This is a genomic window from Streptomyces sp. NPDC001093, from assembly GCF_040298985.1.
Lineage (GTDB): Bacteria > Actinomycetota > Actinomycetes > Streptomycetales > Streptomycetaceae > Streptomyces.
Map to the genome: position 1 here is coordinate 1 of NZ_JBEPBF010000063.1, position 54,766 is coordinate 54,766.

Below are 54,766 nucleotides of genomic sequence, written 5' to 3' on the forward strand. Positions count from 1 at the left end.
TCACCAGATCAACCACCGCGGGCCGGCAGATTCCGCCCCGCCGCCACACCATCAGGCGACAGCAGATCCACTCAAAGACTCACGAACCGCCCACTGAGAGGCGCTGATACGATTGTGAATATGGGGCCTCTTGAACCGAAAATCCTCGACCTAATAGTTGCACTGATTTGTTTCGTGCCGGTATGGGCCATTATGGCGAAGGTCCTGCTTCCCCGCCTTGAGAAGACTCTGGCAGCGCGTGACGACGCGATCGAGGGTCGTCTTGAGCAGTCGGAGGAGGCTCGCGCGGAGGCCGCGCGTATCTACGCTGAATACCAGGCTGAGCTGAGCGCCGCCCGGCACGAGGCTGCACAGACCCGTCAGGCGGCGACCGAGGAAGGTGCCGCGCTCATCGCCGCGCTGCGCGCCGAGGGACAGCAGGTGCGTGAAAAGTTGATCGCCGAGGCGAAGGTGCAGCTGGACGCCGACCGCATCCTGGCCGAGGCAGAGCTCCGCGAGGATGTTTTCGGGCTGGCTACTGAGCTGGCCAGCCGCATGGTGGGCGAGCCGCTGGCTGATCTGCCGCGCGCCCGGGAGGTGGCCGACGAGTTCTTCGCCGAGGTCGACGCGAAGACGGCTTCAAAGGCTTGACCCTCTGGCCGCGGGAGCGTTCTTCTTGCTCCCAACCAACTTCTGAGGGCGGGGCGCAGCTCCTTCAATGCTGTCCCAGTCCGCGAAGAAGTCGCCCTCCGGTCCGTTCACCCCGACCACCGTCGGGGCGTCCAACTCGTCCTTCGGTACTGCCGCTGTTGCCATCGTCCCTCCTCACAGGCTCACCCGGCTCACGTCTGCGTCCTTTCGGACCCGGGCAGCGGCCCGGTATCCGGCGAGTTGGCCAGGACCGCAGCGGAGAGGCCGCTACATGTGCTGTCCCGGTTTCCCCTGGCCTTTCGGCCCACCGGCATTCGCTTCTTGAGCCGTCCTGTCCCGCCGGAGACGTCAGCCTTCCTCGCGGTCGGCCCACCGCCGTCAACCGGCGGCCTCCGTCGGGGTTTCCACGTTCCGCGCGCGCGAGATGCGGCCGGGTTGGGCGCCCTCTATGCCCCGGGGCGGTGGTGTCCTCCCGAGCGGCGTGAATCATCCGCCCGGCGCCTGCCGCATCGCAGCGGCCCGCCCTGCACCCCGCTCCTGCGTCCCACCTGCGGGGCTTTCTCTCACGAGGCGTCATCGAGGATTCACGAGTGTTCGCCCGTCCGGCCTTCCCCTTGCCTGTTGCCCCCGGGTGGAACAGGGGGCCCTTGGGCCTCTCCCGGAGCTTCGTACCCCGCCGTTCCCAGCGACGCACGTCCGGGTGGGAACGGGTCATCGGACACGGACCCGGGACTACCCTGTCATCGGCGACACCGCCGACCCCCTCTCCAAGAGCATCCACTCCACGCACGCGACTTCGTGTCGCACCTTCACCTGGAGAGTGCTTCTTTCCTCGCAGCTGACAGAACCCACGACAAGTCCCATCGTTGCAGGTCAGCAGCACTCTCCGCTTATTTGATAAAGGCCCGGACAACCTCACTCGCGAAAGCGCGAGGCTAGAGGCGGATGACAGAATTCGTTCGGATCGGGTGACGGGTAGGGCCGTCAGGACGGTGGCCTCAGCCCCTCGGCTGTGAGCCAGTGCTCCAGCGAGGCAGCCGACGGAAGCGCGGTGCCAGGGACGGTTTCCTCGGCCCCTGCCCGCGTGGTGAAGGTGAACTCCAGGGCCCTCATCACGGCGTGGATCGTGCGGAACATGTCCATGTGGTCCCGGGCCGAACCGCACAGCAGGTCCAGCTCCTGTGTGGCCACACCCGCACTGAGCGGCGCGGGAGCGTGCACCAACGGCCGGTAGGAGCTGACGCCCGGTTCCTTCCGGGCCGCGGCGACGCCCTCGATGCGGCGGACCGCCCGCGCGTCGGGGGGCGCCAGGCTGCTGAACTGGTAGTGCACGCCCGGCGGTACGGGGGGCAGCGCGGCGATGTCGGCGCCGGCGCCGGCGGCTGCCGCGACGGACATGAGGTCGACGCCCAGACAGCGACGGACCAGTTCGTTGATGAAGCCGCCTGCCCGGCCGTTCACCTCGATGATCCGAGGGCCCTGCGGGGTCAGCTTGATCTCCGTGTGGGTCAGGCCGTGCGTCACGCCGAGGGCGGCCAGGGCCGCATCGACGAGGGCTTCCACCTCGGCGAGTTCCGCCGCCGGCAACGGCGCCGGCCAGAACTGGCCGGTCTCCCGGAACGGCGTCACCAGCGCGAACTTGCCCGACACCGCGAAGTGCCGCGGCACCTTGTCCACCACCAGCGACTCGACACTGACGTAGTCGCCGAACGGGTCCGACTCCCGACCGACGAGGAGTTCCTCCAGCTGATAGGTGACGTCGTCCGCGCCTTCCGGCAGCAGTCGGCAGACCAGTGCCCGGCCCTGCTCCACCTCGTCGATCCGGTAGGTGTTCCTGCTGCCCTCCCCCACCGTGGGCTTCACCACGGCGGGCAGACCGACCTCGGCCAACGCGCCGGCGTACTGATCGGCGCGGGAGATCCGCCGGGACCGCGCGCTGCCGACCCCCGCGGCCAGCAGCGCCCGACGCTGGGCGTCCTTGTCGGTGAGCCGTACGGCGGTGTCCACGCTGTGGAAGCGCAGGCCGAGTTCGGCGGCGAGTTCGCTGCCCGGGCGCAGCATCCGCTCGCTGAAGGTGACCATGCCGTCAACCGGGCCCAGGGCCCGCAGGGCGGCGGCCGTAGGGGCGGGGCCATCCCAGACGGTGACCGGGCAGAATTCCGAGAGCACGGGGAGCATCTCGCGGGCGTGCTGCGAGTCGCCGAGCACGAAGACGGGGTCGGCGGCCTCCCCCACCCCGCGCACGATCTCCATGGGGGCGGCGGAGCCCAGGTCGTACAGCACGGCCACACGCACGCCGCTCACCTGCCGTCCGTGGTCGGGGCAGCGAGGTCGAGCAGATCGGCGTGCAGGGCCGGGCCGAGTATTTTCACAGCCTCCTCGTACACCGCCTCAACCTCGGCGGTCCCCAGCGACGAGAACTGGTGGGCCGTCTCGAAGGCGTTGTGCCGCACGAGCCGTTCCCGGTAGTTGGGCATCGGGTCGTCACCGCCGAGCATCCGGATCCACTGCCGGGTGCCGGGATACGGGCTGTTGATGTTGAGGGACACGCAGTTGTCGGGCACCAGGCCCTCCCGGTGCAGGTCGGCGACCAGTTGCAGCGTGTTCGTCCGGTCGGCGGGCGACTCGTCCAGCCCGAACTGCAGCGACGTGCCGATCCTGACCCCGGCGTCCCGGCACCAGTCGGCCACCTGCTGCAGCCGTGTGGCCCAGCTGGTTCCCCCCGAGGTCGTGCTCAGCTGCAGCACCTTGTGCACCTGTGTCGGTTCGGGCATCGCCGACTCGACGCCGAAGTAGACGTAGCTGCAGCCGACCTGGGCCATGCGGCGCAGCGTCGGCTCGTCCAGGTCGTTGATGGTGGTCTGGCAGCCCCATTCCACCGGCTGCGCGAACACCGTCTCTATCCGGCCCAGGAACTCGTCGAGCCAGACGGGGTTCTGGGTGAAGGTGCTGTCGTCGAAGAAGAACGCCTCGTAGCCCTGCTGCCGGCGCAGCAGCATCTCGTGCACCACGTGCTCGGCCGTGCGCTGCCGGAACTTGGACACCGCGTAGAGGAAGGCGTCGGCCGACTCGTGGCAGAACGCGCACGCGTACTTGCAACCCAGACAGGCCATGATCTGGGCCGTCGGCCGGTTGTCGAATATCTCGAAGAGGTTGGGACGGGACAGGCCCCGCACGTCCAGGAACGGCAGTTCGTTGCCGTCGATGGAGGTGCCGCTGAGCGGCAGCCGCTCCACCCGGCCCGCCTCCTCGTCGTAGAACGCCACGCTGCCGCTGCCCGGCAGGCCCGCGAAGTCGTCCCGGCGGGCCCGCAGCAGGTCCTTGACGTCGTCGATCGCACCGTCCGGCGCCTCGGCGACCGCCCGGAAGAACTCGACCAGGGCGTAGGGCGCGTCGCCCGCGAAGACGAAGTCGACACAGGCGCGGTCGCGCGGGTCCGAGAGGGTCTCCAGGTCCGTCAGACGTGTGCTCGGGGTGCTTCCCAGCTCGAAGTCGCGGTACGCGGCACGGCGTCTGAGCGGCATGGCCCGGACGCGGTCGGCGGCCGAGAGGTACGCGGCGGAGTTCACCCCGTCCTCGTGCTGGCCGCCGAACACCACCATGGCGGTGGGCAGTTCGCGCTTCACCAGGCGCGCGATGCGCAGCGCGTAGTGGTGCCCTTCCGACAGGTTGCTCACCCCGACCACGACGGGCCGGTACCGGGCGAGGTGGTCCGTCAGCTCCTGCTCGAACGCGTCGTTGTACGTCGCAGGGTTGAGCACCGCCACGGTCCGCGGTACGCGCGGGCCGGGGAACTCGTCGATGCGCACCAGACGGTCCAGCAGGCAGGTGGCGTACAGCAGGGGCGTGGGCATGCCGGGGAACGAGCCCGTCACGCCGTCCTCGATGTGCGGGGCGCTGACGAACAGGACGGGGAAGTACTTCAGGTCGGCAGCCGTGGGGGTGGCGTCGCCCGTCTCCGCGCGCAGCCGCGCGGCCTTGTGCTCGAGCGCCGTCTCACGGGCGAGGGCCGTCTCGGACACCTGTTCCGGCAGCCCGCCGTCGCCGGGGTAAAGGCGCCAGCCCTGCTCGTACGTGTACAGATCCCGTTCGATGCGCAGTGCCCGCTCCCTGCGCAGCCGCTCGGCATGGACGGCAGTACCTGGGTTCATGTGTCGGCCTCTCCAAGGTGTTCGGGTACGTCACGCACGCAGGAGTGCTGCGCGTACGAGGTCGGCCACCGCCCGGTCGGCGAGCAGCGCCGCTCCCGGGACGTCGTACCTGTGGCCGCGCGGTGGTGGCGGCAGTACGGCCCGCGACGTGCTGGACAGCACCGTGAGGTCCGGTTCCGCCGGTGCTGCCGCGGCGCCTCGGGCGGCGGCGACCAGGTAGTCCAGGTACGACGCGAAGCGGTACTCCAGCTGCTGCCGGAAGGTGTCGGGGACGCCCAGAGCGGCGCATGCCGCGGCGCAGGCGGTCCGGTAGGCCGTGTCGAGGGACGCGGCGAGCGCGCCGAGGCCGCCAGCCGACTCCTCGGGGGCGTCGGCAGCGCAGGCCGCCGCGTACGCCTGGCTCCGGGCCGCTTCGTCCAGTTGGGGGGCGAGGGAGTCGACCGCCGCGGTGTAGGCACGGCGCAGGTCGGCCGCGTCCGGCACCTCGGGGTCGAGGGCAATGAAGAGGGGGCCCTGGCCGTCGTCGGACAGCCGGCCGGCCAGCAGGGCCGCGAGGCCCGCTCCGGCACAGTGGCCGAGCACGGCGTGCACCTTCCCGGCGGCCGCCCCGAGTGCGTCCAGCCACGGGGCGAGGTAGGCCTGCGGGGTCTGCTCCCAGGCAGGTGTGGTGCGGGACACGGCGCCCGGACGGATCTCCAGGGCCCGCAGGCCGTTCCGCGCCAGTTCGGGGGCCAGGTCGGCGAAGGACGCCTCGCCGCGGGCGGGCTCGAAGTCCACGGCCAGCACGAGGCCCCCGACGCCCTGTGTGAGTGGGCGCCAGACCCGCCCGGTGGGCTCAGACATGGGCCTCGGCCCAGAACGCGCCGTAGCTTTCCCGGGGGTGGACCAGGTCACCGGAGAAGTACGGGACCTTGTCCATCGCCTGCCCGAGGCTGGTGACCCCGTCGAGGAACACCTCGTACACCTCGTCGGGCGAGCTGTGCGCGGTGCGGAACACCGGCGGCAGGTCCTCGTGGTAGCGGGCGTAGTCGTGGTGCAGGATCTCCATGCCGAACCGCTCGGGGAAGTCGTACATGGCGCTGCCCGGGTAGGGCACCAGGCCGAACAGGTAGGACGCCTGGAGCAGATCCCGGTCGATGAGGGAGCAGACGAAGTCGATGCTGCGCCGCATGTCGTCCGGCGTCTGGTCGGGGAAGCCGTTGACGGTGAAGGCACAGGCGGCCAGGCCCGCGTCGCGGACCCGTAGCAGGGTCTCCTCGACCTCCCTCAGTTTCATGTGGTGTTTGTGCTCGTCGAGGCTGGACTGCACGCCGGTCTCGAGACCGATCTCCACCCAGCGGCAGCCGCTCTCCTTCAGCGCCTTGAGCACGGTGTCGTCCAGCAGGCAGTTGAGCCTGGTCTGGCAGTCGTACCCGATGTCGCCCTCCTCGCCGAGCGCCGCGAGGAGTTCGAGGGTGTGGTCCCGGTGCAGCGTGAAGGTCTCGTCGCCGAAGTAGATGTTGTGGTGCGTGCCGTAGTGGTCGCGGTAGGCGCGGATCTCCGACAGGACGCGCTCGACGGGGAAGTAGGACGGCTTCTGGCCGATGGTCTGGATCGTGCAGAACGTGCACCGGTAGGGACAGCCGAGCGCGTACACCTGCCTCAGGTAACGGATGTCACCGCCGGTCGACCGGGGGAACAGGTCGACCTTGGGGAAGGGCAGTTCGTGCGGCGGCATGTCGGGGTAGGTCAGGCCGGTGCGCACCACCGTGCCGCCCCGCCGGTACACGAGGTGTCCCACTCCCGCCAGGTCGCCTGCGCGGTCGAGGGTGTCGAGGAGGGCGGGCAGCGCGTACTCGCCACGGCCCTCGACGACGTAGTCGACGCTGGGGTGTGCGGCGACGGTCTCGGCGAGCGGGGTGGCCACGACACCGCCGAAGACCGTACGGGCCCGCGGGTGGATCTCCTTCACGGTGTCGGCGATCTGCAGGGCGAAGTGCAGGTTCACGGTCATCGGCGAGAAGAGGTAGCAGTCCGCCGGGTGGGCCCGGACGGCCGACCGCACCACTTCCATGTCGAGGACGCTGGTCTCCCCCACCGCCCCCGGCTCGGTGTAGAGGTCCATCACCTGCAGGTCGGTGTGACCGGCCTCGACGAGGACACCGGCGAGCCAGTTCATCCAGTGGGGCAGTTCCCACATGGGGCGCTTCATGTGCGGAAGACCAGGGTGCGTGGAGTGGTACTGGATGTCGAAGTTCTGCCAGAACAGCTGTCGTTGTGGGACAGGGACGGTGGACATGGGCGTGTGAACGAAGGCTATGCGCACTGGGTGTGCCTTTCTGGGCTGTACGAGAACGGCGTGGGTGGCACTCGTACGGGCGGGCGCACTAGGACCGGTGGGCCGCGGCTTCCCCTGCCGTGTGCCGGGAATCGGGCTTGCGCGCGATGAGCAGGAACATCTGGCCGACGGCGGCCGCGTCCCGGGCGCGGGCCACGGCGTCCCATTCGGCGAGGGTCCGCAGCCAGGCGGGGGTGTCGGTGTCCAGCCCGGCGCCAGCGGCGACCCAGTCCGGGAACATCGCGAAGGGCAGGGTGGTCACGTCCCGGAAACCCTGTCGGCCGGCCAGGGCGACGAGGTCGTCGGGGAGCACCAGCAGGTTCCTCAGTTCGTCGCGTTCGGCCGCCGAGTACATCTCCAGGAAGGTCAGATGGGGGCAGCGCGGGTCCCATGCGCCGACGGCGGCGACACCGCCCGGCGTCAGGACGCGCCAGGCCTCGGCGAAGAAGGGGGCGCGCAGCGCGGGCGGCAGGTGGTCGATCGTGCCCATGGCGCAGGTCACCAGGTCGAAGACGCCGTCGCGGAAGGGCAGCCGGGTGCCGTCCGCGCACACGAACCGCTTAGCAGCCTCGCCCGGCATCCCACGGACTCCGGCCGTGCTCAGGTCGATGCCGACCGACTCGACCCCGCAGGCCGCCAGGGCCTTCGGGTAGCGCAGGGTGCCGCTGCCGACGTCGAGGGAGCGGCGTACCGCGCCGATGTCGACAGCGCTGAAGATGCCGACCATCTCCAGCAGCTTCTTGGCGCTGTCCGCGGCCGAGGTGGCGTCGAAGTTGCGGTACCAGCAAGCGTCGAAACTGACCGTGTGCTCGACGGAGGACGGCAGCACCCCGTACCGGTCCAGGGCGTCCACCGTCGCGGCGGGCGATCCGGTCCCCGGCTCCCCGGTCCCCTGCCGCGGCAGTGCGACCAGGCGCTCCCGTACGTCGGCGAAAGCCGCGTCCCAGGACAGCAGCAGTTCGTAGCCGAGCCGCGCCTCCTGTGCGCGCCCCGCTTGCGCCAGCCGGCGGGAGGACTCGTACAGCACGTGCTTGGCGGCCTCGCCGGGCTCCGCGACCGCGGACCTGCGGTAGGCGAGGTCCGCCGCGCGCCGGGCGCCGAGGGCGTGCAGACAGTCGGCGGCGGCCTTCAGGGCGCGGGCGCGCAGGCGTTCGTCCCGCGCGGCGCTCTGGTGGAGCGGCAGTGCGACCTCCGGCGCTCCGCCTCGCTGCGCCGCCTCGGCCAGCAGGAATACGGTGGCCGCGTCGAGCCCGGCCGCCGCGGGGTCGCGGGCCAGGGCGGCGAGCCCGCGGTTCAGGACGGCCTCGTCCACCTTGCCGGCGCGGTGCAGCGCCACCAGGCGGTCGGCGCGGAACCGCAGGCCGGGATCGCCGTAGGCCGGCACCGCGGGACGGTCCCCGAGGTCGTTCTTCAGCCAGGTGTCCTCGGCCTCGTGGAGCGCGGCCACCGTTTCGGCGGTCAGACCGCTCCGCAGTCCGTAGAGGTCTCCCTCTTCGGTGGCGGCGACGAGGAGGCCGCCGGGCTGGGGCACGAGGTGCGTCACCGTCGACCGCAGGTCCACGGACTCGACGACGGTGCCGTCGAAGAGCAGGGCCACCCGGCGGCCGTCGTGGACCGCCTCGGCGGGCGGGCAGGGGACGGGTCCGGCGGGCCGGAGGGTACGGGGGTCGCGCACGGGGCAGCCGTCGGCGTCCAGAACCGCCTCCGTGCCGTCGGCGAGGAGCGCGCGGAGCAGATGTCCCTGCGCCGGCTGGTGGTCGGCGTCCGGGGCGGTGGCCGTGCGCAGTTCGCGTACGGCGGCCGGGAGGCGGCGGGACCAGGCGATGATCAACGCTGTTCCCCTCCCGGCTCCTGGGTGTGCCCGGTGCCAGGGGTGTCTCCGGCCAGCCATGCCGCGAGCGCCGCGGGGGTCGGGTGGTCGTACAGCGTCTCCAGGTCGATGTCCGTGCCCCGGGTCCGTTCGGGGTCCGCAGCGAGCCGGGCCAGCAGCAGGGTCGCGGACAGCGAGGTGCCGCCGATGTCGAAGAAGCTGTCGTCGGGTCCGACCTCGGTGGCCCCGGCGACCTCGCCCCACAGCCGGGCCAGCGGTGCCCACCGTTCGCCGGCGGCGCCCGGTTGCGTACCGCCCCCGCTGCCCGTCACCTCGCGCCGGGACAGGTCGAGGCGGTCCACCTTGCCGCTCGGGGTCAGCGGGAAGCGGTCGAGCACCACGACGGCGGACGGCACCATGTGCGCGGGCAGTACGCCCGCCAGGCGCGTCTTGATGTCCTTCGGCGTCGTGTCCGCCAGCGCATAGGCCACGAGGCAACGGCCGCCGCCCGGCTGCTCGTGGACGACCACGACGCCGTCGCGCAGCCCGTCCAGGGCCTTCAACGCCCCCTCCACCTCGCCGAGTTCGACGCGGTAGCCGCTAATCTTCACCTGATGGTCGGCACGGCCCAGCCAGCGCACCGTCCCGTCGTCCTCCAGGCACCCCAGGTCCCCCGACCGGTAGGTGCGGGAACCCGGCGCACCGGCGGCGTCCGGCACGAACTTCTCGGCGGTGAGCCGGGCACGGTGCAGATAGCCCCGGGCCAGCACCGTGCCGCCGATGCAGATCTCGCCCGTCACACCCGGCGGCACCGGTCGTCCCTGTGCGTCCCGGATGTCGATCGAAGCGCCGTCGATGGGCACGCCCACGACCGGTGTCTCGGGCCACTTGTCCGGGTCACGGCCTAGGCGGAGCGAGGTGACGATGTGCGTCTCGGACGGCCCGTACTGGTTGAAGAGCGTGGTGTCCGGCATCTCCCGGAAGAAGGCGCGCAGCGCCGGCGTCACCACCAGCTGTTCGCCCGCCGTGATCACCTCGCGCAGCCGGGACGGGCGCACGCCGCCGCGCACGGCCTCCTGGGCGAGTGCCTGCAGGGCGACGAACGGCATGAAGACCCGCTCGACCCGCTCCTGTTCGATGAGGGCGAGCAGCGCGCGAGGGTCCCTGCGTAGCCTGTCCTCGACCATGACGAGACAGCCGCCCGACGCCCAGGTGCTGAACATCTCCTGGAACGAGGCGTCGAAGCTGGCCGCCGAGAACTGCAGGGTGCGGGCTCCCACCGAGCAGGCGGAGTCACGGCACTGCCAGGAGATCAGGCCCGACATGGGCGCGTGCGGCATCCCCACTCCCTTGGGGAGTCCGGTGGAGCCGGACGTGTACATCACGTACGCCAGGTCGTCGGGCCCGGGCACGGGCAGTGCCTGCGGGCCGGCCGCCCCGGAGTCGGGGAGCGAGGCGTCCACCACCCGTGTGCCGGGCGGCAGTTGGATGCCGTCGAGGCGGCCCGGCTGGGCCACCACCAGGTCGGCCCCGCTGTCCGCGAGCATGAACGACAGCCGCTCCGGCGGGTACGCGGCATCGAGGGGCAGGTAGGCGGCCCCGGTGCGGAGGATGGCCAGGACGGCGAGGGGCAGGTCGGCGGAGCGGTCCACGCACATCCCGACGATCCGGCCTGGGCCCGCCCCGTGGGCGACGAGACGCCGGGCCGTCGCCGCGGAGTCCCGGGCGAGTTTCCGGTAGGAGATCTCCCGCCCGCGGTCCAGCACCGCGGGGAGCCCGGGGGTGCAGTCCGCCTGCCGGTCGAACAGGGCGATCACCGAGGGGGCGGGGCGGGGCGGCTGCTGCACCCCAACCGGCCTGTCCGGCTCAACGCTGTCCATGGCTGTCTTCTCCTTCGTGCGGTGCCGCGGTGCGGTGCCGTGCCTCGTCGATCGCCGCGGCGAGCGCGGTCACGAACGGCCGGCGCAACAGGGTGAAGTGGTCCCCCGGCAGGGTGCGGATCTCGGCCGCGGGCAGCAGGGCGCGCCAGCGCTCCGCGCCGCGGGCGCGCAGTCCGGCCGGCTGCTCCGCCGCGAAGAGGACCAGGGCCGGCCCGTCGTAGGGGGACGGGACATGGCGCGCCGCCGCCTGCGCGTGCCGGCGGAAGGTCTTGGTCCAGTGCTCCAGTCCGGCGCGGGCGCCAGCCGGGAGGGAAGCCGGCAAGCCGCCGCCCGTCAGGTTCCACAGCTCCTCGGGGGAGAGCACGTCCTCGTCCGGTGCGCCACCCCACGGATAGCTGTCGATCAGGACGAGCCGTTGGACGCGGTCCCCCTCCGCGGCGAGCCGTCGTGCCGTCTCCAGCGCGACGAGACCGCCCATCGACCAGCCCGCCAGGAGGTGGGGCCCGTGCGGCCGGGCCCGCCGCACCGCGCGGACGGCACGCTCGGCACCGTCCTCGATGCTCCACTCGCCGGTTCCCGCCTCGGTGTCCTGAAGCCCGTATACCGCCCCTCCCGGCCGCAGCTCGCGCGCCAGGGCGTGGAAGCCCGCCACCTCGCCGCCGGCCGGGTGCACGCAGATCAGCGGTGTCCCGCTGCCGCCGCTGCGCAGGGTGACCAGAGCCGGGTCGGGCGAGCCGCCGGCCGCGTCGTCCTCGCCCCTGAGCAGCAGGGAGAGACGTGCCACGCTGTCCGGGGCCCGGCCGGTGCCGGTCTCCTCGAACAGGTCGGACAGGGCGAGCGGTGTGCCGTCGGCCAGGTCGCCCAGCCGCGCGACGAGCTGCACGGCGAGCATGGAGTTGCCGCCGAGGTCGAAGAAGCCGGCCTCCGGGTCGTGCACGCGGGTGCCGAGCAGTTCCTCGAAGTGGCGCGCGACCTCGGCCTCGTGCTCGTCCATGGGGCGTGCCGGGGTTTCCTCGTCGCCGAAGGGCAGGGGCAGCCGGGCCAGAGCCGCCGTGTCCACCTTGCCGTTGACCGTCAGCGGCAGCCGGTCGGTCCAGACGAGGGCGTCCGGGATCATGTGCCGCGGCAGGGTCCGGGCGAGGAACTCCTGCATCTCGCGCAGTGCGGGAGGCACCCGCCCGGCGTTCGGCCGGGGCTCGGCGTAGCCCACCAGACGGGGCAGCTCCTCCTCGGCGCCTTCGGAAGCCCGCTCGCGCCGCACCCGCACGACGCAGTCGGCGACGGCGGGGTGGGCGGCGAGAGCGGCCCTGACCTCCTCCAGTTCCACACGGTGCCCGCGGATCTTGACCTGTCCGTCGGTGCGCCCGAGGAAGACCAGGGTGCCGTCCGGCCGGCGGCACGCCCGGTCACCGGTGCGGTAGAGGCGTTCGCCGGGTACCGCGGGGGCGGGATGGGGCACGAAGGAGGCCGCGGTGGCCCGGGGGTCGTCCAGGTAGCCGCGGGCCAGGCCCGGGCCGCCGATGCACAGTTCGCCGACGACTCCGGCGGGCACCTCCCGCCAGTCGGCGTCCAGGATGTGCAGGGTCACGCCGTGGGGCGGCCTCCCGATCGGTACGGCTCCGGTGACCGGCTCCGGCCCGTCGCCCTCGGTGCCGACCTCGAAAACGGCACAGCCGACGGTCGCCTCGGTCGGACCGTACTCGTTGAAGATGCGCACGCGCGGGGCGTGGGCGCGCCAGCGGGCGAGCAGTTCGTAGCGCAGCTCCTCGCCGCCGACGACCACGGTGCGGGCGGCATGGGCCAGCCGCTCGGCCGGCACGAGGCCGTTGAGCAGCCGCAGGTGCGAGGGGGTGAGCTTCAGCAGCGTCAGGTCCTCGCCCGCGGCCAGTCGCCCGGCGAGTACGTCGATGCGGCGGGAGCTTTCCTCGATGCGGACCTCGCCGCCGACGGCGAGGGGCACCAGCAGGCTGGTGACGGTGAGGTCGAACCCCAGCGAGGTGTGGACGCGGCTGCCCTCGCCGCCGTGCACGTAGGCGCCGGCCGCCCACCGCACGTAGGCGACGACGGAGCGGTGGGAGACCACCACACCCTTGGGCACTCCGGTCGAGCCGGAGGTGAACAGGATGTAGGCCGCGCGGTCAGCGAGGGCGGGGGCGGGGGCGCTGCCGTCCTGCGGCGGCTGGTCCGTCGCGTCCGCCGCCAGCTCCTGCACCCGGACCACGCGGTCGTCGAGCCCGTCGGGCGCCGTCGCATCCGGGTCCGTCAGCAGCAGCCGTGCCCCCGCCCTTTCGACCAGGGAGCGGAGCCGGTCCGCAGGCAGTGCAGGGTCGAGCGGCACATAGGTGCCACCTGCCTTGAGGACGGCGAGCAGCGCCGTGACGAGGCGTTCGCTGTGGACGCCGAGCAGCGCGACCCGGGTCTCGGCGCCTACCCCGATCCGGCGCAGGGCCGCGGCCCAGGTGCGGGCGGTCGCATCGAGTTCACGGTACGTCAGGGTGGTGGCGCCGCAGCGGACGGCGGAGGCGTCCGGGGTGCGGGCGGCCTGCCGCTCGATCAGGGCGTGCACGCTGGGCGCGGGATCGACGGTGGTTCCGGCGGTGGGCAGGGGTGGGGCGGGTGCGGGAGGCGGTCCGAGACGGAGCCGGCCGAGTGCGGCGCCGGGGGTGGCGAGCACCGACGTCACCAGTTCGGCGAACCGGTGCAGCAGGTCCGTCGCGGGGCCGGCGGCCAGCCGTTCGGGGCTGTGGTGCAGCGTGACGCTCACTCCGGCGGCGGACCAGGCGCAGCCGAGTTTGAGTCCCGCCGCGTCCGCGTCGACGTCCAGGCTGTCCGTGGACACCAGCAGCTCGCCCGCGTGCTCCGGTTCGGGCAGCCGCACGCATTCGAAGGCCGCCTCCCCGGGTCCCGGGCAGCCGTCGGGGGCATCGGCGGTCAAGTGGTCGGCAATGTCAAGAAGTTCCTGCCGGGCGTCGCGGACCCGGCCGAGGGCGTGGGTGAAGGGCAGGTCACCGGTGAGTTCGGGGGCGGCGGTGGCCCACTTGGCGTACGGGCCCATCACGTCGTCGAGTTCGCCGCCCCGTGCGGCCAGGAGCACCGAGACCGCCGGGCCGTCCTGCCCGCCGGTCCGCAGGAGCAGCGTGTACCAGCAGGTCAGGAGCACCGTGTCGACGTCGCTGCCCGTGCGTGCGGCCAGGTCCTGCAGCGCGGTCACGGTGTCGGCGCCCAGATGCCGTCGGACCGTGCCGCGGGGCGCCGGGGCGGCTCCCGCGGGCTCGGTCGCGAGGCGGGGGCGGGGCAGCTGCCCGCGCCGGGTCTGGTCGGCGGCGGCCGAGAGCTGTTCGGGGGTTCCGTCGAGGGAGCGCTGCCACTCGGCGAACTCGCAGTACTGCAGGGGGTCGTCGGGACCCGCCTCGCCGCGCAGGGCGGCGAGGAGTTCGGTCCGCAGGACGAGCAGGGAGGCCGCGTCCGCGAAGAGCGCGGGGACGGTGACGGTGAGCCGGTGCGTGCCGGGGCCGTCGGTCCGCCAGGCGATGTGCACCAGCGCCGTCTCGGTCCGGCTCCCCGCGTCGGCCGGCGGCTCCTCCCCGACGTGGACGTGCCCGTCCGGGTTGGGGTCGACGACCTGGACCGGTACCGCTGCGCCAGCCAGCGTCCGCAGCCGGGTCCGCAGGATCTCGTGGTCCTGCACGACTCCGGTGACGGCCCGCTCCACCGCGTCCGGCAACAGTTCGCCGCGCACGGTGAGGACCATGCGCGCAAGGGGTGTGCGGCCGGTGCGCAGTGCCAGGATGCGACGCTGCTGCTGCGAGAGCCGGTAGCCCTCAACGGCGTCCGCGGACGGCGCCGGCGCCTGTTGCGTGGTCTGTGCGGTCATCGGTGCTCCACCGTCCCGCCCATCGCGACCAGCAGCTTGCGCTCGCCCCGATAGGGGTTGCGGGCGTGGGCGGCAAGGATGTTGTCGACCATGAGCACGTCTCCGCGCTGCCAGCGGAAGCTGATCTCGCAGTCCTGGTAGACGCGCAGGATCTCCTCCATGTGCTCGGCGGGGATCTCCGTGCGGTCGCCGTAGGTGCACGTGCGGGGCAGGCGGTCGCCCACGACGGTACGCAGCGACTCTCTGGTGGCGCGGTCCAGGCAGGACAGGTGCCAGTGCTGGGCCTGGTTGGTCCAGCACCAGGCGCCGGTCACGGGGTGCCGGATCGCGGCGGGGCGTACGCATTCGGTGCGCAGCACGCCGTCGCGCCACGACCAGGAGAACCCGTCCCTGCGGCAGCGCTCCTCCACCTCCAGGCGGTCGGAGGTGCCGAAGACGTCCTGCCAGGCGACGCCCAGTTCGGGCAGGTAGGTACGGACGTAGCGGACCCCCTTCTCCAGGAAGGGGCGGCGGATCTCCTCCGGCAGCCGCTCGAACACCCGCCGGCTGTCGGCGACGGGCGTTTCGCCGCCCTCCTCGGCGGGCAGCGCGCAGCAGAAGAAGATCCGGCCGGGGCCCGTGGCGTTGAAGGTGTTCTCGTTGTGCCAGAGCAGCTTCTCGTGGGGTGCGAAGAAGACCGGCGTGTAGACCCCGGTGCCCAGGGCGGCACGCGGGTGTTCACCGTTGTCGGCGATCAGCTCGTCGACGAACACGGTGGCGAACTGCTCGAAGGACACGGGATCGGTCACCCCGAAGTCCCGGAAGAGGACGGCGCCGTGGGCCAGCAGGTCGCTCTCCACGTCGGCGTGCCGCTCCCGCGTCCAGGCCGTCAGGTCCACGTCCGTGTAGAGCCGGGTGTAGGTCGTGATGCCGTCGCGTCCCTCGTCCGGTGCGTCGCGCCGGACCAGCTCGGAGGCGCGCAGGGCGGCGGGCCGTGTCCTGCGGCGCAGCCCTGCCCGGTGGCCGGCGGCGCTGGGCGTCTGCGGTGCGGGACGGGCGGCCGTCGGGATGGGTTCGGGCGTCCGTTCTTCCATGGCGGTCTCCGGGTCTTCCATGGCGGTCTCCGGGTCGGCGGCGTCGAGGGGGACGGCGGTGTCGATCCGTGTCGCCATGTCCCGTACGAGATCGGTGAACCGGGCGCACAGCTCGGCCATCGAAATCTGGTCGAAGAGGTCGGTGTCGTACTCCCAGACGCCCTTGATCACGTCCCCGTCCTCCTCCAGCAGGACGGTCAGGTCGAAGCGGACGGTGCGCAGGCTCATCGGGAACGGGGTGAGGGAGAGCCCGGGCACCCGTTCCTCGCCCCTGGGCGTGTTGTTGAGCACGAGCTTGGTGCGGCACAGGGGGCTCTGCTCGCGTGAACGCCGGGGGTTGAGGGCTTGCACGACTCGTTGGAAGGGCAGTTCCTGGTGGGCGTACGCGTCCAGCGTCACGGCGCGGACCTGGTCGATCAGCTCGCGCCAGGTGGGCGCGCCGGTGAGGTCGCAGCGCAGCACGAGCTGGTTGACGAAGAAGCCGATCAGGTTCTCGCTCGCGAGGTCCGAGCGGCCGGCGACGTCGGTGCCGACCACGACGTCCCGTTCCCCGGACCGCTGGGCGAGCGCGGCGAAGAGGGGCGCGAGGACCAGCATGAAGGTGGTCGCCCCGGTGTCCGCGCCCAAGGTGCGCAGCGCGTGCACGGTGTCGGCGGCCAGCTCGAAGGGCAGCCGCTCGCCGCGGAACGTGGGCCGGGCCGGGCGTTGCCGGTCCAGTGGCAGGCCCCGCAGGGCGGTCACCCCCTCGAGCCGCTCGCGCCAGTACCGCTCGCTGGCGTCGAACTTGCCCTCGGCCAGCCGGCGCTGCTGGTCGGCGGCGAATGCCGTGTACGGGCGCTCCAGCGGCGGCAGGTCGGCGCGGCGGCCCTCGCACCGCGCCCGGTAGTGCGCGGTGATCTCGTCGAGGATCACCTTCATGGACCAGGCGTCGTACGTGATGTGGTGGAGTGTCAGGAGCAGTACGTGGCAGTCCGGTGCGGCCCGCAGCACGGACATGCGGATCTGGGGGTCGCGGCCGAGGTCGAACGGCTTGGCGTATGCGGCGCGGGCGTGGCGCTGCGCCTCCTCCGTCCAGGGCTCCACCTCCCCTGGTGCGGCGCAGCGGCCGAGGTCGATCACTTCGCAGGGCACGGGGGCCGGTTCGCGGACGATCTGGCGCAGCCTGCCGTCGACCATCTGGAAGACGGTTCTGAGCACCGCGTGCCGCCGCACCATGTCGTCCACGGCGCCGCGCAGGGCCACCAGGTCGAGGTCTCCGTCGAGGCGGACGTACATGGGCACGTTGTAGTGGTGGGCGGACGGGTCAAGTTGCTGCACGAACCAGAGCCGCTCCTGTGCCGGCGAGGCGAGCGGCGGCCCGTCATCGGCGGCCGCCGGTTCACCGTCGTTGTCGTCCGGCGCCGCCACGGCCGTCAGGCCGTCGATGACCGCGGCGAGTTCGCGCAGCGTGCGGTGCTCGAACGGGGCCCGTACCGGCAGCTCCACGCCGAACTCCGCCCGCAGCCGGTACACCAGCTGGAAGGTCAGCAGCGAGTGGCCGCCGAGCGCGAAGAACTCGTCGTCGGGGCCGATGTCGGTGACGGCCAGGAGTTCCCGCCACACGGCGGCGACGGTCTCCTCGGTCGGGGTCGTCGCCCGGCGGGACGCCGCGTCCGGTCCCTGCGCCGGTCCGGCAGCCCTGCTCAGCGCGAACCGGTACCCGGCCAGGGCGCGCCGGTCGGCCTTGCCGTTGGCGGTCAGCGGGATCTCCGGGACGGGCACCAGGGCGGCCGGCACCATGGCGGCCGGCAGCAGCGCGCTCAGGCCCGCGCGGATCTCGGGCAGCAGGTCCGCCGCGGTCCGGCGCCACAGCGGGTCGTTTCCGTGGCGCCGGGTGGCGGACAGCGTGCCGCGCTCCGGTGTCCGGGCGGGCGCGGGAGGTACGCCGGGGGCGGTCAGCTCCGCGTCGAAGGAGCCGTCGCCCGCGCTGCGCCGCCAGTCCAGGCGTACCCGATAGCCCAGTTCCTCGCCGAGGCGGACCACGTCCTCCGGCAGTACGGCCGGGGCCGGCTGCTCCACTCCCGCCAGGACGTCGCCGACGGCACTCGCGGGGTGGGCCTGCTCGAGTGCGGCTCGCCGTGCGGCGAACGGGGCGACGCGGCCGTGCGGGACGGACCGCAGCGACAGCGCCGGCGGGCGTTCCTCGGCCACCAGGCGCCGCAGCCACTCGAGGGACGCTTCCCGCGCCGGCCACTCGACCAGGCGCGGTTCCGGTCCGCCGGCCGCCGGCCGTTCCGGGCGGGGTACGCCGACCGGTGCGACCGTGAGGACCACGTCGAAGCGGAACCGGGTCAGTTCGTTGTCGGCCGGGCCGAACCGCGGCATCACCTCGACCTCCGAGATCCGGGGGTGGGTGGCGAGGAGTTCGGTGAAGAACCCGGGTGCCAGGCAGAGTTCCTCTTCCAGCAGCGTCCGGCGCCGCACCGCCGCGAGCACGTCCGAGACGCGGGTGCCCGGGGGGGTGGAGGCCAGCTCCACGCAGGTGTGAAACAGCTCCAGGAGCGGCAGGCTGCGCACGTCCCCGACGAAGACGCTGCCGCCGTTCGGCATCGCGTCGACCGCCGACCGCAGGACGCGCTCCGTGTAGGAGACGCTCGGGAAGTACTGCACGACCGAGTTCAGGACGACGGTGTCCACCGCGTCGCCGTCCCGCACGGCCCGGTGGGCCGGGGCGTGCCGCAGTTCGACGGACGTGCCCTCGGGCATGTGGTCCAGGCGGACGCGCACGTGGTCGAGCACGGCCGGCGAGATGTCGGTGCCGATATACGAGCGGCAGCCGGGCGCGACGTTGCGCAGGATCATGCCGGTACCGCAGCCGATCTCCAGCACGCGCCGGGGACGCAGGGCCCTGATCCGGGTGACGGTCTGCTCCCGCCAGGAGGCCATGTCCGGCGCCGGGATGCGGGCGCCGGTGACGCTGTCCGTCCAGCCGACGAGTTCGGCCTCCCCGGTCGGGAGTTCACGGAGCGGGGCGTACAGGTCCTGGTAGACGCCGTCCCATTCGGCGAGCCGGTCCTCCTCGCGCCGGCGCGCGTCCTCTTCCTGTGCCGCCTGCGCCACCTGCACATAGCCGACGAGTTCCGCCTCGCCGGCGTCGGTCTCCTCGACGGTCACGTCGGCGGCCACCACCTCGGGCCGGTCGAGGAGGGCCGCCCGGACCTCACCGGGTTCCACCCGGTTGCCGCGGATCTTGACCTGGTCGTCCAGGCGCCCCAGGTACTCGAGGCTCCCGTCGGAGAGCCTGCGCACCAGGTCGCCCGTGCGGTACATCCGCGCGCCCGGCCGGGACGCGAAGGGGTCGGGCACGAACCGGGCTGCCGTCAGCCCGGGCCGGTGCCAGTATCCGTGTGCGAGGCCCGCCCCGCCGACGTACAGCTCCCCGCGGACGCCGTCGGGGACCGGCCGCAGGTGGCCGTCCAGGACGTAGGCCCGGGTGTGGTCGACCGGCATGCCGATCGGTACGGCGTCGCCCGGCCCGGCACCCGCCGACTCGTACGCGACGCAGGCCACGGCCGCCTCGGTGGGGCCGTACTCGTTGACGATCCGCACCCGGCCGCCCGCCTCGCGCAGCGCCGTGAGGTCGTCCTCGTACAGCGCCTCCCCGCCGACGACGAGCACGTCGACGAGGGCGGCGAGCCGCCCGGCGAGTCCCGCCCTGACCAGCAGCCGCAGATGCGACGGGGTGAGCTTGAGGAACGGCGCGCCCTCGGTGGTCTCCACCCACCGCACCAGCGACTCGCCGGGGGTGTCGGACTCCTCCAGGAGGTCGAGCCGGCCGCCGGCGGTCAGCGGGCCAAGGAGGCTGGTGACGCTCAGGTCGAAGGCCGCCGAGGTGTGGACGGGCACGCCGCGCGGGTCGGCGAGGTCGACGACCGAGCCGATCCACCGCAGGTAGTCGGCGACGGGACCGTGGGGGACCGTGACACCCTTGGGGCGGCCCGTGGAACCCGAGGTGTAGATCACGTACACGGTGTCGTCCGGGCCGCAGGGCAGGCCGGGCCGTATGTCGGGCGCGGCGGCCAGGTCCGTCTCCAGCAGCCCGAGGTCGATGACCGCCGGGCCGGGCGCCGCACCGCGCGTGATGACCGCCGACGCCGCGCTGTCCTCGAGGACGAGCGAGGTGCGCGCGGCGGGGGCCGACGGGTCGAGGGGGAGGTAGGCGGCCCCGCACTTGAGCACGGCGAGCAGGGCGACCAGCAGGTCGGGGCCGCGGGGCAGCAGGATGCCGACGAGGTCGCCGCGGCCGACTCCGGCGGCCTGCAGCCGATGCGCGAGCCGGTTGGCCGCGCGGTCCAGTCCGGCGTACGACAGGTCGGTGCCGCGCCAGGTGAGCGCGGGTGCGTCCGGGGTGCGGTCGGTCTGCCGCTCGATGAGTACGTGGACCGGTTCGCGGCCCTGTGCCGGCCGGTCCGCGGCGTCGCCGGCCTGCCGCAGCCGGGTGTGCGCCGCCTCGGTCAGCAGCGGCAGTTCGGCACACGTGCGGTGGGGGTCGCGGACGGCGGCGTCCAGCAGCGTCTCGAAGCACTCCACGAGCTGCTCGACGGTGCGGGTGTCGAAGAGGTCGGCGGCGAACTCGACGTACCCCTGGAAGCGGCCGTCCTCCTCCCACATGTTCAGGTCGAGGTCGAAGCGGGTCGCCCCGGTGTCGAAGGGCACCGCCGTCACCGTCAACCCGGCCACCCGGGCGACGATCTCCGGCGTGTTGTGCAGCGTGAAGTTGACCTGGTACAGCGGGTTGCGAGACAAGTCGCGCTCGGGGAACAGGCGTTGTGCGACGACGTCGAGCGGCATGTCCTGGCAGTCGTATCCGGCGGTGCAGATCCCGCCGGTCTCCTGCAGCAGGTCCGCGAAGCCGGCCTCGGGCCGCAGGGGGATCCGGAACAGCACCGTGTTGGCGAAGAACCCGATCAGGCCGTGGGTCTGCTCGTCGCGCCGGTTGGCGATGGGGGCGCCGACGACGACGTCGTCCTGGCCGCTGTAGCGGCCGAGCAGCAGGGCGAAGCCCGCGAGGAGCGTCATGTACGGCGTGCGGCCCCGCTCTGCGCTCAGCCGCAGCAGGGCGTCGGTGAGCCGCTGCGAGAAGGCGAACCGTACGGTGCCGCCCCGGTGGCTCTGTACGGCAGGCCGGGGCCGGTCGGTCGGGAGCGTGAGCTGCTCCGGCGCGCCGACCAGCTGTTTCTTCCAGTACTCGAGCTGGCGCCGCGCCTCGGCCGACTCCAGCCAGTCGCGCTGCCAGCGGCTGAAGGCTCCGAAGTCCACCGGGAGCGGCTCGGGTTCGTCCGGCCGTCCGGCGAGCCGGTGCTCGTACAGCGCGCACAGTTCCCTGCTGAAGACGCTCAGCGACCAGCCGTCGACAGCCACGTGGTGGAAGGTGACCAGCAGGACGTGCTCGTCCTCGGCCATGCGCAGCAGGCGGGCACGGATCGGCACCCCCTGTTCGAGGTCGAAGGGCGCCGTGCGCTCCTCCTCCATCAGCCGCCGGTACGCCTCCTGTCGCGCACCGGCGTCCTGGTCGGTGAGGTCCACCAGGGGCAGGCCGACGGGGACGGACTCGTGGACCCGCTGCACCGGCACCCCTTCGACCAGCGGGAAGCTGGTCCGCAGGATCGGATGCCGCCGCACCACCGCGCGCAGCGCGTCGGTGAACGCGGCCCGGTCCAGCCGGCCCGTGAGGCGGCACACCAGCGGTGTGTGGTAGTGCGAGCCGTCGGCGGCCAGGCGCTGCAGGAAGAGGATCCTGCGCTGGGTGAAGGAGGTGGGCGCGTCGGTGCCCGCGGGCTCCACGTAGGCGGCGAGCGGCGGCTGGACGCCCGCCTCGAGCAGCCGGGAGCGCAGTCGCGCGCGCTCCTCGGCGGACAGCCGCGTGATGCGCTCGACCAGTTCCGATGTCATGGCGTGACCTTCCTGTCCCCCGTCCCGCGTTCCTCTTCGAGGCCGGCGAGCACGTCCTCCAGCAGCGCCTCTCCCTCGTCGGCCGTGGCACGCAGTGCGCCGATCTGGGCGGCGAGATGCGCCGGCGTGGGGTCCTCGATGAACCGTTCCAGGGAGACCTGCACTCCGCAGCTCGCGTCGACCTTGCTGAGCAGCACCATGACCTGCAGCGAACTCCCGCCGGCGACGAAGAAGTTGGTGTCCGGTTCCGCGGTGGCGCCGGGGAGGACCTCGTGCCAGACCTGCAGCGCCTCCTTCAGGAGGTCCGTGTCCGGGAGCCCGGCCGCGGGTGACGGTGTGCTTGCGCGCATGTCCGGCTCCGTGAGCGTCGTACGTTCCCCGTCGCCGGCCCAGCGCTGCAGGGGGAACGTGCCGAGCGGCCGGTCCGGTTCGGCGAGCAGCCGGTCCGTGAGGTCGAGCCACTGGTCGGCCGTGCGTGCGATGGTGCGGGCGTCGTGGAGTTCACTGCGGTATTCCATGCTCACGGAGAGCCGACCGCCCTCGTCCACGACCGACACGAGCAGGTCGAGGGCCGAGGGCCGGCCCGGGGCCGGAAGGAAGCTGATGTCGAGCCCGGGCACCTCGAGGGGTTCCTGCCGCGGGATCATCTGGAACAGGACGGGGAAGAGGGGATGCCGGCCGGTGTCCCGCTCGTCGTTCACCAGGGCCACCACCTGATCGAAGGGCACGTCCTGGTGCTGGTACGCGTCCGCCCATGCGGTGGCCGTGGTGCGCGCGAGACCGGCGAAGCCCGCCGCCTCGTCCACGCCGGTGCGGACGGCCACCATGTTGGCGAACAGGCCGACCATGTCCTGCGTCTGGGGCTGGGTCCGGCCGGCCACCGTGCTGCCGACCACCAGGTCTGCCGTGCCGAGGGTCCGCGAGAGCGTCGCGCAGAAGGTGGCCAGGAGCGCGGTGAACAGGTCGCCGCCCGCGGCCCGTCCGGCCGCGCGCAGCGCGTCGGCCGTCGTCCCGTCGATCTCCCGGTGCACGCTGTCCACCCGGATGGGCGCGTGCCGCGACCGGGGGTGGTCGGTCGGCAGGTCCAGGGGGCGCATGCCCCGCAGCCGGTCGCGCCAGAAGTCCAGGTGGGGCTCCAGTGCGCCGCTGTCGGCGAGCTGCTCCTGCCACGCCGCATAGTCTGCATACTGGAGTTCGATTGCAGGAGGGCGCCAGGGCCGACCGGCGCTGACGGCGCGCAGTGCTTCGCCCACCTCGCGGACGAGCAGCCCCAGGGACCACGCGTCCACCACGATGTGATGCACCGCCAGGTGCAGGGCGCGCGAGGTCTCGCCGGTGCGCGCCAGCGAGACGCGGACCAGCGGGCCCCGGCCCAGATCGAAGGGAGTGTCCGCCTCGGCCCGGACCACCCTGTCGAGGGCCTCGTCGCTCGCCTCGTCGCGCACGTCCACCGTCCGCACACGGGCGCCATGCGGCGAGATCACCTGGTACAGGCGCCCGTCGATCATCCGGAACCCGGATCTGAGCACCTCGTGCCGGGCCAGGACCGCCTCGACGGCGGCGACGAGACCGGCGTCGTCGAGGTCCCCCTCGATCGCTACCCCGCCGGAGAGATTCAGAGCCGCCCGGTCTGCGGACGACTCGTGGACGAACCACAGCCGCTGTTGCGCGTACGAGGCCGGCACGGCGGCAACGGCCTCCTTCTGCTCAGTCAAGGGGACTCCCGTGCGAGGGTTCGGCCATGGCGACGGCCACCTGGCGCGGCCCGGTGAAGGGTTCGCGGCCGTGCGCGGCCAGCATGTTGTCGACCACCAGCAGGTCGTCGGTCCGGTAGTCGAACCTGGTCAGCGCGGCGCGGTAGCAGCTCCGCAGGTGGTCGAGGACGTCGTCGCCGATCGGCCCGCCGTCCCCGAAGTAGGTGTTGCTGGGCAGTTCTTCCTCTCCGACCATCTCCAGCAGCCCTTTGCGCACGACCTCCGGGAGCGTGCTCACGTGGAAGACGGTGATGTGGTTGAACCACACCCGCTCACCCGACAGGGGGTGCCGGTGCACGGCGTCGCGTACGGCCACGGTGCGCAGCACGTCCCTGCCGCGCCACTCGGTGCGCAGGCCACGGGCGGCGCAGTAGGCGTCGACCTCGCCGCGGTCGGCGGTGTCGAAGACGTACTGCCAGGGCAGGCCCACTTCCTCCCGGTAGGTCCGGGTGACCGTCCACCGGCGCCGGGTGAACTCCTCGACGACCTGCGGATCGATGGCCCGCAGGACCTCACGAGTGTCCGCGAGCGGGGTGGCACCCTGCGTGGCGGCGGGCCGCACGCAGTGGAAGAACAGCGTCATGGGCCAGCTCGCCTGGTAGGAGTTCTCGTTGTGCAGGAAGATCTCCTCGGACGGCGGGTAGTCGGTGGAGGTGTAGATCCGCCCCTGGATGGCACGGCGCGGCGAGGCCCGCTCCGTGTACGACAACGGCGGACCCGACAACGTGGTCACCGCCGCCTCGTGTCCCTGCGCCCCGCCCACGTCGAAGCCGCGCAGCAGCACGGCACCGTGCGTGTGCAGGCGCTCTCGGATCTCCGCCCGGTGCCGAGTCAGGGTCTCGAGGAGACCGCTCCCGGTGCGGTTCATGGTGTACGGCAGGTCCACGCTCACTCCTCCGTTCGCCAGACCCGCAGGGCGCCGTCGCGCCACATCCGGTGGCAGACGCCCCGCTGCACCTTGCCGCTCGTCGTGCGGGGCAGCCCGCCGGGGAGCACCAACTCCACCTGCCCCACCGCGACCTGGTGCTCGGCGAACACCTTCGCCTGCACGGCGGCGGTCACCTCGGCCCGCAGCACGGACGGGTCGCCGGCCCGCCCGCGACCGCCCGCGGCACCCTCCCCGCCCTGGGTCGAGGACCACGCGGCCAGCACCTCGCGCCGCAGTTCGGCCACCACGACCACGACCGGTCCGGCCTCTTGCGTCTCGGCCAGGAACGCGGCCGTCGCGCCGTCGCCGACGGCCGGATGGCTCGCGGTGACCGTCCGCTCGATGTCCTCGGCGTGGTGGTTGCGGCCGTTCACCACCATGACGCTGTCGCGCCTGCCGATGACGAACAGCTGCCCTTCATGGATGAATCCGAGGTCGCCGGTGCGCAGGAAGGTCTCGCCCGACGCGTCGCCGGCCAGGGCCGCCCGGAACTTGTCCGCGCTCCCCTCGCTCTCGCGCCAGTAGCCGCCGGAGACGCTCCCGCCGCGGATCCATATCTCGCCGATGCCGTCAGCGGCGCACTCGGCACCGGTGGCCGGGTCGACGACGACCAGGCGGGTGTTCTGCGACCAGCGGCCACAGCCCACGTAGACGCGTGCGTCGGACGGGTCGGGGTCGGTCACCACGCGCCGCTCCTCGTCGGCGGCCCGGGCGGAGACCGTGAGGGTCAACGGGTCCCAGGGCTCACGGAAGCCGCTGACGTACACCGTCGACTCGGCCAGGCCGTAGGAGGGGCTCAGGGCGGAGGGCGCCAGGCCGCACGGCTCGAAGGCGTCGCGGAAGCGGGCAAGCGTGCTCGGGCGGACGGGCTCCGCGCCGTTGAGGACCACCCGCCAGTGGGTGAGGTCCAGTTCGGCCTTCTCCGCCTCGGTGACGCGGTCGACGCACCGGTCGTACCCGAAGTTCGGGGCCGACGCGGAGTGTGCACGGTACCGGGTGATGGCCCGCAGCCACACGGCAGGCCTGCGCAGGAAGGCGGCGGGGGACATCTGCACGGAGCTGCCCCCGACCGACAGGGGCCCCAGGATCTGGGCGAGCCCCATGTCGTGGAAGTGCGGCAGCCAGCTCACGGCGACGAAGTCGGCCGGCGCAGGAAGTTCGTCGACCCGCTGCGCTCGGACGATGTCGGTCAGGTTGCTGATGACGTTGCGGTGGGTGAGCCGCACGCCGCGCGGCGTGGACGTCGATCCCGAGGTGTACTGCAGCAGGGCGACGGCATCCGGAGAGGGGCTGTGCTCCCGCCACTGGCCGACCGGGGCGCCGATCCGCTCCGCGGTGTCCAGCACGCGCAGGTTCCCGCCGGGGCCGGGCTCCTCGGATCCCACGGTGAGCAGCACCGCGGGCGCACAGTCCTCGATCACGGCAGCGGTTCTGGCCGACGCCCGGCTGCCGGAGGCGGCACCGGTGGGAACCGGGACCGGAATGAGTCCGGCGTACAGACAGCCGAACAGGGCCGGCACGAAGTGGCGCGAGTCCGGGTACGCCAGCAGCGCCCGCTCCCCCGGCGCGGCGATCCCGCCGAGCCGGACCGCCAGGTCGCACGCCTCGTCGTGCAGCTGCCGGTAGGTGAGCCTGGCCTCCTCCGTGCCGTCGGGCCCGAGATGGACCAGGGCCGTGTGGTCCGGGATGGTCCCGGCATGCCGGACCAGCAGTCCGACCAGGTCCTGCGCGGGCAGGGAAACGGCAGTGGCGTGCAGGTCCGTGGCCTGTGGTGGGACGCCCATGTCAGGCATCACTCGCCAGGGCGCGCCGCAGACTCAGCGGGCGCAGGTCGGTCCAGACGCGCTCGATGTGGTCGAGGCAGTCGTCCTTGCTGCCCTGTACACCCACCTCGGTCCAGCCCTCGGGGAGGTCACGGCCGGCCGGCCAGATGGAGTACTGCTCTTCAAGGTTGACCACTACGCGGTATGTCTCGGGCTCGCTGCTGAGCATGGCGAGGCTCCTCCTGCTGGTGTCTGAGGTGGTCCGGTGCGCCGGTGGCGCGTTCCTGGGCGGGCGGTCGCTGGTCAGTCGGGAAGCCGGACCGCGCGTCGTTCGATCTGCTGGATGGGCGGCAGCGGCCGGTGCTCGGCAGGTTCCGTTCCGGCGGCGCCGACCGCCGCGTCGATCGCGGCTGCGAGCCGCGCCACAGTGGGGTTGTCGTAGAACTGCTTCACGGTGATCTCGGCGCCCCAGATGGCCTTGATCTCGCCGATCACCCGCATCGTGAGCAGGGAGTCGCCGCCCACGTCGAAGAAGTCGGCGCTCACCGCGACGTCGTCGAGTTGTAGGGCCTCGGCCCAGATCTCGCACAGGCGGCGCTGGGTGTCCGTGCGCTGCCGGTCCTCCTGGCGGGAGCCGTGGGCGCCGTGCACCGGCCGCGCCACGACCCGGCCGGCCGCGGGGGTGAGCGAGGCGCGGTCGACCTTGCCGTTGCTCGTGGTTTGCAACTGCGCGACCACGACGATGCGGTCGGGCAGCATGTAGTGCGGCAGGACGGCGCGCAGCCCCTCGTACCAGCCGCTGGTGTCGGCCGTGTCCGGGCCGCCTTCCACGGGGACGGCATAGGCGTCGATCTTGCGCGCCTCGGTCGGGCCAGAGGCGACGGCCACCGCGTCGGCCACGCCCGCAAGGGACCGCAACGCCGCCTCGATCTCGCCGAGTTCGATGCGATAGCCGCGCACCTTCACCTGCTCGTCCGCCCGGCCGACGTACTCCAGCTGTGGACCCGACGGAGTGGCACGTTCGCGCACGAGGTCCCCGGTGCGGTAGATCCGCCGGCCCGGCTGCCCGGCGAAGGGGTGCGGCAGGAAGGCTGCGGCCGTCTTGGCGGGGTCGGCCAGGTAGCCGCGGCTGAGCGCGTCTCCGCCGAGATGGAGGATGCCGGTCTCGCCGGGAGGTACCGGCCGCAGGTCCTCGTCCAGGACCCAGGCCTCGACTCCCGGCAGCGCGCGGCCGATCAGGGCGTTGCCGTGCTTCTCGTCGCCGTCCACGTACACCGCGACGGTGGCGTCGATGGTGCACTCCGTCACGCCGTAGCAGTTGACGACGTCGCCCTGCGGGCCGAGCAGGCCCCGCACGGACTTCATCTCCTCGGTGTGCACGAGGTCGGAGCCGACGATGAGCAGGTCGAGCCCGCGCAGCGGGGTCTCGGCGTGCCCGTCGGCGTGGGTGGCCAGGCGGCGCAGTACCGGCGGCACGAAGTCGGCGATCCGCACCTGGTGTTCGTCGATCAGGGCGAGCAGCCGCTCCGGATCCAGCATCACCTCGCGCGGGCAGATGACGAGGGTCCCGCCCGAGCCCAGCGCCCGGATGGTCTCGCCGAGGAAGCCGTCGAAGCTGAAGTTCGCCATCTGTAGCTGGGCCAGACCCGGTGCGATGCCGAAGGTCTCCTGCCAGGCGCGGTAGGTGCTCGCGAGGCCGCCGTGGGTGCCCATGACACCCTTCGGGCGGCCCGTGGAGCCCGAGGTGTAGATGACGTATGCGAGCGACGCCGGGTGGACGACGGCCGCGGTGGCCGGGGCCGGCTGTCCCCGGGCCGCCAACTCGTCGGTCGTCAGGACCGGCAGGCCCGTGCCGGCGAATCGTTCCCGCAGGGAGGCGCCGGTGACGAGGGCGACGGGCGAGGCATCGTCGAGGATCTGCCGGTGTCTCGTCGCGGGGTCGTCGGCGTTCAACGGGACGTAGGCGCCGCCCGCCTTCCACACGGCGAGGACGGTCGCGACGAGGTCGATGGAGCGGTCGAGGCAGATGGCCACCCGGGACTCGGCGCCGACGCCGGCCGCACGCAGTCCGTGCGCGAGCCGCTCCGCCCGCTCGTCGAGATCGCGGTAGCCGATCCGGTCGGTGCCGCAGATCACGGCGGCCTGATCCGGCCGTTGCCGTACGTGCCGTGCGAGGAGTTCCGGCAGGAGGTAGGGGCGGATGGGGCGGTCGGGTGCATCGGCGAGCCGGACCAGCAGCTCACGGAACCGGTCCGCCAGGCCGCGCACGGTGTCCTCGTCGAGGGTTTCCGCGCAGTACGCGAACGTGCACCGCAGCGCGTCGCCGTCCGGGCGCAGGGAGACGTCGAGATCGGCGGCGACGCTGGTGCGGGGCGCGGAAACCATGCGCACGTCCAGGCCGGCGAAGTGGGCGGCCCGGCGTTCGGGCACCAGGTTGAAGAGGGGCAGCTCGGTTCCGCGGCCCTTTCCGGTGCCGGGTTTGAGGGCTCGCAGCAGATCCGAGAGGGGGTAGCGGGCGTGCTCGTACGCCTCGAGCAGTGACCGGGACGCGGTGTCCGAAAGGTCCCGGAAGGTGTCGCCGGCGCGCAGCACCGTAGTGACCGGGACGACGCTCACGCAGTTGCCGACCGTACGGGACCCGTCCTCCGCGGACAGCAGCCGGACGGGCACAGCGACGGTGATCTCCTCCTGTCCGGTGATCTCGTGCAGGAGAGCCGCATAGGCGCTGAAGTACACGGTGAAGGGGGTGTGGCCCTGGTCCCGTCCCCGGGCTACGGCCCGGTCGACCAGGGCGGCCTCCACGGTGACGACGACCTCGTCACCGGTGCGCCGGTCGCCGGCCTCCTCGGGGCGGTCCAGGGGCAGTTCTGGAGCGGGGATGCCCGTGGGGTAGCGGCCCAGCCAGTAGGCCTCGTCAGCCTGCCGTCGCGAACCGGCCCGATAGGCGCTCTGGGTGCGGACGAACTGCCGGTAGGGGGCGGGTTCGGGCAGCGCTCCCGCGTCCGTCCCGGAGCAGGTCGCGCTGTACAGCGCGCCGATGTCGTCGATCAGGATCTGGAAGGAACCGCCGTCCGCGACGAGGTCGTGGCCCGTGAGGGAGAGCAGGTGCCGGTCCTCGTCGACCCGCGCGAGGGCGATGCGGTACAAGGGTCCCTGCGCCAGGTCGAAGACGTGCCGCGACCCGGCTCGCATGAACGTGTCGATCAGTTCGGCCCGGCGCTCGGCGGGTTCCTCACGCATGTCGGAACGCAGGATCCCGACCTCGTGCCGGCGGATGCTCTGGTGGCTGCCGTCGGGGGCGAAGACGCTGTGCAGGCTCTCGTGCCGGTCCACGACGGTCCGCAGGGCGTCGATGAGTTCGGGGACCCGCAGTTCGCCGCGGAGGTCGAGCACGACGGTCTCGTTGAAGGAGCGGGAGACGTCGTGGCCGAGCTGGCTGAGGAACCAGGTCTGCCGCTGGCCCTCGGTCAGCGGATACCGCTCGCCATCGGCCGCCGGGCTGTGCTCCCGCTGCCGGGAGGCGTTTGCCGTGGCACGCTGCTCCTGTGCCGCGGCCACGGCCCGGGCCAGGGAACGCGGGGTTCCCTCCGCGGCCAACGCCTCACGCAGAGAGAGCGTGACGCCGAAGCGCGCCTCGATGCGGTGCAGCACGTCGAACATGGCGAGGGAGTCGAGGCCGAGGGCTACCAGCGTGGTGTCGGGGTCCAGAGGGCCGGACGCGTTGAGCAGTGCCTCCAGCTCCGTGGTCAGCGTGGCGAGGACTTCGTCGGTGCGCCGAAGTGTCCTGTCGGCCGGGGTACTCACGTCGCCTCACGTTCCTTCGATCGGGGATGTGGGCCGCAGGGGGCGCCCGGCGCCCGCCCGGCCCACCGCGGTGAAGATGCCGGACAGCGCGATCAGCGCGCACGCGATGCCGGAGACCAGGCAGACCGAGGCGACCGAGTAGGCGTTGACCGCCGCGGTGAGGAGGGCGGCCCCGAGCGGGCCGACGGCCTGGTGGATGGTCCAAAACGCCGAAGTGACGCGCCCGAGCAGGGCGTCGGGGGTCAGCTCCTGGCGCAGCGACATCGAGCAGATGCCGGCGAGACCGGTGAAGAAGAGGAAGCCGACGGCGAGCGCGGCCACGCCGTAGACGTTCTTGGTGAATCCGATGGCCGCGATGGTCAGCCCGCACAGCGTGAACGCGCCGATCCACGTGACACCGAACCCGAGCGTCCTGCGGACGACGGCGACCAGCCCGCCGGCGAGCATGGACCCGATCGTGGCAGCCGCGAGGACATAGCCGACGACGCTGTCCCCCTCCCCCAGGTCGTGCTTCAGATAGAAGATGAAGATGTCGGTGAGGCCCAGGGTGATGAACGTCTGCAGGGAGAGCAGCCCGGTCAGGGCGCGCAGCAACGGGGTCTGCCACAGGAACCGCGCGCCCGCGGTGAATTCCCTCCTGGACACCGTCCCGGCAGGGGCGGGGGTGTGTTCACCCTCCGGTGGCCGGAATCTGATGAGGCTCAGCCCCAGGGCGGATGCGGCGAAACTGGCGGCGTCGATCGCGACGGCGGTCACCGGCCCGAGGGCCGCGCAGAGAAGGCCGGCCCCGGTCATACCGGCGATCGTCATCACGGCGTACGTCGCTTCGAGGCGGCCGTTCGCTGCCGTTATCTGTTCCTTGTCCACCAGGTTCGGGACGGCCGTGACGTACGTGATCTGGAATCCCATGCCGAATACGGCTCCGAGCGGGACCACGAGATAGAGCAGCCACACCTGCGGGGAGATCATCCACAGCAGCGGAATGAGCCCGTAGAGCAGGGATCTCGCAATGTCGCAGACAATCATCAGTTTTCGCCGATCGACTCGGTCGACAATGACGCCTGCGAAAACTCCGGTGCCGATGGAACCCACGGAGGTGAGGCCCGTGAGTAGCCCCATCTGCACCACTGAGCCAGTATTGTGCAGGATCAGCAAAGGAAGTGCGACAAGCGAAAACGAATCACCGGCGACCGAAACACCTTGACTGATCCAGAAGAATAAGAATGGTCGATTTTTGCGCAACGTACCAGCGATGGTCACTCGCCTCCGGCTGCTTCTTCGAGCCCGCCTACCAGGCAGCCCAAATACCCCGTTAATACCTTCGGTCGAACGATCACCCATGCTTACACGCAAGTTCCAAGCCTGTCAAACACTTATCGGAACCCGATCATGGCGCCTCACAGCACCTTTACAATGATCAAAAACCGGACAATGAATCTCAAGATCTACAAAACACACCCGCAGCATCCCGCAAGTCCCTGCAGGTAAAGGAGTAACCAAATCCCGTAAGCATATCCAGCGACTGCAAATAAGTGGCTAGACTGTCATTGCTGCAGAGCACTCCTGGCTCGTGTGTCCACTCCCATAAAGGTCGGGATACGGCGCGTGGAGCACTGCGGTGTACGGCATGCTCGCCCCCGAAATCTCAGTCAGAGAATGGAGCGTGAATCATGATCGACACCACAGAAAACGAAATGTCGAACTCCGCTTTCGAGGAACTGCTCGACGACGAATACGACCGCCCCCAGACCTGTCTGGTACCGCCGGCGGCCTGACGTCTTCATGCGCCTGCGCGTCTCTCCGCTGTGCGTGTTCACCTGGCGAAGAGGACAGTTGATCTGTGACGATCCGTTGCGGCACCGCCAGCTGGCCCTGAGGCCTGAGGCCCAGCGAGTACTGTTGCACTTCGCCGACTGGAAAGATGTGGCCGAGTCCGCGGAGCCGGGGGTCACTCCGGACCCATGGCTCGTGCGCCAGTTGCACGAGGCCTGCATTCTGATCGCCGAGGGGACGGCCGAGCACCGGTTCGCTGAGTCTCTCGGGCCCTGGTCCGAGTGGGGCACCGCGGCGACGTACTTCCACCTGGCCTCGCGCACGACCCGCACCGACGACTTCCGCTCCGCGGCCGAGGACACCGCCTGGCTGCTGGAGAACCGGGCGGACCGCCCCCAGCCGGCCGAGATCAAGGAGTATCCGAACGCCGAACGACTGGTGCTGCCGCCGGCTGACAATGCGCGGTTCGCCGCCCAGGGTCTGGACTCCGTGCTGCGCAGACGCCGCACCACCCGGAGGTTTGATCCCGAACAGCCCATGCTCACGGACCAGTTGGCCACCCTGCTGTACTGGCTGGCCGGAGTACAGCATGTCGTGGAGTCTCCGGAGTTCCGCCCCTCCCTGCTCAGGGCCAGCCCCTCGGGCGGCGCACGCCAGTCCCTCGAGGTGTATCCGGTGGTCCGGAACGTGACGGGCATTCCCGCGGGTGTCTACCACTACCACCCGACCGCTCACGCCCTTGAGGCACTCGACACCGGTCCGCTCGACGCCGGTCGGCTCGTCGACATGTGCGGCGGGCAGAGCTTTGTCCAGGATGCCTCCGTGGTGCTGCTCTACACATCGGCCCTGGACCGCGTCGCCTGGAAATACCTGATGGGCCGCACCTATCGCACCCTCTACATGGAACTCGGCCACTTCAGCCAGACCGCGTACCTGACCGGCACGGCGCTGGGCCTCGGCGTCGCATTCACCGCCGCCATACGGGACACAGCGGTCGAAGAGCTGCTCGGCCTGGACTGGCGGCATGAAATCCCGTGCGGCGTCACCGCGGTCGGCGTGCCCGCGCCCGCCGAGGCCGCCCGCCAGGAGGCAATGCTGCACGGAGCGCCGCCCGCCTTCTCCTTCGCCGGCGATGCATGGGACGGGCGGAGCGTATGAGCGCCAGACACACGGCGGACGAACGATCCCCTGGCGGCATCCATGCTCATCTCGACCTCACCCGCCTGCAGAACAACATTGGCCGCTTCCACCAGCGCGTGGCCGAACGGGGTGTGCGCGTCCGCTGCCATGTGAAAGGCCACCGGACCGTTCAGATCGCGCAGCGCCAGCTGGCGGCGGGCGCAACGGGCATCGCGGTGACGCAACTGGCCCAGGCACGCCGGTACATCGCCGCGGGCATCACGGATGTCGTGGTCGCGCACCCCTGGACCGATCCCTGGCGCTGGCGGCTCATCGCCGAACTCGCCGACCGGGCCCGCCTGTCAGCCCACGTCACCACCGAGGAAGCGGTCCGCGGCCTGGGCGCCGCCGCCACCGCGGCGGGGACCACGGTCGGGGTCAGGCTCCAACTCGGCACCGGTGAGGACGTCACCGCCGTGCCGGACGGCCAACTCCTCGTCGTGGCCGCGGCGGTGGCGGCCGAGCCCGCCCTGCGGTTCGACGGCGTCACCGCCTACCAAGGACTCCTGACCGCCGAGCAGGCCCGCCGCCGCGTCTCCATCGGGCGTGCCACCGCCCGCTACGCCATAAGGATCGCGGGCGAGATCCGGCGCGCGGGGCTGCCCTGCCCCGGGGCGGTCGGCGGCACCCCGACCGCCGAGGGATCCCTGGAGGTGCCGGGTGTGACGGAGGTCTGCGCAGGTGCCTGTGCCCTGCAGGACGCCGGCCTCGCCGCGCTCGGCATCTGTACCCCCGAGGACATCGCCCTGCACGTGGCTTTCGACGACCCCGCCACGGCCGACGCCGCCCTGAGCGGATACCCCTACCCCTGGCAGAGCTGGGCCGACTCCCACCCGGTGAGCCCCGAAACAGCCCCGGGCACCCGTGTCGTACCACCGCACGTGTGTGCGCTTCTGCCCCATCTGGAAAGGATCACCGCCTACGACGCTCTCGGCGGTCGGCCCCTCGGCACATGGGAGACGCTCAACGCGCAGGGCACACCGCCCGGTCGGCGCCGGCCTGCGGCAGGTTCGTGACCGCATGCCGATGCGCCTCTCAGACGTCCCATGGCGCTCCCTGCCCGCGCGCCTGCACGTCCTGCGTGACCGCTCCTTCCGGCTCTTCTTCCTCGCCCAGCTGACGTCGGCGCTGGGCGATTTCGTGGCAGCTCCTGCGCTCGCCTTCGCGGCGCTCGACCTGCGGGGCTCACCCGGCGACATCGGGGTCGTGCTCAGCGCGCGGACCGTTCCGCTGGTCCTCTTCACGCTGCTGGGCGGCGGCATCGCGGACCGCTTTGCGCGCCACCGGCTGATGCTCGGCGCGGGCCTGGTCCGCTTCGTCACCCAGGGGGCTACTGCGCTGCTGGTGATCGGCGGCGGCGCGTCCGTCTGGTCCATCGCGGCCCTGCAGTTCCTCGGCGGGTCGGCGAGTGCGGTGTTCACCCCCGCCGTCTCCGGTCTGCTGCAGTCCCTGGTCGAGCCGGCACACCGCCAGACGGCAAACTCCCTGCGCGCCACCTCCCAGTCGGCTGTGATGATCGCCGGGCCGCTGCTGTCCACCCTGCTCGTCCTGCCCTTCGGGGCGGGGTGGGCGCTCGCCGCGGACGCCGCGACCTTCGCGGCGAGCGCGGTCTGTCTCGGACAGCTGCGGCTCCCGCCGCAGAGCGCAGCGGCCGAGCCGTGGCGCATGGTCGATGCACTGCGCGTCGGCTGGCACGAGGTGCGCGCACGTTCCTCGGTCTGGTCGCTCATCCTCATGGCCTCTGCCGCCAACATGCTGTACTCCGTGTTCACGGTGCTCGGCAGGGATTCGGCAGACCGGCACCTTCAGCCAGCCGGAACAGTGGCGCTTCACCTGGGAGCACACCTACTCCCGAGAGGAGTGGCTCGACCAACTCCCCACCTTCGGCGGCCTCACCCAACTCCCCACAGACAAAATGGCCGAGGTCCTGGACAACGCCGGAACCGCGATCGACAAGCTCGGCGGCCACGCCACCATGCCCTACACATCCGTCGTGATCACCTCAACCCGCTCCCATAGGCCCTGACCAACGCAAACGTCGGGCATCGCCGAGCGCGAGCAGACCGACGAGCTCGGCGACGCCCCCCGGGCAGCGGGGCAGGCTCTCCGGCTCCTTGCACCGGACCTCAGTCCAACGGTCCGTCCCGGCAGGCCAAGCAGGTGCCCCTGATGTGCGGCTCGCACCTGCTCCCCCGGCTGCGGCTCGGCGCCGCGCACCTGCTCCAGTTCCCTCTCCTGGTCGACGGAGGCCTCAACTTCGGGGCCGCCGAACGTCTTGCGGACACCCCAACCCCCGCCGGCCCCACTCCCCGGGACCTCGGAACGACCGTCGCCTTCGTCCCACCGACCCAGCTCATGAGCACCCTTCCTGCGCAGAAGCCGGGGCAGCGCGACAAGCAAGATATCGATCGAAAACCGCCCGGCTATCAGGAGTGAAGGTCCACTGCTGCAGAGCCCGCCGCAGCTCGGACTCAGTCAGCCACCCGCGCCAGGCCACCTCTTCCGGATCAGGGGCGACGATCTCCGGAAGCACAGCGTCACAGACCGCAAGCCAGTAAGAGCTGAGCCCGCCCCGGTTGAGGAACTTGAACCGAAGGCACACTGTCGCCCGCACTCCCAGCTCCTCGCTGAGCTCGCGGGCAGCTGCCTGCTCATAGGACTCGCCGACTCCCGCAGCACCCCCGACCCCGAGTTCGTAGTGCCCAGGGAAACGGGACAGGTGCTCGGCCCGCCGGTGGACGAGAAAACGGCCTTGCCTATCGCGGCACACCACCACGCCAACCCGGTGCAGCCAGCCCTCCCGAACGGCGTCCCGCCGACTGACTACCCCCAGCACACGGTCCCGAGCGTCAACACGTTCCACGAGTTCATCCACGCCGCACACGATCGCAGGCACCACTGACACCCGCCCGGAATGACCGGACCGTCACACAGCCAGCGACCCCTCAGACCGACTTCACCCCACCGAACGAAGGATCACGCCCCTGTCTCAATTCTCAATAACTTGCCTCTTGATCCCGTTGTCCACGAGGTAGCGGATCGCATCGAGCATGCAATGCCACGAAGTTAAGGCTCAGTTGAAGGTGTCAAGCGCGACCGCGACGTGAGACGGGCCTCTGCTATCCAGGGGATCGACCAAGATCTTCCTGAGAGAGCAGAGGCCCTGTGACACAGTCTGTCACGTACAGAATCGATGACGTGTTCGCGCCCGGACACGTCGGTGAATTGACGCAGGTCATCCCGACCGAGCTGGTGGATGCGGTGCTGGAGGAGACCGGGACGCGCGAGCGCCGGCTGCGCAGTCTCCCCTCGCGCGTCGGGGTGTACTTCGTGCTCGCGCTCGGGTTGTTCGAGCATCTGGGTGCCGGGCTGGTGTGGGGAAAACTCGTGGCCGGACTGGCCGCCGCAGTGCCGCAGACGTCGGAGAAGGCCCTTCGCGATCTGCGTCGGAGGATCGGAGTGGTCCCGTTCCAGCGGCTGTTCGAGGTGCTGGCGGGCCCGTTGGCCCAGCCGTCCACCCCCGGAGTGCGCTACCGACGCTGGCGGACGGTCGCCTTCGACGGCTGTGGGAGCTTGAACGTCCCCGACCACGAGCGCAATCGGTCCTGGCTCGGCCGTACGCCGCGCCGCCATGGCCCTTCCGGCTACCCCCGGCTGATGCTGATGACGTTGTGCGAAACCAGCACCCGGGGCCTGATCACCGCCGCCTTCGGCCCCGCCTCGAAGGGCGAAACCGACTACGCCCACGACCTGGTCAGCCACTTGACTTCGGACATGCTCCTGCTGGCTGACCGCGCCTTCGACAGCAACAAACTGCTCGCAGACGTCGTGGCTCAGGGGGCGCAGTTGCTGATCCGTGCCACCAGCACCCGGCGCCCACCGGTGCTTGCGCTGCTGCCCGACGGCTCCTACCTCACCCGGATCGGCGGCGTCCGACTGAGAGTGATCGAGGCCGAGGTCCGCTCCCGTACCGCCGGCGGCGACGACTTCGGCGGAACCTATCGTCTGCTCACCACGCTGAGCGACCACCGCACCGACCCGGCAGACCGCCTGGTCGGTCTCTATCACGAGCGCTGGGAGATCGAGACCGCCTATCTGGCACTGCGTCACACCCTGCTCAAAGGGCGCGTTCTACGGTCGAAGGACCCGGTGGGCCTCACCCAGGAGATGTGGGCACTCCTGACCATCTACCAGGCTCTGCGCTCGATGATGGTGACCGCAGTGGAGACAGTGCCTGGCTGCGATCCCATCCGAGCCGGCTTCACCATGGCCCTGGAGGCCGCGCGCGACACGGTCGTTGGCGTCGCTGGGATGGCTGCGGCCGCAACTCCGAGCGGACGCCCCGACCTGGTAGGACACATTGGCACCCGCGTCCTGAAGGCGTTGCTGCCCAAGCGCCGAATGCGGCTGTCCGCTCGCATCGTCAAGTGCGGTACATCCCGCTACAACATCTGGAACCGCGACGGGCGGCCTCGCGACAGTACGCCGATCACCGCCATCGTGATCACCGTGCATCCACCGGCTCTCCCTACCACGCATGCCCCAGTCCGGGCCGCTTCCGGCCGCTGGGGACAGGTCTGCCGGATCTTGGCGGAGAACTCCAACCAGGCCATGCACGCCCGCGACATCGCAGGGCATCTCGGCCTCATCGCCACCGGGCGTGTGCTGAGCGGCTTCAACGCGCAGCTCTGCTACTGGGCGCGCAACGGCCGACTCATCCGTACGGCACCGAGTACGTACAAGGTCCCTCTTCCCGGGGCCTTGACACCGTCAACTGAGCCTTAACTTCGTGGCATTGATCGAGTATCGCTCGGTGGCAGTGCGCCTCCGGCCGGCCGCCCCGGCCCCGCAGCCAGCCCGGCACCGGCAGCAGCGGCCTGACCACCGCCCACTCGGCGTCCGAGATGTCGGTCGGGTAGCGGCGTTGGCGCGCCCCGTGGTCGCCGGCGTTCGGCAACCTGTGCGCCAGGCAGTCACACGCGAGAGTGACCGGAGTGGAATCGGCTCCCACCATGCCGACCTCGGCAACAGGGCCTCCTGGACAGCTCGTTGGCGTAGACACCTTTCGAGCTACCAAGAGGCCCTGTTCTTATGCGCGGCAGTTGCCACGATCACCCCATCGGGACCCCCCGTCGTGTCCCTCAAGATGGGCACGACGACAGTCAGTCAGGCCACGGCACGAGCCGACACCGGGTCTGCAATCCTCCGGCTACCTGCCGTCCGCTGCCCTGGAGCCGGCCTCCGACTGAACCCGGCCCGCCGCGGCCACAGGTTCGCGCCTGGCATCGCCCTGTGCCGTGACCGGCTCCGCGTGCTCCCATGCCTCAGGCAGCAGCAGCACGGCCAGGTTCGCCGCTGCCACGAGCACCGCGCCTGCCAGCAGTGGCGCCGAGGTGCCGAGGAGGGTGGCAACCGGAACGGCCACGGCCAGGCCCAACGGGCGGGCGGCAAACGAGATCAGCGCGTCGAAGGAGCCTACCCGCCCGAGCACCTCCTGCGGGATGCGGTGCTGGATGGCGGTCTCCCACAGCGGGCTGAGCACTCCTAGCCCGAACATCGCCAGGAAGTACGCAGACGCCGCCCAGGGCAGCGCCAGTCCCAGCCCGAAGGCCGTCAGCGGCAGCGCGAAGACGGCCGCACCCACGGCCACGCCGACCAGCGGGCGGCGCATCGGCAGCCGTCCTGCGGCAAAAGCACCGACCAGCATGCCGACGGTCCCCAGCTGGGCCACCAGGACCCACGCGCCGTCACCGCCCATGCTCCGGACAGCGATCAGCGGTCCCAGGGTGAGCAGGAAGCCAGCCGCCAGATGCCATACTCCATGGCCCAGCACATTGGTGAGGAACCAGCGGTGGCGCCGGGTCTCGGTCCAGCCTTCACGCAACTGCGCCCGGAACCCCGCGTGGCCGCCGTCGGCCGGCCTGGTGGCCCGGCGGGTGTGCAGGCCGCCCAGGGTGGTCGCAGAGCCGATGAAGAGCGCGCCGGTCAGTAGCGAGGACCAGCCGGCGCCGAGCATCAGCATCATGCCGCCCGCCGTAGCAGGGCCGGCGGTCTGGGCCAGGCCGGTGGCAACGTCCAGCCGCGAGTTCATCCGCAGCCGCTGCTCGGCGTCGACGGTGGCCACGACCAGGGTGCGGACCGCTGGGGTGCCGAAGGCGACCGCGGCGCCGGTGACCGCGGCGAGCGCGGCGAGGTCGGGCACCCGGACCAGGCCGCAGAGCAGCTCCGCGCCGATCGCGGTCTGCGCCGCGCCCCTGAGTAGATCGGCGGTGAGCACGACCCGCTGTGGCGGGAAGCGGTCCGCCAGCACGCCGGCGAAAGGCAGCAGCACCAGCATGGGCAGCAGTTCGCAGGCCAGCACCAGGCCCAGATCCCCCGCCGAACCCGTCGAGCCGGCGGCGTGCCCTCGAAGCAGCGCGAGCGTGAGCGTGGTGGGTATCAGCGCGGTGGCCAGCGCCGCACAGGTACGGCCGACCAGCAGTCGGCGCATGGGTTGCGTCATGCACGCATAGTATTTCGCCAGCTAATCATTTGGCAACGAAATATAAGTTGGCGTAGCATACTGGGGACATGGACACCGAGAGTCAGGGCCGGGAGCGGCCCGCAGAGGGGGACGACTCCGTCGACGTGCACCTTGCACGCTGGCGTGGCAAGGCCCCGTTCGACGCGCGGGTGGAGGGGATCATCACCCGCATACAGCTCCTGGCCAAGCACGTCGGCCAGGCCAAAGACCGCGCTCTGGCCGAGGTGGGCCTGCAGGAGTTCGAGTTCGCCACGCTGCATCGGCTCGGCGCGCGTGAGGCCCCGGGGCGGGCCACCCCCTCCGAGCTGGCGGCTGAACTCATGCTTTCCCCTGCCGGCATGACGGGCCGCCTGGACACCTTGGAACAGTCAGGGCTGGTGCGACGTGTGCGCAGCAGTCAGGACCGACGCCGGGTGGACGTGGAGCTCACCGAGGCGGGGCGCACCCGCTGGCTGGCCGCGATGGAGCTGCGCGGGCAGGCGGAGGACTCGATGGTCGCCCCGCTCGACCCGACAGAGCAGGACGCGCTCAGCGCCCTGCTCAAGCGGATGCTGATCCAGGCGGAGGCGGACAGCCGCCACCGGTGAAACCCGAGTCGACGGCGTTGCTTCTCCCCGTCACGTCTCGGTATCTCGCTGGCCGCCACCGCAGCTACCCAAGGACACTCACGTTCGATCGACACCCCGCAAGATCGGATTGAAAACAGCGACTTACTCGGCGACTGGTTCAGTGCGCAGACCGCTGTGCGCACCAGCTGCGCAATAGACAGCCAGTCGGCGCAATGCTGGGGTGACCTGTGGTATCTCTTCGATGTGCAGCCGTGGCGCTGACAGGATCACTGGTACGCAGTGACGACCGGGGCGCAAATTGTCACTGCTGCGCGTGGTGGCGGGTCAGTGCCTGCCAGCGCCGCTCGAAGTCATCGGCCTGTTCTGCAATGTAGTCGCTGGTGAGCGGCTTGCTGTGCTGCGCGGTGACACCGCGGGCCGCGCACTCCTGCGCAATGGCATCGAGCGACGGGATTTCATCGCGTACCCGGTGTTCCGCCCAGACGTTGTAGACACGGAACGGCAAGAGGTAACGGCGCAAGGTGGACGGGCTGACCGGCTTCCCGCCGCGGCCGGTCATGCCCTTCTTACTCGCAAGGTAGGCGGACAGCTGCTCGGCTCTCGGCTCCTCGCCGTGCTCGGACTGGTACTCCGTCCAGGCGAGGTAGTAGCGGTCGACGGTGGTGAGCGCGGCGGGCTTCCCCATCGCGCCGTCCTCGCCAGCCAAGTCATCAATGGCGGCGCTCACCCTGGGGCTGCGCTTCTCCTTGGCAGGATGCGCGCCCGCGCCGGCCGGAGCCTCCTCAAGCTCATCCGCGTGCGAGAAGGGGTCGTCTGAAGGCGCCTGTGCGGCGGGCTCGGTGACTTCGACGTCGGTGGGCGGCTCAGTCTCGTCGAACTCGCGCTGCCGGAAGGTGGAGATGAAGTACTCCAGGTCTGCGCCCGTGATGGGCTGGCCGTCGCCGCCAGTGATCCGGTCGCGTTCGTAGACGTACGCGGCGAGAGCGGCGGCATCGGGGTGAACCCCGTGCTCCTGCGCGTACGCGAGCCAGGCGTTGTAGAAGTAGTCACCCCACCCGTCGTCCGCGTCGTGCGGGACTTGGGGCTCGGTCCCGTCCTCGGCTGAGGGCGCGTGACGCTGCTTGAGGAGCCGCAGCAGGGGTTGGAGTTGCTCATCCGACAGCGGCCCGCCCGCCGCCGTGGCGATGCCGTACCGGTCCTGGAGCCACCCAGCGAACTGCGCGCTGGTGGGCTCGAAACCGAAAGCGGTCATCCAGTCCTCATAAGCGCTCGCGAGGTGGTGGACGTTCCCTTCGCGTCCAAGGTCGGGCGCCTGCTCCCGGTGCGCGGCTCGCACCTGCTTCCCCCGCAGCGGCTCGGAGCCGCCCACCGCCTGCGCCAGTTCCTTCTCCTGGTCGACGGCGGCCTCAACTTCGGGGCTCTGCCGCTGCGCAGGAACCGGGGTCCGCTCGACGCTGAACCGGATCGGCAGCTCGTCAATGCCTGCAGCGGCCAGCCCGGCCGGGGCCGTGTCCGCCAGCGGGACGCCGTAGCGGGCCAGTCGAAGCGGCATCAGCGACTCCACCGGGGCCTTCCGACGCCAAGCCCGGCCGAAGCGCGAGCGGAGACCGGCCTGGTAAACCAGCCGTTCCTGTTCGAGCTTGATGACCTGGTCGTAGGAGCGCAGCTCCCACAGCTTCATACGACGCCACAGCAGGAACGTGGGAATCGGCGACAGAAGCCAGCGCGTCAGGCGGACACCCTCCATGTGCTTGTCCGCCGTGATGTCGGCGATACGGCCGATCGCGTGCCGGGCCGCCTCCACCGCCACGACAAACAGGATCGGGATCGCCGCGTGCATGCCGACACCCAGCGGATCCGGCCACGCTGAGGCACCGTTGAACGCGATGGTGGCGGCCGTCAGGAGCCAAGCCCCCTGCCGGAGCAACGAGAACGGAATGCGGATCCAGGTCAGCAGGAGGTCCAGGGCCAGGAGGACGCAGATGCCGGCGTCGACGCCGATCGGGAAGACGTAGGAGAAGTTTCCGAAGCCCTTCTTGACCGCCAACTCGCGGACAGCTGCGTAGGAGCCGACGAAGCCGATACCAGCGATGATCAAGGCACCGGTCACAACCACACCGATCAGAACACGGTGCATCCGAGCCAGCCGCGGCGGTGCCGTCACATAATCGCCCTTCCGAAACAGCAGTCAACAGCCATCACCCTGTCACGAACCAGACGAACCCAGAAACAGCAGCAGACGAACCTGGCCGGATCACAACGGTTGAGCTTCCCGAACGCACCTGGGTGCAGCCCGGTGAACGGGCTATCCAGACGGTTCGGATGCGGTAATGACACCAGGCACCGCACGATCGCCCCAGACGCGACACGCTGACCTGCACACGGCGAAATCGCCCTCTCAAGGGATGACGCTGTCCGCGCCGAGCACTGGCTCCGCCCACGCGGCGAGGACGAAAATCGGGCACCGCGCAAGCCTTCCCCCGGAGTCGTCGAAGAGGGTCTGGCGCACCCTGCGGCCCCGGCGTACCAGGTACCGAAGGCCCTCCACCTCTACCAAGCCGCGCTCTCCGGCTTCGAGGTCGAGGGTGGCTCCTTCGACTCGGCTGACACCCCAACTCCTGTTACATGCCGTGCCGGTCCAAGCGCTCACCGAAGGCGGTAACGGCGCAGTTCGGCAGGTAGAGGAGCGGGGCGCGCACAGCGGCGCACACGTCGAGCAGATCACCGCGAACCGGGATGGAGCATTGTAACGGTGCGGAGTTCGATGGGGGGGCCGTCATCGGCTGGCGCCCTCGGGCCACAGCACTCGCACCGGCACGCCTACCCGCTCTGCGTACGCCACCACATCCGCGGTGCCCCCGTACCCTCGCGCGGGCTTCCCGTCCCATACGGCGATCAGCTCATCCACCAAGCCGACGAGGATCTCGGAGCCAGCCTGATGGGCTTCGGGAGTCGACTGGGCCATGCCGGTGTAGTGGACGTCGGCCGCTCGGGAGATGAGCCGGTCGTAGACAGGGTGGTGCCAGTCGGGCAGGCTCTCGCGGTACTTGGCGGCCGGGACAACGACCTTAAGACTGCCGCCACGCTTCAGCACGGTTTCGGCGAACCAGGAGTCGGGGCCGTCGGCGATGCACGAGACGCCGACTAGTTCGGCCGGGTCGTACGCCTTGACCTGGTCGGCCAGGAGAGCCCGTACCTTTTCCTCGACATCCGTGCTCAGTCCGCGGTGCCCGGTGATCCCAACCCTCATGCCGTGGTCACTCTCCTACAGGTAGACGCCGTGCAGGCGCTCGTCAAAGTCCCGCACCACTTTGGGCGGTGAGGTGGTGGTGAGGCTACGGCGCACGGCGCGAGCGCGTTCCACAATCCGGCCGGACCTGTAGTGAAGGCCGATGTCGAGTGCTCTGGATGCCAGGGCGAAAGCCGCCTCTGCTCGTCCAGCGGCGAGATGTCCAGCGGCGATGTCGAGGACTAGCAGTGCGCGTTGTTTCGCATGGCCGGTGGTCAGGGCCTCCACGTCCTCAGCAAGCACCCAGTCCGGCAACCCGAGGCGTGCGCCGCAGGTGGCGCGGCATGCAGCCACCTTGTCTGGGGTGAAGGAGAAAACCCACGGCCACGGTAGCGGCTCCTGGTCGGCCGTCAGTGCCTCCGCTGCTGTGCGTGATGCGGTCAGGGATTGGTCGGCTCTGCGCCGGTCGCCGGCTGTCGCGTGCCCGAGGGCTTCGACGCTTGACAGCCATGCGTCGGCGACGACCGGGTGTTGGTCGCCGAGTACCCGGCGAGCGCGGCGGGCGAGGTTCAAGGCCTCCACGCCGTTCCCGGCGTATGCCTCGAACTGGGCGAGCGTGCCGGTCTGGTAGGCGGTCAGGAGCGCGTTTTGGGACGTTCGGGCTGCTTTTATGGCACCGCCGTACCAGGAGCGGGCCGACCCGTGATCGGCCTTGTCCCACGCGAGCCAGCCCGCGAAGGATGCGGCTTCACTGCCCGCTGCGGCCAACCGCGCCCGGTCTGCGTCGCTGTTCGCGGTGCGAGTGATGGTCTGGATGAGCCGGATATGGCCTTCCACCGCGTCGGCAAGATCTCGGGAGGGGGTGGTGCCGTCGAGTCTGCGGTAGGCACTTGTGGTCAGCCGCAGGGCGGCGGCCTGTCCGCCGGTGGTGTCGTGCGTGTCTGACACGGCGGCCAGGATGGGGGCTGCCATCGCGGCGACCGCGCCGCCGAGGACGGTGCGTCGGTGCATGGGATCGTCGTCTCTCGCCTTAGCCTGCGCCGCGCGCCCGTCTGCCAGACCCACCAATGCCGGCGGAATCTGAAGATGTGCAACCGCCGCAGTTAGGACGTCCGTGCTGTACGAGGCTGAGCCGCGTTTTTCCAGACGGGAGACTGCGGACTGAGACAGGCCAAGGGCCTGCCCGAGTGCCGCTTGCGTCATCTGTCGCCCCTTGCGAGTCAGTTCGATGACGCGTCCATAGTCCCCGGCCCGCGAGGCGTCCCGAATCGGGCCTGTCTGGAAGTCCACGACGTACCCCCACGCTACGAGTCCATGCGGCATTCGGCATCTACTCGTGCCCGCCGCGCGCATATCTGTATGCGCATGCCGCATCAGTGATGGTCCCACAGCACACGGTGATCGTTGACTGAGTGTCAAGTCAACCGCCCCCGCACCGGGGCGCGTTGTGCCCTCGGTGGTCGTCTCCACTCCGGCGTCGGGGACGACCACGCCAAATCCGACCGCGAGCGCGAGGCGACGACATGACGACGCGCAGCACGACCCCGCAACCATCCTCCGACGGGCTCGACGCCCCGGCGCTGCCATTCGAGGTGCTGAGCGACCGGCAGCGCCAGGGCGCCTCTGGCCGCTGGTGCTCCGGCACACCCGATCGACGGTTCCCGGTACGGATACTGCGCGCGCTCGGCGTCCGCCTGTACGCCTGCAAGTACTGCGCGGGCATGCACGGCGTGACGGAGGTCGAACGGTGAGCGCGAACCTGGGGCGTAACGCTGCCCAGCAGCGCACCTGTCAACGCGCTCTTCATGGCTCCGCCCAGGGACTGCTCTCCGCGCCCTTACTGCACTGCGACAGTGCCCACGCGCCTGATCCGGTCGGCCCCAAGCTCGCCCAAAAGGACGTGATGACGACGACAGCCATACGGGCGCCCTATCCCGGCCTCCGCCGTGACGGGGACCTGATGGACGAATGCATTCGGGTTGCTCCGCGCCGCGGTGACGCGCCGCCCCGCCAAGAGGACGCGTGGCGCATCGGCACCATGCGTCGGATCGCTGCCGCGAAAATCCGGTTCGGCGGATGCGAGGCGTTGATGGACGACGCGATGCTGATCGTCTCCGAGCTGCTGACGAACGCCCTCCTCCACAGCGGCACCCAGGAGATCCGGCTCCGCCTCATGCTCCAGGGCGGCTTTCTCCGCATCACGGTCGACGACGGAATGCCGGCCACCATCGAGCTTCACGACGCAGATGACGACGCCGAAGCGGGCCGGGGTCTCGCCCTCGTCGCAGCGCTGGTGAAGGAGAACGGGGGGACCTGGGGCAGCAACGACCAGGGAACCGGCGTGTGGTGCGACCTCCGCAGAGAGGGCGAGAGCCGGTGACCACGACCATGCTTTCCAGCCGCACCAGCGGGGCCGTGCCCAGGTGGACCCACTCGGTGGAACCCGCGCAGCTCCCGAGCGAGGCAGCCTTACGGGCAGCGCTGACGGCGGTCCGTGCCTGGAATCCCTACGACGGTGACGCCTTGCTTGACGACGCCGGCGATGTTCTCGACACCGTCGCTCCGTCCGAGGAGCGGGTGGAAGAACTGGGGTGGCGACTGCGCGGCGACCTGACGCAGCTCGTAGGGATCGCCACCACCTTCGAGGTCGAGAAGCAGGACCCGCGGGCCGTACAACACATCGCCAGCGCCCGCCAGTCGATCCATGCCGAGATGCCGGGCGACTACGGAAGGGCCGTGAGCCACCTGCGGCGAATGGGGTGGGCGGTCCAGGAGTTACTCGAGCTGCTGGCCGAGATCGGGTGCGTGAAGGCGCCGGACTCCCTGAGCGAGGTGCCGTGACCGCTCCCGAATCCCTCTCCCCCGCCGGGGCGGTGCTGCTGCGCAGGACCACCGAGCTTCCCGGCATCCAGCGCGCAGTTCTGACGGCCCGCTTCTGGACCCGAACAACGGTCACCGCGATGAACTGGGGCGGCGACATGATGCGCGCCGTGGAAGTCGTCAGCCGACTCGTGGATAACGGCGTACGCCACGGCCTGCCCACCCACGTGCCCCTGGAGGACCGCAGGCTTTCCCTGGCTGTGTCCCTCACGGATGCTGGCGCCATCGTCTTCGACGTCTGCGACACTGTGCCGGCCTTCCCTGACTGGGAGGCTGCCATCCGTGGGGAAAAGGGCCGCGGCCTGTGGCACGTCGCCCGCCTGGGAGCCCGAGTCACGTGGTTCCTGCCGCACGAAGGCGGCGGCAAGACCGTACGCGCTGTACTCGCCCCGGACCGGTGGCCGGTGAACCGCACGCCTACCGCATGAGTTCTGCCCGGCGGCCCGGACGCCCTCCCAGCCCTGGCCCTCGGGCAGACCAAAGACTCCCGGCGCGGGGATGGACAACACCGAACCGTCCCCCACGGCTCGAACACCGCCCCGCGCCGGGGACCGACGCGCGGGTTGGCCACACGCACGAAGGACAGGCGGCCAGCGTCGGGCGGGCCCGCGGAGCCTTGCCCGGGCTCCACCTCTGCAGCGGGCCCGCCTACCCACCCCTGCAACTGCGACACCAAGGAGACGCATGTTCGTCCACTCCGACCGCCTGCCCACGAGCACGGCGGTCCCGCAGGGCACCATCACCCCGGCCCCCTGGGGCCTCAGTCGCATGGCGCCCTACCCGACGATGGCCCCCGGCTACGCCCGGGTCGAGCTGAACCCCTCCACCCAGACCGCCGTGTTCTTCGACCACTCCGGCCAGGTGATGGAGATGCCCGGCCACGGCACCAGCACGGGCACCAGCCCCTCCACGGGCACCAGCCCCGACGGCAACGGCAGCACCCAGGACAGCGACCAGGGGAGCGACAACGACCAGTGAGTGACCCGCGTCCGGTGCTGGTCGTCACCAGTCTGTACGACCCCACCGCCGACGTGGTGATCAGCGAGCTGCACGACCGGCGTGTCCCGGTCGTGCGGTTCGACGCGGGGGACTTCCCCGCATCACTGTCGGTGGAGGCAGAGATCACCCAGGCCGGCATCCGGGGGCGCATCGACACCCCGTCCCGTACTGCCGAACTCGACCATGTCCGCGCGCTGTACTACCGGCGCCCGACCGGCTTCGCCTTCCCACACCTCGACGAACAGGACGCACGGTTCGCCATCACCCAGGCCCGTTACGGCCTCGGGGGCGTGCTCGCATCCCTTCCCGACTGCCTGTACGTGAACCACCCGCACTTCATCGGCGACGCCGAATTCAAGCCCTCCGGCCTGACCGCCGCGGTGGAGGCCGGCCTCCAGGTGCCGCGCACGCTCATCACGTCGAACCCCGACGCCGCCCAAGCCTTCATCAAGCGGCACGGCCCCGCGATCTACAAGCCCCTGTGGAACCCCATTTATCGGATCGACGACGTCTCCTGCGTCGTCAAGATCGCCGAGGTGACCGCCGAGGACATCGACGTCCGGGTGGCCGGCACTGCCCACATGTTCCAGCAGCGCGTACCGAAGACAGCCGACATCCGAGTGACCGTCATCGGCCCGCGCACCTTCAGTGTCCGGATCGACTCCGACCTCCTGGACTGGCGGACCGACTACAGCCGCCTGAGCTACACGCCCGTGCGCACGCCCGCAGAGATCGAGCTGTCGCTCCACGAGTACATGGACCACTTCGGGCTCCATTTCGGCGCTTTCGACTTCGCGCTGGACGCCGAGGGGCAATGGTGGTTCCTCGAATGCAACCCGTCCGGCCAATGGCACTGGCTGGAGCACGAGACCGGTCTGCCGATGTGTGCAGCCCTGGCCGACCTACTGGAAAGGAAGCCGTGAGCGACCACGACCAGCTCCTTGGGCAGCTCATCGACCACATGACCGCCAGCGGCTCCCTGCGCACACAGCCGTGGAAGGAGGCCGCCGCGAGCGTGCCCAGGCACGAATTCCTCCGCAACGGCTTCTTCCGCATGGTGCCCGGCTCGTCGCCCACCGCCTGGGCCCCGGTCCTGGAGGACGGGGACGGCTGGCTCGAGGCCTGCTACGCCGATGAGTCCCTGGTGACGCAGATCGCAGGCACGATCAAGCCGACGGACATCCGCGGCGAGATCATGCGAGAACCGACCAGCTCGAGCACGCTCCCCTCGCTCGTGCTGCGCATGCTCGAGGACCTCGAGGTGGAGCCGGGCATGGAGGTGCTGGAGATCGGCACTGGCACGGGCTACTCGACCGAGGTGCTCTGCGCGCGCGTCGGCGCCGGCCGCGTCACCTCGATCGAGTACGACGAGGAGGTGGCTCTGCGGGCCCGGGAGGCTCTCGGCCGGCTGGGCACGTACCCCAACCTTCTGATCGGTGACGGCCTCCTGGGTGGCAACGAGGGCGCACTGTACGACCGGATCATCGCCACCTGCGCCGTACGCACGGTGCCCGCGGTCTGGCTCGAGCAGACGCGGCCGAGCGGGCAGATCCTGACGACCATCGGTGGCTGGCTGAACGCATCCGAGCTGGTGCGCCTGACGGTCCACGAAGACGGCACGGCCTCAGGCCCGGTACTGGGCGGACAGGTCAGCTTCATGCTCGCCCGGCCCCACCAGGCGCCGCCGCTCAGCCTGCTTCCTGACCTCAGCCGGGGCAAGGAACGCGAGGCCATCATCGGCGCCGACGTCCTGAACGACTGGACGACCCGCTTCGTGGCACAGTTCGCCGTGCCGAACGCGCAGCGCCTGAAACTGCGGCACGGCCAGCACGACGAGGACCTGCTCATCGACGTCGACAGCGGATCGTTCGCCGCGCTACACGAAGAAGACGGCCACTGGATCGTTCGGCAGGAGGGCCCTGACCTGCTCTGGGATACCGTCGAGGAGCACCTCGACCGCTGGCATACCGCCGGGACGCCAGCAGTGGAACAGGCCACCGTCCATGTCACTCCGGAAGGCCAGAGCATCCACTGGTAGACCTCACGACCGGCCCCGCTCATCCGTCTCCACCGCGGCGGATGGGCGGGGCCTTCCGCTGCGCGCGGCGCCCTCACGCCCAACTGCTGCGCGAGCGGACCGCCCGCCATCACCGCCTGGACGACATCCTTCGTGGCGGCGACACCTACAGGCCCTACGTCGGCCAGTACCAATACACGAAGGCGTTCACCCGCGACCACAGCCACACCGATCCAACGGAGCGCGCCCTGCTGTCAGTGCTGGCCGAACAAGCTCAACACGCAGGATGGACAGCCTTCGCCACACGGCGCCCAGTAGATCCCCGCCAGCCTGGACGAGGCCACCACGCTCCCACCAAGCCGGAAATACAGCGCTCGCCGGAAACGCCCTCGCCCACCAGACACCCAATCCGCAAGCCGGGATACAGACCGCAGCAGTGCCCATGAACTCAACGGATCAGCAACACACCGGCCACCGATACAGGCGGTCTCGGACCGGCCTCACCCGGGGTGCTGGTCGTCCTGCACATCGTGCAAGCAAGGGGCGTAGGAGATCCCGACGATCAAACCATCCGCCGTGAGAAGTCTGGCCACCGTCTGGCCCCACGGCTCGGTGCGGGCCTGATGCACCAGCTCGAAGCCCGCGCGCTGCAGCTCGCCACCGGCAGCTGTGACGGCTTCCGCACTCGCCACCTCGAACTCGATCGATGCCTGCGGGACCACGCGGTCGGCGGGCCACTGGGTCGTGCCGAAGCATGCTTCGGCCGCCTGCGAGAGCGGCCACAGGCCGAAGTGCTTGCTGCCGGGGACGCTCCCGCTGGAGTAGTAGCCGTTGCCTTCCCCCTCCAGGGGGAGACCAAGAGTCTCGATGAACAGCTTGCGGCTCAGCGGCGGGTCGGCGACGACCACCGCCACGCTCGTGATGAAGAGAACGTCCATGCCGGTGGAGACACTCCCTGCTGCGACTGGACTTTGAGGGCCACAGACGCGGCCTCCTCGGCACCGCTTTCAGCAGCCGGATCCCACTCAAACTATCCGCCTGCTCCCCAAGGGCCAAGACACCGCGCCAACACCACACTTGAGTCCCCCGATCGGGCCGGCTCATCTTCGCACTGCCGATCAAGACCGTGCCGTCGTGCCGCCGATCCCCGGACGGGCTACCGGGCGCGTTCTGGCAGCACCGTAAATCGGAGCGTCCGCCACTGCGGCATTTTCCGGGTCGAGCAATCGAGCCGAGCCACTGGCCAGTGAAACCCCGCACAATTGCCGCCGTGAGGACAGCGGCGCCAGGGCGCTCGGTCCCGCGCCCGCCCGTCAGGGCCGGTCCAGCCGCCGAGAGCCTTCCAGCGGCTCCGGCGTAACGGCGCCAGGAGCTTGTACAAGTCGCGGTAGAGCCGGTGGGCGTCGAGGTCGTACGCCCGGCCGCGGCCGCACGCGAAGAACACGGTCAGCGCTCCCATCACCGGAGTCGCCACCAGGCCAATGATCAGCGGCGGAATGGTGACGGTCAGTGCCCCGGGAAGGGAGATGCCGAGCGTCACCAGCGTCACGAAGCCGGACAACGACGCAAGCAGGATCCCGTCCGTGGTCTCCATCGTCACCCCGCGCGCTACCAGTGCGCCGCCGTCCCCGTCCGGCTCCGGCACCACATGAAGCCGACCATGGAAGTGGGCACTCTGATTACGACCGGGCGCATTGAACGCGATCCAGCCGCCCTAGCCGACACGACACGCAGGCCAGACACCGACCGATGAGCGCCGCTTACGCAGCACCGCCAACGCCACATCGTGATCCAAGCCGTCGGCATTGAGCCACCACCTGATCAGCCCCAGTTCTTCAGCACATCGGCGACCTGGCGCACGTCGCGGCGTCCCTCGACGGCGTCGACGACCAGCGCGATCGCCTCCTGGCTGCCGACCTTGACCTGGATGCCGCCGGCGTGGAGGTAGGCGTAGGCGACCTGCGCGGCGAACAGCTCGTTCGAGTGCTCGAGGGCAGGAATCCGGGCGAGGGCGTGCAGGAGGGCGGCGGCTCGGTGGTACGCCGCCGGGTAAACCAGGGTGCCCATGACCTCGTGTCGGTGGCGGGCGACGGCGGCGGCCAGCGCGCCGTAGTCGGTGACGTCGGGGTCGCCCGGCACGAGGTTCTGCGCGATATCAAGCAGCCATCGCTCGTCGATGAGCACAATGGGCGGCATCAGGCGGCATGGCTGCTGGGGCCAGTCCCGAAGCGGTCGGCGAACGCCTGCCCATGCTCCTCAACGAACGCCCTCGCACCCTCAAAGAACCGCGTGCGCGCCAGGTCGTCGGTCAGCCGCCGGCTCGCGTACTGATCCGGATCCTCGTGGCCGTCGGCGGCGCGACGCTGCAGCTCCTCGTACGTCTCGTCGTCGACCTTGATGCGGATCTCCTTCGCCATGTCCCCACCGTAGCCGCGCTAGGCGCCGCGTGGGAGTGGATACCAGAACCGAGATCCCGGAACGCCATGGTCAAGGACTGAACGAGGCACCATCGGATCACTACTGACCGTAATACTTGTTGCCGCTCGGCTGCACGTTTGGCTCACCGGGAACGCTTCATGGGCTGAGGAAGCTGTTGCCTCTGGTGCCTGGACGAGCCCGGACCAGACCAATGGCGTCGTGGGGATGCCCCGCCCGGTGCCAATCGACCAGCGGGAGAGGCGTGATCTTCACTGCGCCGGGCTTCCTCGATCTCTGCCCGACTGTGCTGCGACCTGCCTACGGTGACTTCACCCTATCCGCTCACGCGCCATCTACATGCAGGTTTGCCGTTTCCTACCGCGTGAGACCTATCATCGGCCCGGCAGGAGAAGGCAGATCAAAATGGCAGCAAAGGAACTCCGTCCCCACCAGCGAGAAGCCGTGGACGCGGTACTGCGCGCGCTCGAATTGCCTGCTCACTCGACTGTGCCCGAGCGGGGGCTACGGACGCAGGTGATCATGGCAACCGGGACCGGGAAGACCCTCGTGGCCACCCGGAGCGCCGAGGAACTCCGCGCGGGCCGTGTGCTGGTCCTCGTGCCCTCGCTGGACCTGCTCGCCCAGACCGAGGCCGCATGGCGCGAGGGAGGCCGTACAGGCCCGATGATCGGAGTCTCGTCCCTGCGCGGGCAGGAGGCGGGCTTCCCGAACACCACGGACGTGGACGAGCTGGTCGCCTGGGTGCGTCCCTTCGACAAGGTGACCGTGTTCGCCACCTACGCCTCCCTCGGGCTGGGCACGCTGGAGCGCGCGCACGCCGCCGGCCTTCCCGGGTGGTCGCTGATCGTCGTGGACGAAGCCCACAGGGTTTCGGGCCGGATCGGCAAGCCCTGGGCCGTCGTCCACGACAACACCCGCATCCCCGCCCTGCGCCGCCTGTACATGACCGCCACACCACGGCTGTGGCAACTCGACGAGGACTCCGAGCAGGGCGCACCGGGCGAGCTGGTGGCGAGCATGGAGGACGACCCGAACGGCCCGTTCGGCGCCCGCTGCTACACCCTCACGCTGTCCGAGGCGATCGACCGGGGCATCTGCGCGCCCTACCAGGTGGTGTGCGTGGACATCACCGACACCCAGCTCCAGGCCGCCCAACTTCTCGGTATTGAAGGCCGCTCGGAGAAGGTGCGCGGGGCGCGGCTCGCCGCGCTGCAGACCGCTTTGGTGAAGGCGTCCTCGGAGGACAACTTCCGACGCACGCTCGTCTTCCACCACATGGTGAAGGAGGCCGAAGCCTTCGCGGCCGGCCTTCCCGATGTCGCCAAACGGCTGCACGCCACCGATCCGGAGCTGTACCCGCGCACGATCTGGGCCAACTGGCTGTGCGGCGAGCACAAACCGAACCACCGGCAGCGGGTACTCGGGTCGTTCGCCGACGGGATGGCCACCGACGGCACCGTGGTGGAGAAAAGCTTCCTGGGCTCGGTGAGGGTGCTGGGCGAAGGTGTCGACACCAAGAACTGCGACAGCGTCTACTTCGCCGACGTACGCGGCTCCATGCCCGACCTCGTCCAAGCCGTCGGCCGCGCCCTGCGCATCCACCCCGGCGAAGGCAAAACCGCCTCCCTCGTCGTCCCCGTCCTGCTCGGGCCGGGCGAGACGGCAGACAACATGCTCACCAGCCGCGCCTACGGCGGCCTCGCCAAGCTGCTGGAAGCGCTCAGGGCACACGATGCCCGCGTCGTGGAGCAACTCGCCGAACCCCAGGCACCAAGCCGTGTCAGAGGCGTACAGAGCCGCAGCGGGCCCGAAGACGAGGAAGCCGACAGCGACCCAAGCGACCGACTGTCCCTGCCGGCCCGCGCACTTCTGAAATTCAGCACCCCCCGCGATCCCGCGCAGCTCGCGGCGTTCATCAACCTGCGCGTCCTCAACCCCGAACACGCCCACTGGCGACGCGGCATCGAAGCCGCCGCCATCTACAACCGGCTCCACGGCGATCTGAAGGTCCCCTTCACGTACCGCGTCCCCGAGCGCGGCGACCAGGAGGCGCAGACCCAGGGGTGGCCGGCCTCGCTCGCCTCCTTCCCACTGGGGCAATGGATCGCCGACGCCAGGCGCGTCTACGCCCGCAGGGACATGGACGAAGACCGCATCCAGCAGCTGGAGAAGCTGGGCATGGTCTGGTCGCACTTCGACGTCGCATGGGAAGAGGGCCTGGCGGCCGCACGCGGGTGGGCCGCCGAAAACGGGCACCTGTTGGCGCCGACGGACGCCACCCACCAGGGATACCGGGTGGGCATCTGGCTGAAGAACGCCCGAGCCGCCGCCCGCAAGGCCGCCGAGATCGAACAGCGCCGTGCCGAGGGACTGCCCATTCAGTCAGCCGCCGGAGCACTCTCGGAGGAACGGCGCGAACAACTCGCGGACATCGACCCCGCATGGTGCCCCGCATGGCCCGTGGCATGGCAACGCTGCTTCCACCTCACCCGGCAGCACCTGGAAGCCAGCACCACGCTGCCCATGGAACCGGGCGCGGTCGTGCACCAGGGCGAGGACCTCGGACGGTGGGTACGCGCCCAGCGCCTGGGCTGGGACAAGCTCACCAGCGTGCAGCAGTGGATGTGCGAGCACATCCTCGGCATCGAACCCGCTGACGAGGACGAGAAACCGAAGCCGCGCCGTAGCCAGGCCGACAAATGGGCAATGAACTACGCCGCCGCCAAACAGTTCTACCAGCGGGAAGGGCACCTTTGCGTGCCCAGGAAGCACATCGAACGGATCGCCGTCGCCAGCGGGGGCGACAGCCGCGACGGCGAGAGCGGCGGGGACCAGGAGGAACGAGAGATCAAGCTCGGGGCATGGGTCGGGAATCAGAGATCCAGGGCCGCGACCCTGGCCCCGGAACGGATCGAACAGCTCTCCGCCATCGGCATGCGCTGGACGTAGGTCCCGACGGTCTGGCCATGGAAGCGCCCGTATGGAAGCACCTCCTCGCACCACAAGGGCTGTGCCCATTACCCGATGAGCCGACAAGCCGTTGAGTTTGGTGTGCACAGTGCGGGGCGGGACACGGAGAGGGCCGGGCGGATCGATGTTGAGTCTGTGGACGCGCTTTTCCTGGCTGCCGACAGAACGAAGGAGTGTTCTAGGGCCTGTGTGATGTTGTGATCAACCAGTCGTCTTCAGGAGGTCGTTGATCCAGATCATCGAGGCACGGAGGTGGAGGCCGGCAAGGTAGCT

38 protein-coding genes and 1 pseudogene are annotated in these 54,766 nt (G+C 70.6%); 15 read left to right on the top strand and 24 right to left on the bottom strand.

Annotated features, from left to right (window positions below; genetic code table 11):
• Positions 1 to 120: 120 nt before the first annotated feature.
• Complete coding sequence (locus tag ABT288_RS27610; protein WP_351612999.1) at positions 121 to 630, top strand: F0F1 ATP synthase subunit B family protein; 510 nt, start codon at positions 121 to 123, stop codon at positions 628 to 630.
• A 984-nt stretch (positions 631 to 1,614) separates the two neighbouring features.
• On the opposite strand, the gene ABT288_RS27615 is transcribed toward ABT288_RS27610, so the two are convergent.
• From ABT288_RS27615 to ABT288_RS27680, 14 genes are all read right to left on the bottom strand, one after another.
• Positions 1,615 to 2,934, bottom strand: a complete 1,320-nt coding sequence (locus tag ABT288_RS27615) for an ATP-grasp domain-containing protein (RefSeq protein ID WP_351613001.1) — start codon at positions 2,932 to 2,934, stop codon at positions 1,615 to 1,617.
• Positions 2,931 to 4,781, bottom strand: coding sequence for a B12-binding domain-containing radical SAM protein (locus tag ABT288_RS27620; RefSeq protein ID WP_351613004.1), 1,851 nt, complete (start codon positions 4,779 to 4,781; stop codon positions 2,931 to 2,933). Before ABT288_RS27620 ends, ABT288_RS27615 begins: the two co-directional genes overlap by 4 nt.
• Positions 4,782 to 4,811: 30 nt before the next feature.
• Positions 4,812 to 5,624, bottom strand: a complete 813-nt coding sequence (locus tag ABT288_RS27625) for a hypothetical protein (RefSeq protein WP_351613007.1) — start codon at positions 5,622 to 5,624, stop codon at positions 4,812 to 4,814.
• A complete protein-coding gene (locus ABT288_RS27630; RefSeq protein WP_351613009.1) occupies positions 5,617 to 7,059 on the bottom strand; it encodes a B12-binding domain-containing radical SAM protein in 1,443 nt (480 codons plus the stop codon). The genes ABT288_RS27625 and ABT288_RS27630 overlap by 8 nt, the downstream gene beginning before the upstream one ends.
• A gap of 88 nt (positions 7,060 to 7,147) precedes the next feature.
• Positions 7,148 to 8,929 (bottom strand): class I SAM-dependent methyltransferase, encoded by a 1,782-nt coding sequence (locus tag ABT288_RS27635; RefSeq protein ID WP_351613012.1) that lies wholly within the window; start codon positions 8,927 to 8,929, stop codon positions 7,148 to 7,150.
• Positions 8,926 to 10,788, bottom strand: a complete 1,863-nt coding sequence (locus tag ABT288_RS27640; RefSeq protein ID WP_351613015.1) for a non-ribosomal peptide synthetase — start codon at positions 10,786 to 10,788, stop codon at positions 8,926 to 8,928. Before ABT288_RS27640 ends, ABT288_RS27635 begins: the two co-directional genes overlap by 4 nt.
• Positions 10,775 to 14,662: a non-ribosomal peptide synthetase gene (locus tag ABT288_RS27645; protein WP_351613018.1), complete on the bottom strand. Its 3,888-nt coding sequence runs from the start codon at positions 14,660 to 14,662 to the stop codon at positions 10,775 to 10,777. Before ABT288_RS27645 ends, ABT288_RS27640 begins: the two co-directional genes overlap by 14 nt.
• Positions 14,659 to 21,666 carry a non-ribosomal peptide synthetase gene (locus ABT288_RS27650; RefSeq protein ID WP_351613021.1) on the bottom strand — a complete coding sequence of 2,336 codons (7,008 nt, stop codon included), beginning with the start codon at positions 21,664 to 21,666 and terminating at the stop codon, positions 14,659 to 14,661. The genes ABT288_RS27645 and ABT288_RS27650 overlap by 4 nt, the downstream gene beginning before the upstream one ends.
• Complete coding sequence (locus ABT288_RS27655) at positions 21,663 to 23,381, bottom strand: condensation domain-containing protein (protein ID WP_351613024.1); 1,719 nt, start codon at positions 23,379 to 23,381, stop codon at positions 21,663 to 21,665. The genes ABT288_RS27650 and ABT288_RS27655 overlap by 4 nt, the downstream gene beginning before the upstream one ends.
• Positions 23,374 to 24,306, bottom strand: a complete 933-nt coding sequence (locus tag ABT288_RS27660) for a TauD/TfdA family dioxygenase (protein WP_502972835.1) — start codon at positions 24,304 to 24,306, stop codon at positions 23,374 to 23,376. The genes ABT288_RS27655 and ABT288_RS27660 overlap by 8 nt, the downstream gene beginning before the upstream one ends.
• 2 nt (positions 24,307 to 24,308) lie before the next feature.
• Complete coding sequence (locus tag ABT288_RS27665; protein ID WP_351613027.1) at positions 24,309 to 26,132, bottom strand: fatty acyl-AMP ligase; 1,824 nt, start codon at positions 26,130 to 26,132, stop codon at positions 24,309 to 24,311.
• A gap of 1 nt (position 26,133) precedes the next feature.
• Positions 26,134 to 26,340 carry an MbtH family protein gene (locus tag ABT288_RS27670; protein ID WP_351613030.1) on the bottom strand — a complete coding sequence of 69 codons (207 nt, stop codon included), beginning with the start codon at positions 26,338 to 26,340 and terminating at the stop codon, positions 26,134 to 26,136.
• A gap of 74 nt (positions 26,341 to 26,414) precedes the next feature.
• Positions 26,415 to 29,915, bottom strand: a complete 3,501-nt coding sequence (locus ABT288_RS27675) for a non-ribosomal peptide synthetase (RefSeq protein ID WP_351613033.1) — start codon at positions 29,913 to 29,915, stop codon at positions 26,415 to 26,417.
• 6 nt (positions 29,916 to 29,921) lie between these two features.
• Positions 29,922 to 31,175, bottom strand: coding sequence for an MFS transporter (locus tag ABT288_RS27680; protein WP_351613035.1), 1,254 nt, complete (start codon positions 31,173 to 31,175; stop codon positions 29,922 to 29,924).
• Between the two features lie 708 nt (positions 31,176 to 31,883).
• On the opposite strand from ABT288_RS27680, the gene ABT288_RS27685 reads away from it, so the two are divergent.
• The 4 genes from ABT288_RS27685 to ABT288_RS27700 all read left to right on the top strand — a co-directional run bounded on the left by ABT288_RS27685 (position 31,884) and on the right by ABT288_RS27700 (position 35,303).
• Entirely contained in the window at positions 31,884 to 32,846 is a 963-nt protein-coding gene (locus ABT288_RS27685) for a SagB family peptide dehydrogenase (protein WP_351613038.1), read from the top strand.
• Entirely contained in the window at positions 32,843 to 33,883 is a 1,041-nt protein-coding gene (locus tag ABT288_RS27690; protein ID WP_351613041.1) for an alanine racemase, read from the top strand. The genes ABT288_RS27685 and ABT288_RS27690 overlap by 4 nt, the downstream gene beginning before the upstream one ends.
• A 10-nt stretch (positions 33,884 to 33,893) precedes the next feature.
• Positions 33,894 to 34,886, top strand: a complete 993-nt coding sequence (locus ABT288_RS27695) for an MFS transporter (protein WP_351613044.1) — start codon at positions 33,894 to 33,896, stop codon at positions 34,884 to 34,886.
• Positions 34,887 to 35,036: 150 nt separating this feature from the next.
• The gene (locus ABT288_RS27700) at positions 35,037 to 35,303 is read left to right on the top strand and encodes a hypothetical protein (protein ID WP_351613098.1); all 267 of its coding nucleotides are present in this window, start codon (positions 35,037 to 35,039) and stop codon (positions 35,301 to 35,303) included.
• Here the strand turns inward: ABT288_RS27700 and ABT288_RS27705 are convergent.
• Positions 35,221 to 35,730, bottom strand: a complete 510-nt coding sequence (locus tag ABT288_RS27705) for an NUDIX domain-containing protein (RefSeq protein WP_502972837.1) — start codon at positions 35,728 to 35,730, stop codon at positions 35,221 to 35,223. The genes ABT288_RS27700 and ABT288_RS27705 overlap by 83 nt on opposite strands.
• Before the next feature lie 335 nt (positions 35,731 to 36,065).
• Here ABT288_RS27705 and ABT288_RS27710 point away from each other — a divergent pair, with 335 nt between their 5' ends.
• Positions 36,066 to 37,652 carry an IS4 family transposase gene (locus ABT288_RS27710; RefSeq protein WP_351613049.1) on the top strand — a complete coding sequence of 529 codons (1,587 nt, stop codon included), beginning with the start codon at positions 36,066 to 36,068 and terminating at the stop codon, positions 37,650 to 37,652.
• A 424-nt stretch (positions 37,653 to 38,076) separates the two neighbouring features.
• On the opposite strand, the gene ABT288_RS27715 is transcribed toward ABT288_RS27710, so the two are convergent.
• Entirely contained in the window at positions 38,077 to 39,369 is a 1,293-nt protein-coding gene (locus ABT288_RS27715; RefSeq protein WP_351613051.1) for an MFS transporter, read from the bottom strand.
• A gap of 68 nt (positions 39,370 to 39,437) precedes the next feature.
• Between ABT288_RS27715 and ABT288_RS27720 the strand changes: the two genes are divergently transcribed.
• Positions 39,438 to 39,977 (top strand): MarR family winged helix-turn-helix transcriptional regulator, encoded by a 540-nt coding sequence (locus tag ABT288_RS27720; RefSeq protein ID WP_351613053.1) that lies wholly within the window; start codon positions 39,438 to 39,440, stop codon positions 39,975 to 39,977.
• 283 nt (positions 39,978 to 40,260) lie between these two features.
• Here the strand turns inward: ABT288_RS27720 and ABT288_RS27725 are convergent, their stop codons facing one another.
• The 4 genes and pseudogenes from ABT288_RS27725 to ABT288_RS27740 form a co-directional block, all read right to left on the bottom strand.
• On the bottom strand, positions 40,261 to 42,096 hold the full coding sequence (locus ABT288_RS27725; RefSeq protein WP_351613097.1) for a DUF2637 domain-containing protein: 1,836 nt from the start codon (positions 42,094 to 42,096) through the stop codon (positions 40,261 to 40,263).
• Positions 42,097 to 42,586: 490 nt separating this feature from the next.
• Positions 42,587 to 42,704, bottom strand: a pseudogene (locus ABT288_RS27730) (GNAT family N-acetyltransferase); the annotation flags it as partial.
• A gap of 31 nt (positions 42,705 to 42,735) precedes the next feature.
• A complete protein-coding gene (locus ABT288_RS27735; RefSeq protein WP_351613056.1) occupies positions 42,736 to 43,209 on the bottom strand; it encodes a hypothetical protein in 474 nt (157 codons plus the stop codon).
• A 15-nt stretch (positions 43,210 to 43,224) separates the two neighbouring features.
• Positions 43,225 to 44,511 (bottom strand): helix-turn-helix domain-containing protein, encoded by a 1,287-nt coding sequence (locus tag ABT288_RS27740; protein ID WP_502972836.1) that lies wholly within the window; start codon positions 44,509 to 44,511, stop codon positions 43,225 to 43,227.
• Between the two features lie 200 nt (positions 44,512 to 44,711).
• Between ABT288_RS27740 and ABT288_RS27745 the strand changes: the two genes are divergently transcribed.
• The 7 genes from ABT288_RS27745 (at position 44,712) to tgmC (ending at position 49,105) form a co-directional block, all read left to right on the top strand.
• On the top strand, positions 44,712 to 44,939 hold the full coding sequence (locus ABT288_RS27745; RefSeq protein WP_351613061.1) for a hypothetical protein: 228 nt from the start codon (positions 44,712 to 44,714) through the stop codon (positions 44,937 to 44,939).
• Positions 44,936 to 45,568 carry an ATP-binding protein gene (locus tag ABT288_RS27750; protein ID WP_351613063.1) on the top strand — a complete coding sequence of 211 codons (633 nt, stop codon included), beginning with the start codon at positions 44,936 to 44,938 and terminating at the stop codon, positions 45,566 to 45,568. The genes ABT288_RS27745 and ABT288_RS27750 overlap by 4 nt, the downstream gene beginning before the upstream one ends.
• Positions 45,565 to 46,029, top strand: a complete 465-nt coding sequence (locus ABT288_RS27755; protein WP_351613066.1) for a DUF6415 family natural product biosynthesis protein — start codon at positions 45,565 to 45,567, stop codon at positions 46,027 to 46,029. Before ABT288_RS27750 ends, ABT288_RS27755 begins: the two co-directional genes overlap by 4 nt.
• On the top strand, positions 46,026 to 46,496 hold the full coding sequence (locus ABT288_RS27760; RefSeq protein WP_351613068.1) for an ATP-binding protein: 471 nt from the start codon (positions 46,026 to 46,028) through the stop codon (positions 46,494 to 46,496). Before ABT288_RS27755 ends, ABT288_RS27760 begins: the two co-directional genes overlap by 4 nt.
• A gap of 256 nt (positions 46,497 to 46,752) precedes the next feature.
• Positions 46,753 to 47,046, top strand: coding sequence for a putative ATP-grasp-modified RiPP (gene tgmA / locus ABT288_RS27765; RefSeq protein WP_351613071.1), 294 nt, complete (start codon positions 46,753 to 46,755; stop codon positions 47,044 to 47,046).
• Positions 47,043 to 47,990, top strand: a complete 948-nt coding sequence (gene tgmB / locus ABT288_RS27770) for an ATP-grasp ribosomal peptide maturase (protein WP_351613074.1) — start codon at positions 47,043 to 47,045, stop codon at positions 47,988 to 47,990. Before tgmA ends, tgmB begins: the two co-directional genes overlap by 4 nt.
• Positions 47,987 to 49,105 carry an ATP-grasp peptide maturase system methyltransferase gene (tgmC, locus tag ABT288_RS27775; RefSeq protein ID WP_351613077.1) on the top strand — a complete coding sequence of 373 codons (1,119 nt, stop codon included), beginning with the start codon at positions 47,987 to 47,989 and terminating at the stop codon, positions 49,103 to 49,105. Before tgmB ends, tgmC begins: the two co-directional genes overlap by 4 nt.
• 479 nt (positions 49,106 to 49,584) lie before the next feature.
• Here tgmC and ABT288_RS27780 read toward each other — a convergent pair whose 3' ends face one another.
• The 4 genes from ABT288_RS27780 to ABT288_RS27795 form a co-directional block, all read right to left on the bottom strand.
• Entirely contained in the window at positions 49,585 to 50,022 is a 438-nt protein-coding gene (locus ABT288_RS27780; protein WP_351613080.1) for a VOC family protein, read from the bottom strand.
• Between the two features lie 218 nt (positions 50,023 to 50,240).
• The gene (locus tag ABT288_RS27785) at positions 50,241 to 50,678 is read right to left on the bottom strand and encodes a hypothetical protein (RefSeq protein ID WP_351613083.1); all 438 of its coding nucleotides are present in this window, start codon (positions 50,676 to 50,678) and stop codon (positions 50,241 to 50,243) included.
• A 227-nt stretch (positions 50,679 to 50,905) separates the two neighbouring features.
• Positions 50,906 to 51,280, bottom strand: a complete 375-nt coding sequence (locus ABT288_RS27790; protein WP_351613086.1) for a fic family toxin-antitoxin system, toxin component — start codon at positions 51,278 to 51,280, stop codon at positions 50,906 to 50,908.
• Complete coding sequence (locus ABT288_RS27795; protein ID WP_351613088.1) at positions 51,280 to 51,501, bottom strand: hypothetical protein; 222 nt, start codon at positions 51,499 to 51,501, stop codon at positions 51,280 to 51,282. The genes ABT288_RS27790 and ABT288_RS27795 overlap by 1 nt, the downstream gene beginning before the upstream one ends.
• Positions 51,502 to 51,925: 424 nt before the next feature.
• Between ABT288_RS27795 and ABT288_RS27800 the strand changes: the two genes are divergently transcribed.
• Entirely contained in the window at positions 51,926 to 54,472 is a 2,547-nt protein-coding gene (locus ABT288_RS27800; RefSeq protein WP_351613091.1) for a DEAD/DEAH box helicase, read from the top strand.
• The last annotated feature ends 294 nt before the right edge of the window (positions 54,473 to 54,766 follow it).

Excerpts from the sequence above, each read along its gene's own strand:
- ABT288_RS27610 (WP_351612999.1), top strand. The coding sequence starts at position 121 with ATGGGGCCTCTTGAACCGAAAATCCTCGACCTAATAGTTGCACTGATT.
- ABT288_RS27620 (WP_351613004.1), bottom strand. The coding sequence starts at position 4,781 with ATGAACCCAGGTACTGCCGTCCATGCCGAGCGGCTGCGCAGGGAGCGG.
- ABT288_RS27625 (WP_351613007.1), bottom strand. The coding sequence starts at position 5,624 with ATGTCTGAGCCCACCGGGCGGGTCTGGCGCCCACTCACACAGGGCGTC.
- ABT288_RS27630 (WP_351613009.1), bottom strand. The coding sequence starts at position 7,059 with ATGTCCACCGTCCCTGTCCCACAACGACAGCTGTTCTGGCAGAACTTC.
- ABT288_RS27640 (WP_351613015.1), bottom strand. The coding sequence starts at position 10,788 with ATGGACAGCGTTGAGCCGGACAGGCCGGTTGGGGTGCAGCAGCCGCCC.
- ABT288_RS27645 (WP_351613018.1), bottom strand. The coding sequence starts at position 14,662 with ATGACCGCACAGACCACGCAACAGGCGCCGGCGCCGTCCGCGGACGCC.
- ABT288_RS27650 (WP_351613021.1), bottom strand. The coding sequence starts at position 21,666 with ATGACATCGGAACTGGTCGAGCGCATCACGCGGCTGTCCGCCGAGGAG.
- ABT288_RS27665 (WP_351613027.1), bottom strand. The coding sequence starts at position 26,132 with ATGGGCGTCCCACCACAGGCCACGGACCTGCACGCCACTGCCGTTTCC.
- ABT288_RS27670 (WP_351613030.1), bottom strand. The coding sequence starts at position 26,340 with ATGCTCAGCAGCGAGCCCGAGACATACCGCGTAGTGGTCAACCTTGAA.
- ABT288_RS27690 (WP_351613041.1), top strand. The coding sequence starts at position 32,843 with ATGAGCGCCAGACACACGGCGGACGAACGATCCCCTGGCGGCATCCAT.
- ABT288_RS27695 (WP_351613044.1), top strand. The coding sequence starts at position 33,894 with ATGCGCCTCTCAGACGTCCCATGGCGCTCCCTGCCCGCGCGCCTGCAC.
- ABT288_RS27700 (WP_351613098.1), top strand. The coding sequence starts at position 35,037 with ATGTGCGGCTCGCACCTGCTCCCCCGGCTGCGGCTCGGCGCCGCGCAC.
- ABT288_RS27715 (WP_351613051.1), bottom strand. The coding sequence starts at position 39,369 with ATGACGCAACCCATGCGCCGACTGCTGGTCGGCCGTACCTGTGCGGCG.
- ABT288_RS27720 (WP_351613053.1), top strand. The coding sequence starts at position 39,438 with ATGGACACCGAGAGTCAGGGCCGGGAGCGGCCCGCAGAGGGGGACGAC.
- ABT288_RS27725 (WP_351613097.1), bottom strand. The coding sequence starts at position 42,096 with ATGCACCGTGTTCTGATCGGTGTGGTTGTGACCGGTGCCTTGATCATC.
- ABT288_RS27735 (WP_351613056.1), bottom strand. The coding sequence starts at position 43,209 with ATGAGGGTTGGGATCACCGGGCACCGCGGACTGAGCACGGATGTCGAG.
- ABT288_RS27740 (WP_502972836.1), bottom strand. The coding sequence starts at position 44,511 with ATGCCGCATGGACTCGTAGCGTGGGGGTACGTCGTGGACTTCCAGACA.
- ABT288_RS27745 (WP_351613061.1), top strand. The coding sequence starts at position 44,712 with ATGACGACGCGCAGCACGACCCCGCAACCATCCTCCGACGGGCTCGAC.
- tgmA (WP_351613071.1), top strand. The coding sequence starts at position 46,753 with ATGTTCGTCCACTCCGACCGCCTGCCCACGAGCACGGCGGTCCCGCAG.
- ABT288_RS27780 (WP_351613080.1), bottom strand. The coding sequence starts at position 50,022 with ATGGACGTTCTCTTCATCACGAGCGTGGCGGTGGTCGTCGCCGACCCG.
- ABT288_RS27785 (WP_351613083.1), bottom strand. The coding sequence starts at position 50,678 with ATGGAGACCACGGACGGGATCCTGCTTGCGTCGTTGTCCGGCTTCGTG.
- ABT288_RS27790 (WP_351613086.1), bottom strand. The coding sequence starts at position 51,280 with ATGCCGCCCATTGTGCTCATCGACGAGCGATGGCTGCTTGATATCGCG.
- ABT288_RS27795 (WP_351613088.1), bottom strand. The coding sequence starts at position 51,501 with ATGGCGAAGGAGATCCGCATCAAGGTCGACGACGAGACGTACGAGGAG.
- ABT288_RS27800 (WP_351613091.1), top strand. The coding sequence starts at position 51,926 with ATGGCAGCAAAGGAACTCCGTCCCCACCAGCGAGAAGCCGTGGACGCG.